Annotated in this window: 37 protein-coding genes and 1 pseudogene; 15 read left to right on the top strand and 23 right to left on the bottom strand. The window is 38.5% G+C overall.

Going from position 1 to position 43,884, the window contains the following annotated elements; all coding sequences use genetic code 11:
* A partial coding sequence (locus ACKPEB_RS00880; RefSeq protein ID WP_408962874.1) for a hypothetical protein occupies positions 1–441 on the bottom strand: 441 nt, incomplete at its 3' end.
* Between the two features lie 433 nt (positions 442–874).
* On the opposite strand from ACKPEB_RS00880, the gene ACKPEB_RS00875 reads away from it, so the two are divergent.
* Positions 875–2,038, top strand: a complete 1,164-nt coding sequence (locus ACKPEB_RS00875) for a glycoside hydrolase family 10 protein (protein ID WP_408962873.1) — start codon at positions 875–877, stop codon at positions 2,036–2,038.
* A gap of 309 nt (positions 2,039–2,347) precedes the next feature.
* Positions 2,348–2,704, top strand: a complete 357-nt coding sequence (locus tag ACKPEB_RS00870; RefSeq protein ID WP_408962872.1) for a Mo-dependent nitrogenase C-terminal domain-containing protein — start codon at positions 2,348–2,350, stop codon at positions 2,702–2,704.
* A 51-nt stretch (positions 2,705–2,755) separates the two neighbouring features.
* On the opposite strand, the gene ACKPEB_RS00865 is transcribed toward ACKPEB_RS00870, so the two are convergent.
* From ACKPEB_RS00865 to cbiD, 4 genes are all read right to left on the bottom strand, one after another.
* The gene (locus ACKPEB_RS00865; protein WP_408962871.1) at positions 2,756–3,109 is read right to left on the bottom strand and encodes a Dethiobiotin synthetase; all 354 of its coding nucleotides are present in this window, start codon (positions 3,107–3,109) and stop codon (positions 2,756–2,758) included.
* Positions 3,110–3,274: 165 nt separating this feature from the next.
* Positions 3,275–4,861 carry an SDR family NAD(P)-dependent oxidoreductase gene (locus ACKPEB_RS00860; protein ID WP_408962870.1) on the bottom strand — a complete coding sequence of 529 codons (1,587 nt, stop codon included), beginning with the start codon at positions 4,859–4,861 and terminating at the stop codon, positions 3,275–3,277.
* Positions 4,862–5,107: 246 nt separating this feature from the next.
* Entirely contained in the window at positions 5,108–6,727 is a 1,620-nt protein-coding gene (gene guaA, locus ACKPEB_RS00855; protein ID WP_408962869.1) for a glutamine-hydrolyzing GMP synthase, read from the bottom strand.
* A 179-nt stretch (positions 6,728–6,906) separates the two neighbouring features.
* On the bottom strand, positions 6,907–8,085 hold the full coding sequence (gene cbiD, locus ACKPEB_RS00850) for a cobalt-precorrin-5B (C(1))-methyltransferase CbiD (RefSeq protein WP_408962868.1): 1,179 nt from the start codon (positions 8,083–8,085) through the stop codon (positions 6,907–6,909).
* An 82-nt stretch (positions 8,086–8,167) separates the two neighbouring features.
* Here cbiD and ACKPEB_RS00845 point away from each other — a divergent pair, with 82 nt between their 5' ends.
* Entirely contained in the window at positions 8,168–9,526 is a 1,359-nt protein-coding gene (locus ACKPEB_RS00845) for an FAD-binding oxidoreductase (RefSeq protein WP_408962867.1), read from the top strand.
* 60 nt (positions 9,527–9,586) lie between these two features.
* Here ACKPEB_RS00845 and ACKPEB_RS00840 read toward each other — a convergent pair whose 3' ends face one another.
* Positions 9,587–11,191, bottom strand: coding sequence for a CapA family protein (locus ACKPEB_RS00840; RefSeq protein WP_408962866.1), 1,605 nt, complete (start codon positions 11,189–11,191; stop codon positions 9,587–9,589).
* A gap of 178 nt (positions 11,192–11,369) precedes the next feature.
* Here ACKPEB_RS00840 and rfbB point away from each other — a divergent pair, with 178 nt between their 5' ends.
* On the top strand, positions 11,370–12,479 hold the full coding sequence (gene rfbB / locus ACKPEB_RS00835) for a dTDP-glucose 4,6-dehydratase (RefSeq protein ID WP_408962865.1): 1,110 nt from the start codon (positions 11,370–11,372) through the stop codon (positions 12,477–12,479).
* Between the two features lie 35 nt (positions 12,480–12,514).
* Here rfbB and ACKPEB_RS00830 read toward each other — a convergent pair whose 3' ends face one another.
* The 5 genes from ACKPEB_RS00830 to ACKPEB_RS00810 form a co-directional block, all read right to left on the bottom strand.
* Positions 12,515–12,850: a hypothetical protein gene (locus tag ACKPEB_RS00830; protein ID WP_408962864.1), complete on the bottom strand. Its 336-nt coding sequence runs from the start codon at positions 12,848–12,850 to the stop codon at positions 12,515–12,517.
* Positions 12,819–13,235 (bottom strand): hypothetical protein, encoded by a 417-nt coding sequence (locus tag ACKPEB_RS00825; RefSeq protein ID WP_408962863.1) that lies wholly within the window; start codon positions 13,233–13,235, stop codon positions 12,819–12,821. The genes ACKPEB_RS00830 and ACKPEB_RS00825 overlap by 32 nt, the downstream gene beginning before the upstream one ends.
* Positions 13,236–13,528: 293 nt before the next feature.
* A complete protein-coding gene (locus ACKPEB_RS00820) occupies positions 13,529–14,194 on the bottom strand; it encodes a cofactor assembly of complex C subunit B (protein ID WP_408962862.1) in 666 nt (221 codons plus the stop codon).
* 161 nt (positions 14,195–14,355) lie between these two features.
* The gene (gene rpaB, locus ACKPEB_RS00815) at positions 14,356–15,087 is read right to left on the bottom strand and encodes a response regulator transcription factor RpaB (protein ID WP_408962861.1); all 732 of its coding nucleotides are present in this window, start codon (positions 15,085–15,087) and stop codon (positions 14,356–14,358) included.
* A 230-nt stretch (positions 15,088–15,317) separates the two neighbouring features.
* Positions 15,318–15,455 (bottom strand): hypothetical protein, encoded by a 138-nt coding sequence (locus tag ACKPEB_RS00810; protein ID WP_408962860.1) that lies wholly within the window; start codon positions 15,453–15,455, stop codon positions 15,318–15,320.
* A gap of 21 nt (positions 15,456–15,476) precedes the next feature.
* Here ACKPEB_RS00810 and radA point away from each other — a divergent pair, with 21 nt between their 5' ends.
* Together radA and ACKPEB_RS00800 are read left to right on the top strand one after the other, a co-directional pair.
* On the top strand, positions 15,477–17,099 hold the full coding sequence (radA, locus tag ACKPEB_RS00805; protein ID WP_408962859.1) for a DNA repair protein RadA: 1,623 nt from the start codon (positions 15,477–15,479) through the stop codon (positions 17,097–17,099).
* A 288-nt stretch (positions 17,100–17,387) separates the two neighbouring features.
* Positions 17,388–20,030 (top strand): MASE1 domain-containing protein, encoded by a 2,643-nt coding sequence (locus ACKPEB_RS00800; protein WP_408962858.1) that lies wholly within the window; start codon positions 17,388–17,390, stop codon positions 20,028–20,030.
* A gap of 32 nt (positions 20,031–20,062) precedes the next feature.
* Here the strand turns inward: ACKPEB_RS00800 and ACKPEB_RS00795 are convergent, their stop codons facing one another.
* From ACKPEB_RS00795 to cas5c, 5 genes are all read right to left on the bottom strand, one after another.
* Positions 20,063–20,236, bottom strand: a complete 174-nt coding sequence (locus ACKPEB_RS00795) for a hypothetical protein (RefSeq protein ID WP_408962857.1) — start codon at positions 20,234–20,236, stop codon at positions 20,063–20,065.
* Positions 20,237–20,719: 483 nt separating this feature from the next.
* Positions 20,720–21,478, bottom strand: coding sequence for a lysophospholipid acyltransferase family protein (locus ACKPEB_RS00790; RefSeq protein WP_408962875.1), 759 nt, complete (start codon positions 21,476–21,478; stop codon positions 20,720–20,722).
* Between the two features lie 618 nt (positions 21,479–22,096).
* Positions 22,097–22,945: a type I-C CRISPR-associated protein Cas7/Csd2 gene (gene cas7c / locus ACKPEB_RS00785; protein WP_408962856.1), complete on the bottom strand. Its 849-nt coding sequence runs from the start codon at positions 22,943–22,945 to the stop codon at positions 22,097–22,099.
* Positions 22,946–22,948: 3 nt separating this feature from the next.
* Positions 22,949–24,637 carry a type I-C CRISPR-associated protein Cas8c/Csd1 gene (locus ACKPEB_RS00780; protein ID WP_408962855.1) on the bottom strand — a complete coding sequence of 563 codons (1,689 nt, stop codon included), beginning with the start codon at positions 24,635–24,637 and terminating at the stop codon, positions 22,949–22,951.
* A complete protein-coding gene (gene cas5c / locus ACKPEB_RS00775; protein ID WP_408962854.1) occupies positions 24,631–25,299 on the bottom strand; it encodes a type I-C CRISPR-associated protein Cas5c in 669 nt (222 codons plus the stop codon). The genes ACKPEB_RS00780 and cas5c overlap by 7 nt, the downstream gene beginning before the upstream one ends.
* 47 nt (positions 25,300–25,346) lie before the next feature.
* Between cas5c and cas3 the strand changes: the two genes are divergently transcribed.
* Together cas3 and ACKPEB_RS00765 are read left to right on the top strand one after the other, a co-directional pair.
* Positions 25,347–27,314 carry a CRISPR-associated helicase Cas3' gene (cas3, locus tag ACKPEB_RS00770; RefSeq protein WP_408962853.1) on the top strand — a complete coding sequence of 656 codons (1,968 nt, stop codon included), beginning with the start codon at positions 25,347–25,349 and terminating at the stop codon, positions 27,312–27,314.
* Between the two features lie 375 nt (positions 27,315–27,689).
* The gene (locus ACKPEB_RS00765) at positions 27,690–28,649 is read left to right on the top strand and encodes an ABC transporter ATP-binding protein (RefSeq protein WP_408962852.1); all 960 of its coding nucleotides are present in this window, start codon (positions 27,690–27,692) and stop codon (positions 28,647–28,649) included.
* Positions 28,650–29,104: 455 nt separating this feature from the next.
* Here the strand turns inward: ACKPEB_RS00765 and ACKPEB_RS00760 are convergent, their stop codons facing one another.
* From ACKPEB_RS00760 to ACKPEB_RS00735, 6 genes are all read right to left on the bottom strand, one after another.
* Positions 29,105–29,320, bottom strand: coding sequence for a hypothetical protein (locus ACKPEB_RS00760; RefSeq protein WP_408962851.1), 216 nt, complete (start codon positions 29,318–29,320; stop codon positions 29,105–29,107).
* A gap of 997 nt (positions 29,321–30,317) precedes the next feature.
* Positions 30,318–31,721 (bottom strand): IctB family putative bicarbonate transporter, encoded by a 1,404-nt coding sequence (locus ACKPEB_RS00755; protein ID WP_408962850.1) that lies wholly within the window; start codon positions 31,719–31,721, stop codon positions 30,318–30,320.
* 164 nt (positions 31,722–31,885) lie between these two features.
* Complete coding sequence (locus tag ACKPEB_RS00750; RefSeq protein WP_408962848.1) at positions 31,886–32,620, bottom strand: NUDIX hydrolase; 735 nt, start codon at positions 32,618–32,620, stop codon at positions 31,886–31,888.
* 90 nt (positions 32,621–32,710) lie between these two features.
* On the bottom strand, positions 32,711–33,280 hold the full coding sequence (locus ACKPEB_RS00745) for a nicotinate-nucleotide adenylyltransferase (RefSeq protein ID WP_408962847.1): 570 nt from the start codon (positions 33,278–33,280) through the stop codon (positions 32,711–32,713).
* A gap of 43 nt (positions 33,281–33,323) precedes the next feature.
* Positions 33,324–34,268 (bottom strand): ADP-ribosylglycohydrolase family protein, encoded by a 945-nt coding sequence (locus ACKPEB_RS00740; RefSeq protein WP_408962846.1) that lies wholly within the window; start codon positions 34,266–34,268, stop codon positions 33,324–33,326.
* Between the two features lie 86 nt (positions 34,269–34,354).
* Entirely contained in the window at positions 34,355–35,776 is a 1,422-nt protein-coding gene (locus ACKPEB_RS00735; protein WP_408962844.1) for a nicotinate phosphoribosyltransferase, read from the bottom strand.
* Between the two features lie 670 nt (positions 35,777–36,446).
* On the opposite strand from ACKPEB_RS00735, the gene ACKPEB_RS00730 reads away from it, so the two are divergent.
* The 6 genes from ACKPEB_RS00730 (at position 36,447) to ACKPEB_RS00705 (ending at position 41,907) form a co-directional block, all read left to right on the top strand.
* Positions 36,447–36,818 carry a hypothetical protein gene (locus ACKPEB_RS00730; RefSeq protein ID WP_408962843.1) on the top strand — a complete coding sequence of 124 codons (372 nt, stop codon included), beginning with the start codon at positions 36,447–36,449 and terminating at the stop codon, positions 36,816–36,818.
* A gap of 242 nt (positions 36,819–37,060) precedes the next feature.
* Positions 37,061–38,296 (top strand): ABC transporter substrate-binding protein, encoded by a 1,236-nt coding sequence (locus tag ACKPEB_RS00725; RefSeq protein WP_408962842.1) that lies wholly within the window; start codon positions 37,061–37,063, stop codon positions 38,294–38,296.
* A gap of 84 nt (positions 38,297–38,380) precedes the next feature.
* The gene (locus ACKPEB_RS00720; protein WP_408962841.1) at positions 38,381–39,331 is read left to right on the top strand and encodes a branched-chain amino acid ABC transporter permease; all 951 of its coding nucleotides are present in this window, start codon (positions 38,381–38,383) and stop codon (positions 39,329–39,331) included.
* Positions 39,332–39,456: 125 nt separating this feature from the next.
* Positions 39,457–40,419 (top strand): branched-chain amino acid ABC transporter permease, encoded by a 963-nt coding sequence (locus tag ACKPEB_RS00715; RefSeq protein ID WP_408962840.1) that lies wholly within the window; start codon positions 39,457–39,459, stop codon positions 40,417–40,419.
* Between the two features lie 3 nt (positions 40,420–40,422).
* Positions 40,423–41,202 carry an ABC transporter ATP-binding protein gene (locus tag ACKPEB_RS00710; protein WP_408962839.1) on the top strand — a complete coding sequence of 260 codons (780 nt, stop codon included), beginning with the start codon at positions 40,423–40,425 and terminating at the stop codon, positions 41,200–41,202.
* A gap of 3 nt (positions 41,203–41,205) precedes the next feature.
* A complete protein-coding gene (locus tag ACKPEB_RS00705; RefSeq protein WP_408962838.1) occupies positions 41,206–41,907 on the top strand; it encodes an ABC transporter ATP-binding protein in 702 nt (233 codons plus the stop codon).
* Positions 41,908–42,106: 199 nt separating this feature from the next.
* Here the strand turns inward: ACKPEB_RS00705 and ACKPEB_RS00700 are convergent, their stop codons facing one another.
* Positions 42,107–43,408 carry a hypothetical protein gene (locus ACKPEB_RS00700; protein ID WP_408962837.1) on the bottom strand — a complete coding sequence of 434 codons (1,302 nt, stop codon included), beginning with the start codon at positions 43,406–43,408 and terminating at the stop codon, positions 42,107–42,109.
* Positions 43,409–43,663: 255 nt separating this feature from the next.
* Here ACKPEB_RS00700 and ACKPEB_RS00695 point away from each other — a divergent pair.
* A pseudogene (locus ACKPEB_RS00695) lies at positions 43,664–43,884 on the top strand (hypothetical protein); the annotation flags it as partial.

Raw genomic sequence — 43,884 nt, 5'->3', positions numbered from 1 at the left:
AACCAAAGGCGCCGTGATCGGATTGGGAGTCGTTGTGGTCGGGTTCGGTGTGGTTGGGGTGGGAGTCGGTGTGGTCGGTGTTGGTGTGGTTGGGGTGGGAGTCGGTGTGGTCGGTGTTGGTGTGGTTGGGGTGGGTGAAGGAGAGGGGGGAAGAGTTGGAGGAGGAGTGATGGGGGGTTGAGGTTGAGGAATAACGGGGGTCGGAGGTTCAACAATCGTTTCTAAGGGTCTAGGAAGTAATGGAGTGGATAATATCCCTGTGTTAGTTGTCGTGGTGTCTCCTTTCCTAGTTTCAGTAACCGCAGAGACAAAGGGTTGGTCTGGGTTGAATGTGATAGCAATTTCAGGTTGATTATTAAAGGAAGGGTGAATGTTAAACAGATTAAATACAATATTTGTGCTATTATTTTCTCGAATCCGGTGGGCTTGGAATTCGTTCATAGAATTGACCTCAGTTCTGAGTTAAGATGAACTGGATCATTTATATCGTATAACCTTAACAACTTGTAAATTTTTTGACTAAATTTTCCCTGGTCTGGCTGACACAATCTCTGACTTTTCCGGTTAATTTTATCAATAATACAGCCAGAAGACCGACCAACACGATTGCTTATGGTGGGGATATTTAAACTGAGTCTCTCATTTTTTTAGTTTTGCTACAAAATAATTAATTATTATTAGTAATAATAAGTCAATGAATTATCAATTTTACCCGATTTTAAAATCTTTTAAAATTTTGAAAAACTCTATGGCTATCTTACTGAGAAACCCGAAACACAAACCCTATTTTCGGTTCTTTCAAAGACTCTTGAAATTATCTTATTTTACGTTTAAATTTTTAAAAAAATATTTCTTGTTAAGTTTAGCAATCATCTTGATTCTATTCATTAATTTCAAACCTTCTTGGAGTCAACTTGTCCCCCATGCTTCAGAAATTCGAGGAGTTTGGTTAACGAATGTCGATAGTGATATTTTATATTCTCCTCAAGCCTTAAATTCTGGATTAAAACGGTTAAAATCTATTAATATTAATACCCTCTATCCCACCGTTTGGCAAGGAGGTTATACTCTTTATCCCAGTTCAGCCACTCAACAAGAATTTGGGATTTTAATTGACCCGCAATTAAAAAATCGAGATGTTTTACAAGAAATTATAACCCAAGGACATCAACAAGGTTTCACCATTATTCCTTGGTTTGAATTTGGATTTATGGCTCCTGCTCATTCAGAATTAGTTCAAAAACATCCTGATTGGATGACACAGCGACAAGATGGTAGTAAAATCAAACAAGAAGGCGTTGAAGAACGAGTTTGGTTAAATCCTTTTCATCCCGAAGTTCAAGAATTTATCTTAAACTTAATCACAGAAATTGTTAAAAATTATCCGATTGATGGCATACAATTTGATGATCATTTCGGCTTACCTGCGGAATTTGGCTATGATGATTATACGGTTAAATTATATCAACAAGAACATAACGGACAATCCCCCTCTCAAGATTTTTATGAAACCTATTGGGTACGATGGCGAGCCGATAAAATCAATCAATTTATGAAACGAACCTTTGAAACAATTAAATCTATCCAACCGAATTGTATAATTTCATTATCTCCTAATCCTTTACATTTCGCCTTACCTGCTTATTTACAAGATTGGTTTACCTGGGAACGAAAAGGATGGATAGAAGAACTGGTCATACAAATTTATCGTTCAGATTTGAAGCGATTTATAACAGAATTAGACCGTTCAGAAGTGACGTTAGCAAAAAACCATATTCCCGTCGCCATTGGCATTTTAAGTGGGTTAAAAAATCGTTCAACTTCAATGAATATTATTAAACAACAAATTAGCGAAATCCGTCGCCGCAAATTCGCTGGGGTGTCTTTCTTTTTCTATGAAAGTTTATGGAAGTGGTCAGAAACATCTGAACAAGACCGCCAAACTCAACTTTATCAATTTTTTCCCACCCCGGTCAACCGTCCCAAGTTGGTAGGCTACGAAGATTTTAAAAAAATCGATACTATATCACTTTTGTAAAAATTTAAATCACAAGAATTATTTATATTTTTTATAGTTAAAATCTAAAGTTTAAATAAAACTTATGGGAAAACTCTTGAAATTTAGGGCATGATTATGAATAGAAGGAAAAACACAGTTAACCAACACTGAAATCTGGCCAGAAATCGGGTTGCTTCTGTTGTTCACCTTTCATTCCTGAAGGTCTGTCAAGGTCTTGTGACCGAAAACAGAAACTACCCAGGTATATTCGTAGACCCTACATAGACAGTAAGTTGTCTACATTTCGGTTAAATCTGAATAAGAACGATGAATTTTATTGATTGTACCATGTCTTACCTAACTTTTGTTTCTCGCGAAACAACTTCCGTTGAATCCGCTCCGATTTCTCAATCTGGCCCCTTTAACCCACTTCGCTCCCAACCTCAATTTGCACCTCTGCGTCCCATTCGTCATTGGCTAGAAAGTATTAAAATCCAAGACGCTAAGTTTGCTCATCGCATCTGTCAACTCATCCCGGCTCAATGTCCGTTTGAACGAGATATTAAAGTTTTTGGTCGGGTTCTGTTTCATATTCCGCCATTATGTAAACTTAATCCTTTCTATGAGGAATTAGTTTGTTTACGGTTTCAAGCGTTATGTTATTTGGCGGATGAATGTGGAGAAGATATTTCCGCTTATTGTTGACTGTTAACTGTTGACTGTTAACCATTAATGGTTGACAGTCACCTGCTTTATCTATTTTTCCACTAACCAATGACCGGAAAAAATACTTTTAACACCTAAAGCAATTCGTTGTAAATCTTCCTGTAATAACGGAGGCCATTCAATGCCTCGGTTACGACCTGCAATAAATTGTTGCTGACTTTCTATGGCTAATTGATGTAAAGCTAACACTAAGGCTTTTTCAAAGGTTGACCTTTCTTTTAAGGTATCATAGGCGATTTTTAATGCTAATAAAATAGCTGTTACTTGACCCGGAATGGGGGGTTGACCTTGCTTTAAACGCATCAAAAATGCATCGGGATTTTTTTGTGTTTCTAAGGCTATTCCTTGGTCGATTAAAAATTGATAAGCTGTTTTGTAATCCATTTAATTAAGTTATTGTGTTAGGTTTTTTATTATACCAAGTCTAAATAATTTGTGATCAAGACTTGTAGGGGTTAGGAGACCCAACCCAAACGATTGTTATATTTCAAAAAATCGACCCATATCCGGGTATATGGGCAAGGAGACCTCGCCCCTACGGTTTTGTCTCTAAAGAAACACAATGGGAGATTGGATGTGGGAACTATAATTTCTACACATTTTAACACTAGATTCTGCAAAACGGAGGGTTAAGGAGAGGCGAACTTGACCACTCATATTACAAATTGAACGATGAATTAAATCATCAGTAAAAAAGATGAATTCTCCGGGTTTTAAACAAACAGGTAATGCCAATTGTTCTACATCGGTTTTGACCTCAAAAAAAGGATTTCCACTAAAGGGATCATTCATTTTAACTGAACACAAAGAGTTATATTTTTCAGGTAAATATTGAAATCCGTTCCCCACATTTACTTCTGTTAAAGCTAGATAAGCATGAATAGTTTTTCCCGTTTTTGTTAATAACTGAGGATATCGGTCTTGATGCCAAAGGGGAATTAATTGTTGAGCGGGATAATTGACCCATAATTCAGAACGCCAAAGAAACAAAGATTCTCCTAAATATTCTCGAACTTTTTCGAGTAAATAAGGATTTTGACAAAGTTCAAAAATAACAGGAGAATCCAAATGGCGTTCCATGTGAAATTCCCGTTTTAATCCTTGAATGAGTAATAATATTAATGAGCCAAAATTTCCGGTTTTGAGAAATTGATAACTATTAAATAATACGGGAATCGGAGAACGAGGTAAAACAGTCTTGAAAATCTGTTTTTGAATTTCTTTCAGTTCAGTTTCGGTTAAATTTAAAGAATAAGGCCCCCAGATGCCATCTTCAGGGTTATATTGAACGGGAGTTTGTACAATGGGATTAGATAATCCCGTCCAAAATAAACTTTTTTCCCATAACTGACTGGCTAAGTTATCATTAATAGCAATATCCGTTAAGGGCATCGGTTGAAGATTTCGATTTAAGAATTGACCTTGAACTGCATTATATTCAGTGTTAGTTAAAAATTTAATTATATTTTGACTAATTTTTTGAGGAGAATTACCAATTTTTAAAAAGCGACTTAATTGATGCCAAATCGTAATATTAGATTGAACAAAACCCGGATGAAATGTATTGATTCTGACGGAGGTTCCCTGCAATTGATGTTGTAAAAGATACCGCATCAAGAGTAATAAACACATTTTAGAATCTGCATATAATTTTAGAAAGTTCAAAGGCGTTTTTTTCACCCATCGTTTCCAGTCCAGATTTTTTGACCCTAACGCCACATCAGAACCAATGAATAATATTTGACTGGATGCTGATGATTTGAGTTTATCTAATAATAAATAAGTTAATAAAAAATGTCCTAAATAATTGGTTCCCCAAATTAATTCAAATCCTTCTTCAGTCGTTCCTGATTGATTAAAAATACCTGCATTATTAATTAATAAATTTAAAGGAAGCTGTCGTTGTTCAAAACGATTCACACAGCAACGAATTGATTCTAATGAAGCTAAATCTAACGGTAAAAATTCAACTTTTCCTTGATTAGTTTGCTTTTCAATATAATCAATAGCTTGAGCAGCTTTGCGTTCTGAACGACAAGCCATTAAAACATGATATCCCTGTTTAGCGAGTTCTAATGCGGTGCTTAAACCTATTCCAGAACTCGCTCCGGTAATTAAACAAACTGGCGGTTTCATATTCATTCAACAGGGCATTGCTTGGGTACAATCTTAATCGAAAATAGGTGCTTATATTCCATCCTTTAATGTTGGCTACCCATCCGTCCCCTGTAGAGACGCGCCATGGCGCGTCTCTACGTGGGTTTATGGGACTTATCTACTGTCAATTTCAGGATTTGTATTTCTTCGAGGTTTGCTCTTTGTAAATCCCCCTAAAATAGAAGGATTTAGAGTAATTGAAAACGGGAATTTTAATTTAACAATCTATTCCCATTCAATCGTTCCAGGCGGCTTAGAGGTAATATCATAAACCACCCGATTCACGCCCCGAACTTCATTCACAATCCGATTAGAAATCTGTTCTAATAAATCATAGGGAACCCGTGACCAATCAGCCGTCATGCCATCTTCACTACTCACAAATCGCAAAACAATCGGATAAGCGTAGGTGCGATGATCTCCCATCACCCCAACACTTCGCACCGGAAGTAAGACCGCAAAAGCTTGCCAATAATCGTGATAAACTCCTTGTTTATTGATTTCTTCCCGAACAATTAAATCCGCATCTCGGAGAATATTTAACTTTTCAGCCGTGACTTCTCCTAATATCCGAATCGCTAAACCAGGGCCAGGAAAAGGATGACGTCGAACAATTTCTTCGGGTAAACCAATCGAACGCCCGACTTTTCTGACTTCATCTTTAAACAGTTTTCTTAGGGGTTCTACTAATTTAAACCGTAAATCTTTCGGTAATCCTCCGACATTGTGATGGCTTTTAATTTTAACCGCAACTCGTTCTCCCGTTTTCGGATCAACATTAGTATCGGCGGATTCAATTACATCAGGATATAATGTCCCCTGAGCTAAATAATCAAAAGGCCCTAAACGAGTTGATTCTTCTTCAAAAACTCGAATAAATTCTCGACCAATACGTTTCCGTTTTTCTTCGGGGTCTGTGACGCCTTCGAGTTCTTTTAAGAAACGTTCACGGGCATTAACATATTGAACAGGAATGTGAAATTGTTCTTGGAATAATTTTAATAATCGTTCCGGTTCTAATTTCCGCATGAACCCTTGGTCGATAAACATACAAGTTAAATTATCGCCAATTGCCCGGTGCATTAAAAATGCTAACGTTGAAGAATCAACCCCACCCGAAAGCGCTAATAATACCCGTTTATCTCCAACTCGCGCGCGAATTTCTCGAATGGATTCTTCAACAAATGCTTCGGTTGTCCAAGTGGGTTGACAACGACAAATATGATAAACAAAATTACGAATTAAGGCTTGACCGCCAATAGAATGAACCACTTCTGGATGGAATTGCACCCCATACAATCGTTTTTCATGGTCAGCAATGGCAGCACAAGGCGTATTCTCGGTATGGGCTAAAATTTCAAATCCAGCCGGTAATTGAGTGCAAGAGTCCGCGTGACTCATCCACATCGTTGCGCCTTGTTCGACATTGGTGAGTAAATCCGTTGGGTCGTCAATTTGTAAAGACGCTTTGCCATATTCTGCCCGTTTTGCTCGTTCTACGGTGCCGCCGAGTTGTTTAACCATCAGTTGCATTCCATAGCAAACCCCTAAAACGGGAATTCCCAACTCCCACAGTTTGGCATCACATTCGGGTGCGCCTTCATCATAAACAGAATTGGGGCCACCCGAAAGGATAATTCCTTTGGGGTTAAGCACTTTGAGTTGTTCGGCGGTGGTGCGATAGGAAATGACTTCAGAATAAACTTCAGTTTCCCGAATGCGACGGGCGATTAATTCGGAATATTGCGAACCGAAGTCAAGAATCACAATCATTTGTCGGTTTAATGGGGTGACTGAATGATCAGTTTCTTGAGGTTGAGTGGGGGTTTGAGTCTGAGGAGACATATTGAGTTTAATCTAAGGGATAGAAATTCAAAGGTTAACAACTATAAAATCCCAACCTGCTCTGGTCTTACTCAAAAGCATCATCGAGGAGGTTTTCAAGGATAAATCACATGATTACAGATTTAGAGAGCCTGAATGAGCAGTTATGGGTCAGGATAGACGCATCTTGACAACAGCCTTCAAGAGTGATTCAAATTAGAATAACAAATTTGCTGTAAAAGTGTATCAGCGATTTCACTTGTGATGATCATTTTACGCTTACGGTCGAACATTAGGGAACCTACCTTGACATTTTTTTCACAGTGGGTATAAATATACGTCTGGGATCGGTGATCAATGGCGGTTGCGATCGCTTTATACACCCGATTCACCCAATTTTCCCCCGTGATTGTTTCTAATTCTCGCAGCAATTGTAACCCATTCTCGGCTGTTTCCTGGTTCAAAATTCGTTGTAAATCAATGGTGGGTAGTCCGACCTTTGCAGCATAGGCGGTTAATATTTCTAAGCGACCATCGGCGAGATGATGATGGGTATGAAAAATTCCTCCCGCTAATTTGATTAATTTGCCATGATAACCTAATAATAAAATAGACTGCACTCCCGCCAGGCTGGCGGTGACCAACATCGGCCCTAACCAATTGGCTGTTTTAACAATTTGTTTTGGTGGAATTCCGATTTTTTGGGCAAAATCTAATCCATTTTCTCCAATACAAAACACTAAACAATCAACTTCTTGGGCTTTTTGTTGCAATAGAGTTTGATATTGTTCTAATTGTTCAGGAACCGTTAAAGGTTGAGAAATTCCAGTTGTTCCTAGTAAAGATAATCCTTCCACAATTCCAAACGCCGCGTTAGAAGTTCGGGTGGCTAATTGTTTTCCTTCGGGTAAAATAAAAGTGATTAAAATTCGGTCTTGGGGTTGTAATTGTTTCTCAAGATTGGCTAATAATAATTGTTTAGCATACCGATAAATAGCCGTATGTCCGGTTTTTTCATCATAGCCAATTCCCTCTCCACCTTGAATCACAATATTATCCGAAAGTTGACTTTCCCTCGCTTTTTCAGGGGAATGAGAGGGTAAATTTTTCACCCATTCCACCATCGCCCAAATCGGAGTATTGCGAGTTAAATCTAAATTATCTCCTGGATCAGAACGAGTAATTGCTAAAACAGAATAATCTGTTAAACAGGCAATTTGTTCAATGGGAATATTCACAATTTGCGCGGGTTTGATTAAATCAATCGTTACTTGTTGAATCAATTGATTTTTATTTTTTAAATATTGTAATGCCGCTACCGCAGCCGCACAAGCAAAAACCGGAAGTGTATATCCAGAACGAGGTTGATTTGTTGTCATGTTTAATCAATTTACCTCTTTGAGTAACTTTTTCCAAAAATCAGTTATCCTAGATCCCAATCAATGACCCTTAAGTATAACCATGATTAATATAAACTGGGATACCTTTTGTTCTGAACTGTCCGAAATTGAAACAATTCAAGAACCGAACCAACGCCAAAAACTTTCTCAAGACTATTACCATTTTAGCCCAATTTTACAACCGTTACTCAAGGATAAAATCGGAGATATTGTGGTACGTCCTACCACAGAAGCGGAAGTTTTACAAGTCGCTAAAGTTTGTGTGAAATATAAAGTTCCTTTGACTGTTCGAGGTGCGGGAACCGGAAATTATGGACAGTGTATTCCCTTAGAAGGAGGAGTGATTTTAGATCTAACAAAATTGAATCAAATTAACTGGATCAAACCCGGTTTAGCTTGTGTAGAACCCGGTGTTAAATTAGCAACATTTGATAAACAAGCACGAGAAATAGGATGGGAATTACGCATGATTCCTTCCACCTATCGGACTGCAACAATTGGGGGTTTTATTGAGGGAGGAAGTGGAGGAATTGGGTCTATTACTTATGGACAATTACGTGATCGCGGTAACTTACAAGCCGCACGAGTCGTGACAATGGAAGATGAACCTCGCATCATTGAATTAAGAGGAGATCAGGTGCAGAAAATTAATCATGCTTATGGAACAAATGGCATTATTACAGCCTTAGAAATCCCTTTAGCTCCTGTCTATCCTTGGGCTGAAATGATTGTCACCTTTGATGATTTTATGACCTCGGCTCGATTTGGTCAAGCCTTAGCATTATCCGATGGAATTATTAAAAAATTAGTTTGTGTTTGTGCTGCACCCATTCCCGCTTATTTTGCCGCATTTAAAAATATTATTCCCTCTGGAAAAAACGCTGCATTATTAATGATTTCTGAAGCCAATTTAGAACCGTTTCAAGAATTAGTTAAGGAGTATGGGGGTACAATTTGTTATCAAAAATCCTCCGAGGAAACTGGAAAAGGAAGCACCCTAATCGAATATACCTGGAATCATACCACCTTACACGCTCGTAGTGTTGATCCATCTATTACCTATTTACAAACTTTGTTACCTGCGGATCGAAAATTAGAATTATTAGAACATCTTTATGATCATTTTGGGGATGAAGTGATGCAGCATTTAGAGTTTGTCAGATTACAGGGAGAAATGTATCCCATTGCTTTACAATTAGTTCGATTTACCACCGAAGAACGGTTAAATGAGATTATGAATTATCATGAAGAAAAAGGTGCGATTATTTTTAATCCCCATACTTATATTTTAGAGGATGGTGGCATGAAAACGATTAATTTAGAACAATTACAATTTAAACAAGAAGTTGATCCCTATGGATTATTAAATCCAGGGAAAATGAAAGCTTGGTTAGAACGAGAAAAACATCTTGAAAATTAGAACCCGTAGGGGTTGGGTCTCCCAACCCAAGGGCAAAACCCGTACCTTAACACCAATAAATTAAGGCTTGTTAATTAAAATTTTGCCCTCTTTATCAATTTTTAAAGGTGTTTTCGGAAAATCTTTTTGAATCAGATTACGAATTAAATTAACACTTTTAGAACGCTGATCTAACGCTGGAATTCCTTGGGAATTTAATTGAACAGGAATAATTTTTCCTTCAATAAAATCTCCTTGAGGATTAACTTTTGCTTCCAATATTAACGAATATCCTAACTCTCCAACCGTTGATAAAGTCCGATATCCCATAAAATTTCCTAACGAATAAGCAATTAATTTTCCTTTATAAAGTTCTAACGCTCTGGGAACGTGAGGGCCATGACCTAAAATTAAATCTGCCCCCGCATCAATCATACTATGGGAAAATAAAACTAAATTCCCGCGATTTTCTCCATAGAAATATTCGGTTTTATTTCTAACATTTAATGCCCCTGTTCCTTCCGACCCACCATGAAAGGAAATCACCACGAAATCAGCATTTTTTTGAGCGGTTTTAACTAACTTTTTACCTGCTTCTATATGACTTAAATTATTATGATACTCATAATTACTAAAACCAATAAACGCAACTTTTACCCCTTGAACTTCATGATAAATAATTTTATTTTTTTCTCCCACTGCTTTGATCCCGACTTTTTGAATATTCTGAATTGTATCTTTAAAACCGGATTCAAAGAAATCAAAGGAATGATTATTGGCAACACTCAAAATATTAAAGCCTGCATCTTTTAATAAAGCAGTATATTCAGGAGGAGTGCGAAAAGCAAACACTAACCCTCGACCAATCGCTTTGGCACTATAGGGATATTTCGTTAAGGTACTTTCAAAATTTCCAAAGACAATATCCCCTTTTAATTCAGATTTAACTCCTGCAAATAAAGCATTTTTGTTGCTCGATAATTTATTATAAGGATAATTAGTACCAGGAATAATGTCTCCAACCGCCCGAATGGTAAGTTGTAAATCAGGATTAATCGGATTTTGCAGGGTTTTTAGAGTGAATTGAGAAACGGTATTTAGATTTTTCAGGGTCGCTTCTGTGGGAATGGGGGAGGAAGTAGAAACAGGTTCCACTGCGAAGGAAAAAGAAGGAATTTGAGATAAATTAGCGGATATATTTTGAGGAATTGTTGTGAAAAACGAGGTGATTTTTTGATAATTTTGGTTCAGGAAAAATCCTGATAACGGCAAAATGATTAAACTAACAGAACCTGCAATTAACCAAGGTTTAGAAATCAAAAATTGAGGAGTTTGTTTAGGTTTTGGCGGGTTGACGGGTTGAATGTTTGTTGGTTGAGGTACACAGACAACTTCCCGTAAAACCAGAGTTTGAGTCCAACCCGGTTTTTTCTCACCTAGACGGGTTCCAGAAATCGTCACAGACCCAATAGAATCAGCCTCTAAGCGCATCAAACCGTTATAAACCACCCGAATACAAGTTTCAGTATCGGGAAGGTGTTGAGACTCTAAAACCACGTTAAGATGGTAGCCTTGACGGGTAGCTGTTGCTGTCACCCCGTTGGGTTGCAGTGCTTGATTAATTAAAATAGCGATCGCCGTTGCATCACCTGTTTTGGCCAGTGCGATAGTGTTGTGGTCACTCACTCCGATGTCCTCACACCTGATTTAAGGGGATTAATTGAACTGATTTTCCTATTTTCTAGGGTCATTTCTCTGCCGAATCCACCGAACACGAGTACAATAATCAACAGTTTATCGGATCAGGGCTGTAAACGGAATCCAACAGCCATGATTTTCAACCAGCAGATCATCTTAAGAGGATATGACATTGGCTGTTCAGTATAGCTACAATAAAACTGGCACTCGTTTACCCCATCGCATCCTGATTACAGGAGGGGCTGGATTTATTGGATCAAATTTTGTCCATCATTGGTTTAGTGCTTATCCTGATGATCGGGTAGTTGTTTTAGATGCCTTAACTTATGCAGGAAATCGCAAAAATTTAGCAAGTTTGGAAGATAAGCCGAATTTTCGGTTTGTGCAGGGGAATATTTGCGATCGCAACTTAATTGATCGTCTGTTACAAGAAGAACAGATCAACACCCTTGCTCATTTTGCCGCAGAATCCCATGTTGATCGTTCAATTCTCGGCCCTGATGCCTTTGTTCAAACTAATGTTGTTGGAACATTCACGTTATTAGAAGCATTTCGTCAATATTGGTTAACCCAAGGTCAACCCGAACATTATCGGTTTCTGCACGTTTCTACCGATGAAGTTTATGGCAGTCTTAGCCCTCATGACCCGGCGTTTACAGAACAAACTCCTTATGCTCCTAATAGTCCCTATTCTGCCTCAAAAGCCGGAAGTGATCATTTAGCAAGAGCTTATTATCATACTTATGGAATGCCCACCATTATTACCAATTGTTCTAATAATTACGGCCCCTACCATTATCCTGAAAAACTAATTCCGTTAATGTGTATTAACGCTTTATTAGGAAAACCCCTTCCGGTTTATGGAGATGGTCAAAATGTCCGAGATTGGTTGTATGTTTTAGATCATTGTCGAGCTTTAGATACGGTGATTCATAATGGCAAACCTGGGGAAACTTACAATATTGGGGGCAATAACGAAGTTAAGAATATTGATTTAGTTAAAATCTTATGTCGAATTCTGGATGAATTAGCGGTACATTTACCTGTAAAACCCTCTAATCAATTAATTACTTACGTTAAGGATCGACCCGGACATGATCGACGTTATGCGATTAATGCCAGTAAAATTCAAACTGAATTAGGGTGGGCTCCTTTAGTTACTGTCGAAGAAGGATTACGTCAAACCGTTGGCTGGTATTTAACCCATCGCAGTTGGTGGGAACCTTTATTATCAGAGGAATATCAAGATTATTATCGACAGGTTTATCCGTCTTAAAATAGTAGAGACGTTGTATACAACGTCTCTACGTTCTAAAAATCATTTAATTCAGCAATTATATCTAAACTATCTTTATTGGCTTTAGCAACTGGGCAAATAATATCCTGTAAATATAACTTACCTTCTTGATAGTAAAGATAAAGTTTCCAACGTTCAGCTTCATCAATTCCCACGCAATAAAGTGGGATTTTTGTTCCTTTAATTCGTTTTAATTTTGACTTAAAAAAGCGTTGATAACGATAGCAAGATTCATCCTGAAGTTCAGCTAAAACTTCTAAAAAACGACCTTTTAGTTGTTCAGGAAGTAGAGTTAAGGCTTTCCGAATAATTCCCCGTTCATCCACGAGTGACGGTGGCAACTGTACCATTGTTTGATTTGACCTCCATGATAGTTTTTTGGGGTAAGAAACCTTGATAAATTGATGATCCAACTTCCTGATAAACCTGGGCTGAAACTTGACTATCAACGACTCTAAATAACGTAATCAATGTCCGATTAAACAGAGGATCATCATCAATAGTTAAAATCACTCGCAGGTAATAATTGACAATAAAAGAATAGAGAGATGAAGTATAATCATCTAATAAATCAAATTGATAAAATTGATGTAGTCGTCTTTCAGGATCTCCTTTATTTGTTAATAAAAAAGAAGAATATTCATGAAGCTGTTGCAAAATAATAGACTGTTCAGCTTCACTATAAGTTTTTAAATCCTGTTCAAATTCTTCAGTAGACTCGAATATAATCTCCATAACCTAAACTCCAAAGTCAATATGCTTAAGATTCTGGACACAAACAGAGCATTAAGTTCTGTTCTCCCCTCCTATCGTGAAAACTACAGCAATACTCAGATGTTTGATCGATGCTAATACTGAATATTTTACGGGAAATTTCCCCTCTGGAAAAAATATAAGCAATCGCCAGGAAAAATTAAGATTTTCTAAATATACTCTCTGATTCTATTCTTGATTCCTGATTTCATTTTCAGAATATTATCTGAAATACCCAGAGCATCATTGTATCCTGATTTGCTATTTTCTAACTTTTAAGTTAACTCAGATGTTTCATTCAAGAGATTAGATAAGGTATTTGCTAACTTTTCTCCAATTCCCTCGACCCAATTTTCATCTTGTTTGGTATAACTCCGAGGGGTATTTGCCCCTAAAATTAAAACACCTTGATCACCGAGGGGTTGACAGATAACACCTTGTGTATTTTCCGGTAAATAATCAAATTCAATTCGCCCCGGATATAACGTTAAATTCACTAAATAGATGGGTTTCTGTTTCTCTAAAACCCGTTGTAAAATTGCCCCTGGTTTAACCGTTGGATTTTTTCCCAGTATTCCTCGTCGTAATAAAACTTCTCCTTGATAATAAATCACCACAGAACGGGTCACGGTATTAGTTAATAATAAATGAGAAGCCCAGGCTAATTCGGTTTGAATCAATTCGGGTAAATCCGGTTTTAATTCAAAGCCTTGTTCCCCGACTAACTCAACGGCATCGGGAGATCTCGGTTGAATTTGTTGCCACAATAACCCCGTTAAAATTAACACGGCACTTAAAATCACTCCCAAGGCATCAGAACGGGCTTGAGAGTCCAATAATTGCGGGGTTAGCAATCGATTGATCAGCAGGAATACCCCCCCTAAACTTCCTGCAAATATCGGTAATAATCGTAAAACCCGATTCCGATCTGATGTCGCCATAACTACATCTGAAATTAAGCGCAAAAATGACTGTTAATTTTGGCAGAGGTCAGGAAGAAAGGTTTTGATGGTTACAAAGTGCGGAGTGCGAAGTACGGAGTACGGAGTGCAAACACTCAACCATTTCCCTCAACTCCCCCTGCTCCGCCTGCTCCCCTGCTTTAACCAACTTCTCCCGGTTCAATAATCCGTTGGAACAGATAACCCGTTCCCCTGGCTGTTAAAATTAATTCAGGATTGCTGGGGTCATCTTCCAACTTGGCACGCAGGCGGGAGATATGAACATCAACCACACGGGTATCCACGTGACGTTCTGGAGTATATCCCCAAACTTCTTGTAAAATTTCAGAACGAGAAAAGGGTTCACCCGAACGACTGACTAACAGTTCTAATAAACTGAACTCCATGCCCGTTAAGCGGATGCGTTCATCGCCTTTGTAAACCTGTCGCTTGTTGGTATCAATTCTAATATTGCTAACCTGAATGACACCGGAACTGGGAATCCCCGATGCTCCATTTTTGTCAATGCGACGTAAAACCGAACGAATTCTGGCTTCAAGTTCCTTGGGAGAAAAGGGTTTAACGACATAATCATCCGCCCCCAATTCTAACCCGGTAATCCGATCTGCGACATCTCCCAAAGCGGTTAGCATAATAATGGGGATATCGGATTCTTTGCGTAACTCTTGGCAGACCCCATACCCATCTAATTTAGGCATCATCACATCCAAGACCACTAAATCGGGGTCAGTTTTACGGAAGGTTTCTAAGGCTTCTTCTCCATCGGCGGCGGTAACGACATCGTAACCAATCATGGAAAGGCGAGTTTCCAAAATTCGACGGATACTAGCCTCATCATCAACGACCAAAATTTTTTCTTTATGATTTTCCAATGGATTTCAACGCTCCCTTAGTTGTATTCAGTGACAGTTTTGATAAACAACAGTTAGACTTGCATCCGGTGAATCTCAGGAATTTTTAACCCAGAGTCACATCTTTGCCTTTGGACACCTAGAGCCAACGGCATCAACGGACGTAAATCTCAACTTATGTTAAGTTGAGTTTGAGAAATGTATTGATTTTTTTACCTTATCATTAAGGGAACCCGGATTGAGATCCCCAATTATACGGATGGATTCGTTGGATACTGATCATCGCTGTAACAAAAGTTTAATCCTCTTTCCTGCCAAGATGAAGCGACTTTAAAGTTTTTTAAAGTTGTTTTAATTTGAGGTTGTTGTGTTTTAGCGTTTTCTTGCATTTCAATTGATGATTCTGAACAATGCCAAAATCTCGTACTCTTTATGTTTGTCAGGAATGCGGAGCCGAATTTTCTCAATATTTTGGTCGCTGCTCTGCTTGTCAAGCGTGGAATTCCCTTGAAGAACAAGTTGAACAACCTGCTCCCACCTCCCTACAACGGTTTAGTTGGAGTAACTTGAGTGGAGAACACCCAGAGGGTTCATCGGAGGTGACAAAACCCGGACAACCTCGGTCTTCCTTCCGATTATCCCAAATTTCCGATCAATCTCAATCCCGAATGCCATCGGGTTATGGAGAATTAGATCGGGTTTTGGGGGGTGGCATTGTTCCGGGTTCGTTGGTGTTAATTGGGGGTGAACCGGGAATTGGTAAATCAACGTTATTGTTACAAGTCGCTAATCGTTTATCTCAGACCAGTCGGGTTTTATATGTCTCGGCGGAAGAATCAGGACAGCAGGTTAAATTGCGATCGCAACGTTTAGGGGTGGGGGTTGAGGAAGAAGATCAAACCCCTAACCCAGTAGAAAACGATGATCAATCACCTCCCCACTCCACTAATCCCTTTACGGAACAACTCAAGGGTCGGCGTCATAAAAAGTCGAATCCTCCTGAAAATGGACATCAAAAACCTCCTAAATCAGAGGAAAAATTATCAGAAATTAGAAACCATAAAAGCGAAACTCAGGATTTATATTTACTGCCAGAAACGGATTTAGAAGTGATTTTAAGAGAATTAGAATCGCTGAAACCTCAGTTAGCAGTGATTGATAGTATTCAAACCATTTATTTTGCCAGTTTAACCTCTGCACCGGGTTCGGTGGCTCAGGTGCGGGAATGTACCTCGGCTTTAATGCAGGTCGCCAAACGAGAAAATATTACCTTATTAATTGTCGGTCATGTCACCAAAGATGGCGGCATTGCAGGGCCGAGGGTTTTAGAACATTTAGTCGATACGGTATTATATTTTGAGGGCGATCGCTTTGCTTCCCATCGCTTATTACGGTCGATGAAAAATCGGTTTGGAGCCACCCATGAAATCGGGGTGTTTGAAATGGTGGCTCATGGATTAAAAGAAGTCCCTAACCCATCAGAATTATTCTTAGGGAATCGAGATGAATTTGCCCCCGGAACTTCAACGGTGGTAGCGTTAGAAGGCACTCGCCCCATTGTAGTCGAAATTCAAGCGTTAGTCAGTCCTGCTAGTTACGGTTCGGCTCGACGAGCGACAACTGGGGTGGACAGTAGCCGATTATTACAAATTTTAGCCGTATTAGAAAAACGAGTCGGAATTCCTTTGTCTAAATTGGATGCTTATGTAGCATCGGTGGGAGGCTTAAAAGTCGAAGAACCCGCCGCCGATTTAGGCATCGCTATTGCCATTGTTGCCAGTTTCCGAGATCGGGTGGTTGACCCACGAACCATTTTAATCGGAGAAATCGGCTTAGGGGGACAGGTGCGTCCGGTGTCTCAACTCGAATTACGACTGCGGGAGGCGGCTAAATTAGGATTTAAACGTGCCATTATTCCAAAAGGTCAAAGTCCGGCAGATTTGGGGTTACAAATTCTTCCGGTTGCTAAAGTCATTGATGCGATTATTGCTTCAATTCCGGCTCAACCTCCCTCCTTCAATGATGAATCCTAATCGGATCTGTTAGACTGTGAATGAATCAGGGACATTTTGACGGTGAATCTTCTCATTGGTCACTCATCTCAAAGTTTGAATCAATGACGATATTGACGAAAATTTGTATCGGTTGTGAACAGAAATTCAGAACCCAACGGTTAAGAGATCTTTAACGTTCTGTTGTTCACTTTCCCACTGATTCTTGAAGCATCAAAAATCTAAATTCAACTCAAGCAATTTTCCCATAACCCATCTAAACTAGAAATTCAGGGTCACTCACTCCACATCAGCTTACTCACAACGACAATGTTAATGCAATCCCTTGAACGTGCGAAGGTCATCAATGGTCGATACTTAGGTTCGGTGGGTTTGATGGCGATAGCCTACTGGCTTATTGGAAAGGTGACAACTGAATATTTAATGTTGAGTCCCATCCAAACCTTAGTCTGGCCGAATGCGGGAGTTGCGCAAGCCATTATTCTTTTATGTGGTTATCGCTATTGGCCAGCGATTACCTTGGGTTCAGGGTTCTCCTTGCTGGGTACTGAACACATTTCTGGAATGATGGTAGCATTCTCTAGTATCGGCGCAACGTTGCAGGCTTGTTTGGCGACTCAATTGCTGAATCGGATTGATTTTTCCCCCCAACTCAAACGCCTCAAAGATGTTCTCGGATTAATGATTTTAGGGGGAGTGATTGCCACTTTAATTAATCCGACCTTGACCTTGATGAGTGCTGGGTTAAGTGGTGTCATTCCTTGGGAAGATTTTAGAGAAACTTGGATGATGGGATGGTTAGCTAATGTTATTGGAGTCTTAGTGGTGGCTCCGGTACTGTTAACCTGGGGAAGTGAGTTTCAACGTTATTACTATCGCTATCACACTCCGGCTTCCCCGATTTCATCTTTTCTCAATGCCTTATCTCAAAGTTTACCTTTGGGAACTACAAGGTTACGCTTGATTGAACGTTCTCCTAGTGAATTTTTTTGGGTTCGTCAACTTGAAGTTGGGGTTTGGTTATTACTCTTATTTGCTTTAAATTGGTTTGTCTTTTGTTCTCGAACTCGTGCGGCGACGATTCGTTTTCCCTTGGAATATTTGCCGTTTCCGTTTTTTGTTTGGGCTTCTTTACGATTTGGTCAACGGGGAACAACCCTAGCTCATTTGATTACGGCGGGTTTTGCCGTTTGGGGTGTGGCGCGTGACAGTGGGCCGTTTATGAGTCGGGGTACGGATACGCCTCAAATTTTTTCTGTCCAGGCGTTTATTTTGGTGATGGCTATTACGGGTTTAGTGTTAGCTGCAACGGTGACTGAACGCCAACAAGCCGAAATTAGTCTGAGAAATAGTGAGGCGAGTTTAGCAAATGCTCAACGCATTGCTAAGTTAGGTCATTGGGATTTGACGATTAAAAGTTATGAATTATTTTGGTCGGATGAATTGTATCGAATTTTAGGAACAACTCCCCAGCGTGTTAAACCGAGTTTTCCTCAATTTTTAGATTTTGTTCACCCAGAAGACCGAAGTTTTGTTCAAAATTATCTGGATCAATTGTTATTTCAACAAAAACCTTATTGTATTGATTATCGTTTGAGATTAATTAACGGTGAGGAACGGATTGTTTTTGAACAAGCGGTGATTACTTCTAGTCATATTACCAGTACCATTCAAGATATTACTGATCGCAAAAAAGCAGAAATTGCGTTAAAAGCCAGCGAAGAACGCTTTTCTAAAGCTTTTAGTGCCAGTCCGATTGGGATTTGCATTATGACGTTAGTTGAAGAATTCTTTTTAGATGTTAATGATAGTTTTTTACGTCAATTGGGTTGGAATCGAGAAGAGGTACTTCACCAAACTCCAGAACAATTAAAGATGTGGGTCAATCCTCAACAACATTTGAAACTCAAAAAACAATTGCAACGTCAAAATCAAATGAGTAATGTTGAGTTAAAAATTCGCCAAAAATCAGGACATATTCGAGATTGGTTAGTTTCTATTGAATTAATTGATTTAGGGGGAATTTCTTGTTTACTGATGATGGCGAATGATATTACGGAGCGTCAACAAGCTGAAGAATTGAGAACGGCGAAAGAAGCGGCTGAATCTGCCAACCATGCTAAAAGTTTATTTTTAGCTAATATGAGTCATGAATTACGAACGCCGTTGAATGCAATTTTAGGTTACAGTGAATTGTTAATTGAAGATGCTGAAGTCTCTAATCAGGGAGAATTAGTAGGAGATTTAAAAAATATTTATGTTTCTGGACAACATTTATTAACCTTAATTAGTGAAATTTTGGATTTCTCAAAAATTGAAGCGGGTCGCATGAATTTCCATTTAGAAACCTTTAAAGTTGCTACGTTACTTTGGGAAGTGGAAACAACAGTTACACCAGCAGCTATCAAAAATTCTAATCAGTTTATTTTAGATGTAGCTGAAGATGTGGATATGATGCACACGGATTTAACGAAAGTTCGTCAATGTTTATTAAATCTCCTGAGTAATGCTTGTAAATTTACCGAAAATGGTCAAGTGACTCTTAAAGTTTGGAAAGAGGAAAGCGACCCAGCTAACAGGACTTTTAATCCCCCTCATGACTCAGAAAGCCTGAGTTTTCAGGATGAATCGATGAACGACATTCCTGATCTTTCTAAAGCTAGTTCAACCCTGATTGTGTTTCAGGTGATTGATACAGGAATTGGGATGACAGCTAAACAGTTAGTAACAGTTTTTAATCCTTTTACTCAAGCAGATGAAACCACCACTCGCCGTTATGGTGGCACTGGATTAGGATTAACAATTACGCAAAAACTCTGTCAAATGATGGGTGGGAATTTATCGGCAATGAGTGAGTTAGGTCAAGGTTCGACGTTCACGATGAAACTTCCTCAAACATTATACTGTTTACCCGGAGTTTCCCAAGATCAGGTGTCTAACTCAGATTTTTGACACTCCCACCCATTTTTTTGATGTTAAAGGATTTAACAACGTAGAGACAGTCCGGGTGCATAAGCTTCCACAACTTTACCCGTCACCGAACAGGTAATCATTAAATAGTCACAACGATGACATTGAGTTTGAGTGACTTGATGGGTGTAAGACCGCTCTGCTAATGTTCCACAATTAGGGCAACGAACCGTTTGTTTAGTAGCCATTGTTCATCCTTTGGGTTCCACCCAATTTATAATTTTTGCCAAATCCAAATTTTATGTTTTTATAGCAGGGAACAGGAACTGCGATTGACTGGGAACCGGGAGGAAAAGATTTCTCTATGCACGGTTTTAGCATCAGTCTATTTCCTAACACCCCTGGCGCGACTGCTATATCTTTTAAGATTCATAAAAACGGTGAAATCAGCGAATATTCTGTTGATTTGGGGTCAACAGATTGATTTTATTTGTTCATTATTTTCTGAAAAGATCGTAACACCCTGACCCCGTTTTTAGAATCTGTCTTTAGTTATAAAACCTTGATCCCCAATGTTAAATCCTTAAAATCCACCAACTCTTCCCCCATTGCTAGATTAATTCACCTAATCTATTCTTAGGCTGTCTTTAACCGCTTGAAGCTGAAACTTAACAAAAATTTAAGCCTAGAGACTGAATGAGCAACATTTTTTAGTTAAAAAATATTAAGCGTCAACTCTTAACAATTAAATGATTAAGTTCCCGTTGCATCGCTGTTTTCACCCGTTGATAACAAATATCAACATACTCTCGATCATTCGCCGCTTCTCGTCCATACCGTTCAAACTCAATCACCGGACAAATATGAATCTTGATTTTGGCAGGAAGGGGAAAATTGGGTAACGGCCCAATTCCGATTCCCCAAGGCAACCCTAAATAAATCGGAAACACCTCTGGGTCAAGATCTAATAACCAAGGCATTCCTAAGTGGTGCAGTTGTTTCACCCAATCGTAAATATCTGTGAGCACAATTAATGTATCGTGGGCACCAGATGAAATCACCGGAACAATAGGAGCTTTCTCCCGCAATGCTAACTTAATAAATCCTTTACGACCTGCTAGATGAATTCGGTTGCGAAGGGCATGGGGACGAAACACATCTTCACCCCCACCTGGATAAACTAAAACCGTTGCATTTTGTCGTAACGCTGCCATTCCCATCTTGGGATGAGCTATCACCGCTCCACACTGTACCGCCGAAGCAGCAACGGCTGGAGAAACCTGCCAGACTTTCGGGTGCATCAGTCCGTAAAGCAATCGTTCTGTTCCGAAGCGACGACACCAAGCATACAACCCCATAAACATATCGGGGGCGGCTAACCCTCCATTATGGGAACCGACTAGCAACATCTTATTTTGAGAGGGAAGATTTTCCCAGCCAGTGGTTTCAACCTGAAAATAATGGTCATAGAACCAACCTAAAATCGGCATTAAGGATCGGATATACTCAGGATCTCGATCCTGCAATGACCAACCTGTGAAACGGGAATTGAGGGAGAGGTTGGCAGATGGGTCAGGGTTGAAGAAGGGGTTCAAGGTCGCTCTCACGGTAAACTTTGCCTTCGTCAAGATACTCTAGTTTTGAGAAAATTGGCAACCCATATGAAAAACTGGGTTTTGGGGAAATGACTATTGCTTTTTATCTTAGATCACAAATTCGGTATTTTGTCAAGTCCCTTCTCCAGAGCTTCGGCTATTTTCCCTAAACATCGTGTCTCGTTGGGTCGATATTTTGTCAGAAAACCTCGATATTTTACGAAAGAATGGGAGTTATAGACGCTGTTTTTACCAATAGACACAATAAACCCTTGGGCGGTGTTTCCTTGAGTGTACCAGAACCCCTATAATTTCGTCAACTTTTTGAGAAAAATTCTCAGTCAAATATCCAAATTTCCTGACAATCTTTTAAAGAATTAAATGATTTCGGATAAAATATAAGAATAACTTAAGACAATTAGACCAATAAACTGTCGTGTGGGTGAGTGGGAGTGTCAACAGGATCTCTTCCCCTCTGATGATCATTCTCACCCACCTTGGTCAAGGGATCTGTTAAATCAATCGAGTCAGTGTTACACCGTTAGGCATAGATTCATCAATTTTAATTTCATAATCATAAATACTACGTGGAACAGGCATCTTGCCTGTAATTTCAATCTTCTCAAAAAGTTTATGAGAGGCATAATTTCCCCATTTAGACTCATGGGAAAATACAAATAATCCCTGACAATTCATCGCTGGTCGGGCTGCACTTCGATCAAATTCCCAACAGTTTGATAACGCTTCCCAGAATAATTTTAAATCCGCTTCTGAGGCTTTAGATAATGCCGGATTATAGTGAATCTCGATTCGATATAATCCATAAGGAATCAGTTCTTTGCGCCCCATTGTTTTGTTATCCTTTCCTTCCTTTGCTTCCGTCGTTGCACAACGAGTAATCGTAGCGGAAATTGGCAAAATAGGGTCAACAGAACGTCCCCAAGAAACTTGTAACGGCCCCCAAACTTGACCCGCTTTCAATCCAATAGAAAGCACGGCCCCAAACATCCGAATATCATAGAAGTTTTCAATTAGCCAATCTTGAACTTGATTCTGTTGTTCAGGAGTTCCTCCTTTCTTTTTGTCACTAACAGTAAGCTTTAACTCTGTATAACCCCGTTCAATTGTTTCACGGAGAACACCACCTTCTTCAACAAAAATCTTATATTGCGAATCAGTTTGAGTGATTGCTACATAGTTTCGTACCTTTCGTTTTAAACAAGCATCACTCATTAATCCATGACGAGTTTCAGGGTCAATTCGGGGCTGATTTCCGGCATCAGGATCACCGTTAGGATTACCGTCACGACAATCTACTAACAAAATAGCATCGTGTTTTTTAGTGGGGTCATTATAAATCATGGCTTATTGTTCCTGTTGTTCTGACGGGTTTGATTTATCTTTTTTCGTGAAAAACTCTGAGCGCATTTTGGCAAAGCCAATAAAAAATAAGGACTGTTGACGAAGGTTAAAATTGTCGGGTAAATCTTCAGGGTTTACGTGAACAAATTCTTGATCGAGTAAATGTTTAAGATAACCCATTCCTTCTAATGCTTGAAGATGATGAACATAACAACCTGGGTATAAACGTCCAAAAATTTGAGATGGGGTTGAAGATAAGGTTTTAAGAGAACGGGTTACATTTGTATCTTCCTTATCCTGTTGGCGTCCTTTCATTTGTGCCATGTGCATCAAAAATGCAATTCTGCCTAAACGATAGGCAATAACATCTTTAGGTTCATCCATATCGGGTTGTTGTGTGTAAAAAAGTAATGCTTTTGCTCTGTCTTGGGATTTAAAAGTATCCTGAACAACACAAATTCGGTTAAGGAGTTTTTGAGCATATTCATCGGGTAATTCTTTTCCCAACAGAACAAAACCCATTAAGGCAGAATCAATGCGGGTTGTGTATTCTTTGTTCGGGTCAAGAAATGCAGCATTACGAAACACCCAAATAGGTTTAACCCAGTTGTCAAAATATTTTTGCAACTCGCAGAACCGACTGACATTTGCTGAGATTTCTTGAGGTGTAATTCGGTTAATTCCATTCATGGCTACCCGTCCAGAATTACCTTTTAAAACACCAAGATAAAAATTAGAAGAATAAGGATCTTTTGTGTTGATGGCATTTTCAGGACTTGCTGCATCGATCCCCGTAAATAAACCCGCTAATTGTGCAGCTTCAGGATCATTCCAGACCTGGGGGTTAATCCCTTCTTGGTTATGATCGCCCCAGAATAGGAACATTTGATCGCCGAAACGATGATGATGGTGATCGCTAGAAAGCAATAACTCAACGGCTTTTAAAATGCCTGTAGCGGTATCAAACCCGATGGGTGCATTATCATTCCCTGACCATCCCCAACTTTGATAAGCGGATTTATCAAAACTAGAAATAGCAGCCCCGGTTGTTTGAGTATTAGGAACACCCTTAATTTTACCCGGAAAGGTATTAATTAAAATGGGTTTAGACTCGCCTGTCAGAATACATTCCCCGTCAATTGTTTCCTGTTTTTGGGTAAAATATTTTGCCCAAAATTTCTGAACAGATGGAAGATTAGTGACTAAACATTTATCTTCATCCTGGGAATAGTAGACAAATACAAACTTATCTCGTTCCCCCAAAGCACTGTTTTTTGGGGCATATTCAAGGTGTTTTAATTCCTCTAAAATTTCCTCTGGGTTGGCTTGATTAAGGTAATCAATGACTGCTTTAACTAAAGGTTCAGAGGTTGCTAGGTGACACTGTTCTAATAATGCTCGATAAAGTTCCTGGCGGCGTTTTCCCCGTTCTCCGAACCCAAACAAATATTCTCCAGCATCAGCAATTAGAATCGGGTTATCACTATTTCTAGGTAAATCAGGTAACATCAACCGTTTACCAAAAGAATAGGTAATTTTTTCCTCTCCTTTTTTGTTGGTGGTTTTATGTTCGGTTGTTAGTAAACTAATTCTGTTCCGATCTAAGTTAATTTCATAAATTGCTAGAGATTCTCCATAACCGAGGGGGGAAAGTTGAAATTGCTGAGAAAATTGATAAAGTTCAGCTAACATTGCACAACTCCATCTCGCATCACGGCATCAAAGAATTCCGGTAAAACTCGACCTTTGACGATTTTTTTGCTGATGGAATCAAACCATTCAACACTACCTTTCGGGTCAGGAATATAGTGCATTTTTTTGAGAATTCGACCTAATTTAAAGGTTCCCAAAAGTTCAGGATCGATTGTTTCACTCCCATCAACAGGTGCAAAGTGGGCGACGTATTCTCGACATCCTAAACAGGGTTGACGATAACATTGACCCCGTTCAATACGTTTAGAAACTTGAGCAAAATATTTGTCAATGGGTTCTGTGGCATGGGGGGACAATTTTAAGGAAAATTCAATCACATAAGCGGGATTTTTGAGGACAACATGATGGCGTTGGCTTCGATCATCTGTGATTAAATAACGAGCGGTTTTGTCTTTTTTTGCCCAACTTTGTACTGTTCGGGGACTGATTTTGTTCTGTCCCATATTACGAAATATGGATTGATAGCGAATCGGATTCAAGACCGTAATAGAATGGATGACATAATCTATTTCCGGTTTCCAGAAGATGGCTTTTAAGACTCCTTCTGCTGCCGATGGTGTCAAAATTGGGTAGGTATGAGGATCAGCCTTTGTTTCAGGGCGGGTAAATAAGCCATACTCACCCCAGATTTTTAGCTTCATCTTCTATATGGGTTATAGAATAGTTATATACTAACACATCAATCTTCATGTTTGCAAGAATTTCTGAAAATGGAGATCAACAACTCCTGATTGACCATTTACAAGGGGTTGCAGCTAAAACTCGTGACAAACTTCCAGATTTTCTTAAGGAAATGGGCTATTATGCGGGGTTACTTCACGATTTAGGTAAAGCCAAACCCCTTTGGCAAAAATACTTATTAGGAGAGGAATCAAGGGTTAATCATTCCTTTGAAGGAGCAAGGGCAGCCATTGAACTGTCTGGAAATAAAAATCATGTGATCGCCCATGTAATTCGAGGACATCACACTGGATTAAAAGATTTGTTGAGATCGGATACTTTTGACACAGAATCGACTCAGTGGCAATCTTGTCTTAACCTGATTTTACCTGATCTTCGGTTCATCCCCCATTTAGAAATTGAGGACATTTTTAAGCAGGAATTAGCGATTAGAATTTTATTCTCAGCTTTAGTTGATAGTGATCGATTAGATGCTCAATTGTTTGAATTAAAATGTCAAAGCCCCCACGAGGAGGGCTTAGTTTATTCTAAAACTAATCTATGTTTCAATCCCGTTGGTTTTTCAAAATCGGAAAGCCAACTTAACAGAATCCGAAAGCAATTTCGAGATTCTATTTGTCAGTTTATCACCTCTGATCAAAGTTTGTATCGATTAGTCGGTGCTTGTGGAATTGGTAAGACACTGACCAGTTTAGAATTTGCTATTGAGCATTGTAATTATCATGGTATGAATGGCATCATTTATGTGGCTCCTTTTAAGTCGATTTTAGATCAGTCTGCTGAAGTTTACCGCCAGCAATTAGGGGATGATATTGTTCTCGAACATCACTCAGATTTTGTTCCTAAACCTGGAGATGAAAAGAGTTATAAACTCTCTTCTCAGCGATGGGATAAACCTGTGATTTTAACGACGGCTGTTCAGTTTTATGAATCTATTTTTAATAATAAACCAGCACAGTGTCGGAAGTTAGCAAGTTTGATTAATCGAGTGATTTTAATTGATGAATATCATACGGCACCTCCTCAGTTTATTGCACCGATTGCTGATGTTCTTCAAAATTTAGTTGAAGATTATGGATGTACAATTGTTTTAATGAGTGCGACTGCTCCGAAGTTGAAAACTTTTGGTTTGAATGCTGTTGATATGGTTGCAGTTGAAGATTTACAGCCACAATTCCAGGCTTTATCTCGATGTAGTTATCAATTTATTGAGGGGATGGATTGGGAAGCGATCGCATCCTATCCGGGTCAAAAATTAGTAATTGTTAACACTACTAAAACAGCGTCTAATGCCTTTCAAATTTTTAATACGTTACAACCTGGTCAGTGGTTACATCTTTCTTCTCGGATGTGTGTTGCTCATCGGAAATCGGTGATTCAGCAAGTTAAAACTGGACAATTTAATTGTATTTCTACTCAAATTGTAGAAGCTGGAATTGATATTGATTATCCGGTTATTTTTACTGAAGAATGCCCTCTAGACGCTTTGATTCAACGGGGTGGACGTTGTAACCGAGAAGGTTTGTTACCATCGGGGAATGTGTTTGTGATTCCTTGCGATCAATTTCCTGATCCTAAATATAAGAGTCTGGCTAAATCAACGAGTAAAGATCTTAAAAAATATGGACTTAATGCTGATAATCTGCTAAAGTTATTAGGGTGGTTTTTTGCAGATAAGTTTAATCAGCAGTTAAATGAAATTCAAAACTTACGGAAGGATTTAAAGTTTGAGTCTGTGGCTAAAAAGTTTAAGATGATTGACGACGATCACGAATCTGTTGTTTGTCGCTGGAAGGATGGGAGCAAACTGATTGATGCTTTGATGAATAAGCCTCAATTATCTTCTTTTGAGTGGAAGCAATTACAGCTTTACACGGCTACAGTTTCCCAGAAGGCTGAAAACTTGATCAGGACTTATGATAATGGCATGAAAGTCTGGGGAGGAGATTATGATGATCACGTGGGACTGCGATAACTGATAGGTGTTTGAAGGCTATAAGTCTGAAATGCTGATGATATGGAAGGTTGGGCGTTTTTTGTGAAATCACGTTGTCGCAAATTCTGAAACTATTACTCAGTAAAGGATTTAAAGATTTATTTCTAGCACAAATTTGACGAATAATGAAGGGTTTTGATATGATTAAATTAGGTTGTCGCCAACGCACCTTGAAAACTCCATATATTAAGACTTTTACAAGCCTGCTATAACAATCGAGTTTTTACTCGGTTGAGAATTGAAACTAGAATTTAAATAATGTTGTGATTTGGATGATCAATCTGTTATAATAACAATCGAGTGTTTACTCGGTTGAGAATTGAAACTTAACATTTTACTTAATCCCTAAAAGCTATGGATTCCCTGACAATTTCTTCCTCAAACCCTATTGTAGAAACCCATAATTTAGGCAAATTTTATCGGACGGGGTTTTGGATGAATCAAAAAATTGAATCCTTAAAAAATTGTACCTTAACCATTCATCGTGGAGAAACCTTTGGTTTATTAGGACAAAATGGCGCGGGGAAAACGACCTTATTAAAGACTTTATTAGGGATTGTGCGTCCGACTTCAGGATCAGCGATATTATTAGGAAAACCCATTGGTGATCGCCTTGTTAAACAGCGAGTCGGATATTTACCCGAAAATCCCTATTTTTATGATCATCTCACTGGATGGGAATTTTTAGAATTTGCGGCGGGACTATTTCAAATTCCGAAATCGATTCAACGTCAACGCATCCCCCAATTATTAGACTTAGTGGGATTAGCCAAAACCGCCGCGATTAAAAAGCAAATGCGTCAATATTCTAAGGGAATGTTACAACGGGTGGGAATGGCGCAAGCGTTAATTAATGATCCTGAAGTGGTGTTTTTAGATGAACCGATGTCAGGACTTGACCCGATGGGACGTTATCAAATTCGAGAAATTATTTTATCGTTAAAAGCCGAAAACAAAACAATTTTTTTTAATAGTCATGTTTTATCGGATGTGGAGAAAGTTTGCGATCGCATTGCTATTTTAGCCGAAGGAGAATTAATTAGCATGGGTTCGTTGGATGATTTATTAGGAACAACTCAAACCTACGCCGTGAAAGGTAAAGGAGGAGATGTTAAAATATTGCAAAATTGGATAGCCGATTTAGAAGTTGATCAAAACTATTGGGAAGGACATCTTAAAGGTGATCCAGAAGCGTTTTTAGTGGTATTAAAAGACATGAACGCTCAACTATTGAGTTTAAATTTATCCCGATTAACCTTAGAAGAATTTTTCATGCAGAAGTTAAAAGAAAGGGGAATTCATGCTAGTGGTTAAGGCAATAAACCCAACTCAGACAAACGAGTGTAATCTTCATTATCTGATTGAGGAATCATTTTGACTTGATGGGGCTTTTCATGAATACTACCCCATCTTTTTTAGCTCCATTTGGCTCCATTCCCTCTAGCTCAGATTTTAACGTTAACCTAACCGGAAACAATTTGCCAAGAACAGGGACAATTTTATGTTTTCTTTCAGGTGATTAATGAAGGGGGAAAAACGGCAAAATCTATACAAGTAATTGAAGAATTATACTGAAATAGAAATCTGATTGAACAAGGGGAACAACAAATTGATTTTCTTTTGGGAGGGGAATTCGCATCGGGTGCGTTTATTTTTAGTTATAACCCCCAAACAGGAACACTGAAAATATAAAATTGATTAAATTAAGATAATTTCCTTTCCAATTGATTGGAGAGGAAATTATCTCAAATCTGATCAAATCAGTTCCCTTATTGGGGAGAAGAAGTTGCTTCAGGAGAAGAAGTTGCTTGAGGAGCAGGAGTCGTAGCCGGAGCAGTTGTTGCTCCTGGAGCAGGAGTCGTAGCCGGAGCGGTTGTTGCTTCTGGAGCAGGAGTCGTTTCAGTGGTTGTATTACCACCACAAGCAGTTAATAAACAGGAAGAAGCGATTGCTAAACCCGAAAACACTAAAGCTAACTTTTTCATAGGAGATCTCAAGAAAATAGAAAGTCGGTCAATCAGAAGATGGCACAAAACAACCTTTAATCTGAGGAATGTTTTTGAAGGGTCAGTTAGGAATTCAATCGAGGTAGGAAGTGTTTGAGCCGGATTTTTCGGATAACAGTTTGGAATAACTTTAAGCCCTACAATTAAGGATTATCGATGTTGATAACCCTTGAATTAACTCTGATTAAAGTGATTTCTTGGTGTCACTGATTAAACGATCCAAGATCAACCAGATTCAATCTGTGTTTTCCTGATTCCTGAACTTATAACTAGAAATTAGGAAAACTTGGACATCACAACATCCAACTGATGAAAACCGTTCTTAACTCAAGCAAAACCTTTTTGTCAATCAGACAGAAAGCATTTTCCATGTTGTTTTGACCTCACCTTTCAAAAACACCTTTTTCCTCAATGATTAAGGAAGTTTTGGGATTTTTTATGGTTTACTTTACATATAATACAGGTTTTTATTAAAAATGGAAGATACTTTAGGGTAAATTACTGACGCTGACTTGGCAAGGTGAGTAAACCCCTTTGACACTTTCACGGGTGAACCGCGTGGGATTCTCCTGTCTAGCCCCGATTGCTCGGTCTTCATGGAGTTGCCCCCTACTGTTTCCAGAATGGCTTCACAGCAATATTAGAGGAGAGTGCAAGACTCTGAGGAGTGCCAAGCACCTCGTCCCAATTAACGGCTACGACCATTACAGTCTTTGGCTCTGCCAAGATTTTTCGCAGCTTTCTGTAGTTAACAGGGATAATCACAGTGGTTGCTTTTTCTCGCTATTGGCAACTTGTTTTTTTAAGGAGGTCGGAACATCCGACCTAATCAGCGAGGAACATCCTTGCTCTACTGTTAGAGTAGAGTCTTCACTCTTGGTATGTCAAGGGAAAAGAAAATTCAGTTTAACGTCAGTAAGGTTTTTGGGTGTATTGATCAGGGTTTGAACTCAAAGACGAAAAATCTTTAGCAATTTCAATATACCTGAATATCTGGAGATCCAATTTTCGCTGTAGGTTGATAATAGCTGGCAATTAATGCAATCATGAGCCACCATAAAGTATTAACTTGGGGACGATACCAAACCGTATCCACTAACCCATGACCTAACATTCCAACTAAAATTGAAATTGCTGCAATTAACCAAAATCCTTGAGGATTTCTTAACTCACGGAGTCGTTTTAATTGTATCCATCCTTGATTTAAGGTGATGGTTAATAACCACAGGAAACAGCTTAAACCAATGATTCCAGTTTCAACCGTAATTTCTAATAGAATTGAGTAGGCGCTTAAGGCTGTGTAGCGAGGCTGCATATACAGGGGATAAATTTTGTTAAACGCAACATTTCCAGGGCCAATTCCCAAGATAGGGCGATCTTTAATCATTTCAATGACGGACATCCAAACATTAATTCTAAAGTTATTACTACTATCTCCTCGACCTGCAAAAATACTGGCAACTCGATCTCGAACGGGAGGAACAAATAACACTGCTAATAATAGGAAAAGGGTTAATGCGGTTAAACCAATTGGTACGGCTAATTGTCTCCAAAAAGGAGAAAAGCGAATACTTAACCAATATAATAATAGAAGGGCAAAGGTAAACATTAATAGCACTAATCCAATCCATCCTCCCCGACTAAAGGTTAAAATTAAACAGGAAGAATTGACAACAATCATGGTTAAGGCTAATGCTTTGGGTAAAATCCCCGTCCAAACAAAAAAGGATGCTAAACTTAACCCCACTGCGGGTAATAAATACCCAGCTAATAAATTGGGATTGTTTAAATAACTATAAACCCGTGTTAAGTTTGATTGGGGGGATGTGGGGTCAACCCAAGTTGCTAAGGCTTCAGCCCCATTAAACCACTGTCTCAAACCATAAACACTAATGATTAAAGCGGTTAGCAAAAAGATGGTAATAAAAATTGAACGAATTTTAGGCGATCGCAATATTTTTGCCATTAAAGCAAATAAAATTAAATAAAGGGTTAATTTGATCCAACCACTAAAGGCGGCGATTTTAACCGGAGATAAAGCGGTAGCAACGGTAGCAATTCCCCAATATAATAAAACTATTAAGTGAATCGGAGTAAAAGCGGTTTTTGAGGGTTCATCCGTTAAAGTTAATAAGAGCCACCAGACGGCACAAGCTATTAATAAAACCCCGATTAATGCTGTTCCCACAAAGGGGGCTAAACCAAAGACAATCGTAATTAATAAAGCTCCCAAGGGTTCACCCCACTGCAATAACCAACTTCCCTGTCGCCATTGGTGTAAACACCCGGTTAAGCGATACAGAATACTGGTATTACGCCATTGGTAGATTAATAAGTTTTGTAGAGTAAATTGTTGCCAAACAGTGTTTAGGGTGGTCATGCCATTTAAGGGATTTTGAGATGACAGCTAATAAAATTTTGAGATTAGTATACCTTAGTTTGAGTTGTGAACGAAATCATCCAGCAAAATCTTAATCTGTTGGGTGTTTAAGTCTAGCACTTACTCATCCCTAGATGCTCAATTCGCTGAATTTAACCTCCAATTTATACAAACACTAAGGGTTTATCTTTTAAGGGTGCAAATGCTTCCGCATCAAATTGATATAAACTTGCAGGTCTACCCGCTCCCCGTGAGGTTTTGATTCCGGTATCCGAGAGAAAACCTAACTTGAGTAAACGGGTTCTAAAATTAGAATAATCAGAAAATCCTTCTCCTAAAATTGTTGTATAAAATTGATATAAATCCCCCAATGTAAATAATTTAGGTAAGACATCAAAAGCCACAGGACTATATTCTAATTTGTTTTGTAATCGACGATAACCATATTCTAAAATTTGATTATGATCAAAGGCTAAATGGGGAATTTTGTCAATCGGATACCAAGCAATTCCTGTAACACCATCAGCGATTAATTCTGCTTCTTCAAACCGAACTAAGGCAAAATAGCTAACGGATAAATAGCGAATATTATAACTATCTGGGGCTTCTCTGGGATCACGGTTAGGGCCGCCAAAGGTATATAATTGTTCTAAATATAAATTTTCAACCCGAATCTTCTCTGCTAAAATTCGATAAGCTGCATCTTCTAAAGATTCTCCTTTTTGAAGTAACGTTCCGGGTAAACTCCAAGTATTCATAAAGGGTTCTTCTTTTCGCATTACTAATAAAACTAATAACCGATTTTGCCCGGTATCAACGGAAAAAATCACATTATCAACACCGACCTTAAAATGTTCTAATCGAAGAGATTCGGATTTTTTATAATTTTTATCAATCATTGATGTTTTCCTAAAAATATAGCTTAATTATAATATTGTATTGAATGATTTTTTCAATGCCCAGGATTTTGTCAATATCCTGGCTGTTTTCTATTTTCTACTGTACAACTGTTTTTGGTCAATATAATCTTGTACAGGTGGGGGTAAAACTTCTATATTTCCGGTTTGACGATAATGGCTTGAAGAAACAGGCAACCCTTGGATCGAAGCAATTGTTACCTGTGTTCCTAACTGTCTGAGTCGGTCTAAATCTGTTTCTTCTACTCGATAAGCGGGTCGAGGAATAATTAATAGTTTCACTTGGCTCAAAAGAGTTGCGATCTGATACCATTGAGGAATTTGTTTGATCAAATCTGAACCAATGACTAACGTATATTCACCGTCTGACCAATATTTTTTTGCTCTTTCTAAAGTTTCTAAGGTTCGGCGACTACTTAGTTCAGGATACACAGCAATATTTTGATGCGGTGCATTAATTTCTTCTATTAATAAAGATAACATTTTCATGCGATGTTCTAAGGGGGTTTGATGGGTTTTAAACGGGTTATCCGATGCCCAAACCACAACTTGATCAAACCGTTGAGACAGCCAAAGAAGAATGGCTTGATGTCCTGCTGTTGGAGGGTCTGCACTGGTTCCAAATAGGGCAATTTCAGTCATTTTTGGGTTTGGGGTTAATTCCCCTTTGTAAACAGAATTACAATTAAATTGTTGAGAAAATCGCTTGTTCTAACTGATCGGCTAAGGCAATAATATCATCTTTGCGAGCAATTTGTTCAATCCATGCTGAAGGAATATTTTCCACCCCATAATAAAGTCCTGCTAAACCTCCGGTAACTGCGGCTGTTGTGTCAGTATCTTCTCCTAAATTAACAGCTTTGAGAACAGCTTCTGAATAGGAAGATGTTGTTAATAAACACCAAAGCGCGGCTTCTAAGGTATGAATTACATAACCACTGGAGTTAATTTGATCCATGAAGAGTTGATCAATTTTACCTGTTAAAACTCGTTCAAATCGAGAGGCTTCTACCGTTAAACTCGGATTATAATAAATAGGTTTTACGGCTTCTATTCCCTGAAGGTAAGCGGATTTTAAATCCAAACCTTCAAGGAGTTTAACAGCAATACTAATATAAATTCCGCAGGCAATTTGTGAGCGGACATGAGCATGGGTTAAACAAGAACATTCATGAACCCACTGAATTAATTGATAAAAGGAAACGGTAGGAGATAAATACACCATCGGCAAAATTCGCATCAAGGAACCATTGCCATTACTCCGTTCACTGGTTTCTCCCGCTTCCACTGGATTAACCCCATTAAGAATATTTTTAATCGCTTGATTTGTGGTGCCCCCAATATCAAAAACTTCACCATGAGGTGTCCATTCTTGTTGATAGCGCCAACGCTTAAAAGAATCAGCGATCGCTTTTAAATTATATCCTTGACGAAGACTATCTGCTAAACATAACATCAAGGAACTATCATCTGACCAAGTACCCGGAGGTTGTCTATAAGTTCCATATCCAGTCATTGTTGTGATGGGATTTTGAAGACGTTCTTGACGGCTGGAAAATTCGACAGGAACACCTAACGCATCACCGACACAAATCCCCATTAAACCTGATAAAATTGCTGATTTTTTCATATGACTATAAACATTTTTCTATCTATCAAGATCAAACCTTTAAACTGGGTGAGAACTGATCACAATAACTCAGAATATTTTACGATTTAACGATGGGTTATTGCTGTTAATTTTTGTAACGCTGAGGAAATTTGAATGGTGGGAGAAATGGGCTGTTTTAAACATCGGGTTTCTGATGATAAACTAGCAACAGATTGGGCGGTGCGTTCAGCAATTTTTCTTAATGGTTCTGTTGGATAAAGTCGTTTTCCCTTTTTCATCACTAACTGCAATAAAGGGATGGGTGTAGGAAACATCGATTGCACGCTAGAATATGGCTCCAATTCCGACTCCTTGTGTTCTGTCATTAACCCAATTTCATCAGCAATGAATTGACCGTTTTTCAAGGTTCTAAAAATTTGCTTTCTCCCCGGATAAGTCACTTTTCCCGTTGCTTCTTTCATCACCGGTTTTCCTTCAATTTCCACTAACTTATACACTCCATTCACCGGAGTTCCTGTGACTAATTTTGTTCCTAAACCATAGCCATCAATCATCGCCCCTGCTGCTTGCAAACGGGCAATTTCATATTCGTCTAAATCGCCACTGGCAAAAATCGGAACATCAGGTAATAGCGATCGCACTTGCTGTGATAAACTCACTAAATCTCCCGAATCTAACCGCACTCCTTTTAACTCAATTTCACCTTGTTTAACCTGTTCGGATAATTGACGGGCGGCATCAATCGTATTATAGGTATCAATTAATAAAGGAGCCCCTGGAAAATAGCGATGAAACGCTGTAAAAGCTTGCATTTCTGACCCTTCTAAAGCGGAAATTGCCATCACTAAGGCATGGGCCATTGTTCCGGTTGGTTTCCGACCTAATTTTAATGCCGCTAAAACATTAGATGTCGCATCCAACCCTCCCGCTAAAGCCGCCCTAGCCGCCCAAATGGACGCTTGGGGACTAAACGCTCGTCTGGTACCAAATTCTAATAAGGTTGTTGTTGGCCCAGCGATATCGCGCAACCGGGCAGCACGGGTCGCAATTAAGGTTTGATAATTAATTGTATTTAATAGATAAGTCTCAATTAACTGAGCTTGCCAGAGCGGTGCTTCTATTCTCAATAACGGTTGGTTTGGGAAAATCGCCGTTCCTTCGGGAACCGCCCACACATCTCCGGTAAAACGTCCCGTTGCGAGGAGTGACCAAAACCCTTGGGGGGCTTGGGTAAACAGTCCTGTAGACTGTAGGGCGTGAAGTTGAGCTTCGCTGAAGTGAAATTTTTCTAAATATTCTAGGGCTTGGGCGAGTCCCATCGCAATTAAATAACCAAACCCCTCTGGCAATTTGCGGGTAAACAGTTCAAAACTGGCTTGACGTTGGTCGAGTTTCTCGCCAGTGTAACAGGCGATCATGGTCAGTTGGTAGAGGTCGGTTAACAAACTATAATCATCCGCAGTCAGATTGAGGTCAGGTTCTTCCCAGACTTCCTGAAAGTTAAGGGGAGACAAGGCGGTATTCATAGCGTCATATCCTGGGTGAGTGCATTGAATTAATTATAGTAAGTTTTACCAAATATATCAAGGGTAATTTTGGATACCGTTTGAAAAAAATGCTGTTTTTTAAGTGTTTTAGGTGATTTTTACAGAATTTTTACATTGATTTATAGTAATTTTAATTAAAATCAGTTAAAATATCAACCGTGCATCTAAGATTCTGCAATCGGTGACTTACACAGGATCATAGCCTTGGTAAAAATTGATAACGTAAGAGCCATCAAATGGATTTGAGTAAAATTTTATACTCAAATCCGATGGCTTTTAGGAACTTATTAACCTTTTCATTACTTTTTAAGGTTCAAAGATGAAACAAGCTCTCCTAATCAAAAATTTGAGAACGGCTATAGACAATCAAGCTTTTTTAAACTTGTTGAAGTTTTACATTCCTTTTCTGTTCATTTTAATCATTTCAGGGTTGCAGAACAGTGTTTCTGCTTCTAAATTAACGAGAGATATTTTTACTCTCACTGGAAGTCCCCCGTTTATTGGTTTAATCTCAAATTTAGGTGTCTTTACTTGGTTAAGTAGTGCAGTGATTTGTATTTTTTCATTTTTTCTCCTTTCACCTACAAACTACCAAGAGCAAAAACTTAAAAATTTTATTGGGCTATCGGGTTTAATTTCCTTCTGGTTCATGCTAGATGATTTTTTTTTGTTTCATGAATTAGTGTTTCCTCAACTTCTTAATATCCAAGAAAGCCTCGTTATTAAAGCCGAATTAATTTGGCTGATTTCTCATCTAATTTTCTATAGAAACATTGTCCTAAAATCTACTTATTTCATGATTTTAGGAATGGCTTTACTCATGTTTGGAGTCTCTTTGGGCATCGATTTTTTACCTATTCATGTAGATTATGGTCGGTCTACAAGTAACTGGTACTTTCTATTAGAGGATGGCAGTAAACTCATCGGAATTGCAACTTGGTGTTTTTATCTTTCTACCGTTTGCGCTCAAGCCCTCTTAAACGCTAAAAGTTCTAGCGATTCTCAAGCTGATTCTGCCTGATTGTCGAGTCAACATTAAAGGGGCAAACCATACATTTCAAGTTAGGAATTCAATGATCAGCTTGATGAACCATTGAACCTGCTCTAACTATCAAACTGTCATATTTTCTGAAGGTCTCAAATCTTTAAAAAACAGCTTGTATCCAAACCCATACAGTTGTATAATTGGCAGCCATCCCACTTGCACTCAGAACCCAACTCCTGAGCGCAAGATTACTTATTTCTTGTGTGGTTTGCACCCTAATGATTAAAAGACGCCAATTTATTCCTCTATTTTTATCAGGAATTACCTTTTCTTTAGTAGTAGCCTGTAATTCCTCTCAACCCTCTGGAACTAACATTACTCCGAGTCCCAATTCAACTACAACGACCAGCCAAAATGCGAATGGAATTCCCATTGGAGTTGTTCTTGCCCAAACCAGTAACGCTGCATTATTAGGACAAGAACAAGTCATTGGCGTGAAAATAGCAGAACAGTATTTTAATCAGCAAGGTGGGGTAAATGGAACCCCGATTAAAATAGTGCTTCAAGATGGCGGAGGTGATGAACAAAGTGCTATTAATGCCTTTAATACTTTAATTACTCAAGAAAAAGTAGTGGCAATTTTAGGCCCTTCTTTATCTCAACAAGCGTTTGCTGCTAACCCCATTGCAGAACGAGCAAAAGTCCCGGTTTTAGGCCCTTCTAATACCGCTAAAGGAATTCCTGAAATTGGAGATTATATTGCACGGGTTTCTGCTCCCGTTGCGGTGGTTGCTCCTAACGCGGTACAAGCAGCATTAAAACTAAATCCTAACTTAAAAAAAGTTGCCGTTTTCTATGCTCAAAATGATGCCTTTAGTAAATCAGAAACGGAAACCTTTCAACAAACGGTTAAAGATTTAAACTTAGATTTAGTCACGGTTCAAAAATTCCAAACCACCGACACCGATTTTCAAAACCAAGCCACTGCTGCTATTAACTTAAACCCAGATTTAATTGTTATTTCAGGGCTGGCTGCTGATGGCGGAAATTTAATCAAACAGTTACGACAACTCGGTTATCAAGGATTAATTATTGGCGGGAATGGTTTAAATACCTCTAATATTTTACCGGTTTGTCAAAAAGAATGTGATGGGGTGATTATTGCTCAAGCTTATAGTCCTGAAATTGATAATCCGATTAATAAAACCTTCCGAGAAACTTATGTAACTGAAAATAAAAAAGAACCACCTCAATTTACCGCCCAAGCTTTCGCGGGAATTCAAGTGTTTGTAGAAGCATTAAAAGCCGTTGACCAGAAAAATAAAATTAGTAGTTTATCTTTAGAACAGTTAAGAGAGCAATTAAATCAAGCTATTTTATCAGGAAAATATCAAACAGTTTTAGGCAATCTTTCCTTTACTCCTGAAGGGGAAATCATACAAGAACAGTTTTATGTTGCCCAAATTAAAATGGATGAAACAGGAGAAAATGGCAAATTCACCTATTTAAAATAACGTCTATAGTGCTACGCACTTTTAGAACAGGGAATAGGGAACAGGGAACAGGGAATAGAGGGAAAAAGGAAATACGGAATAACTATGGATTTTAATTTGTTTTTGCAATCCTTCTTAAATGGTTTATCAATTGGTAGTGTTTACGCTATTTTTGCGTTAGGTTATACTTTGGTTTTTTCAATTTTAGGGGTGATTAATTTTGCTCATGGGGCTATTTTTACCTTGGGAGCTTATTTTACCTATACGTTATCGGGGGGAGTTTTTGGGTTTAATGGATTATTAGCCAATGGAAAATTACCCTTTCAATTACCCTTTTTTCTAGCTTTAATTTTAGGCAGTATTTTAGCGGGATTAGCATCTATTGTTTTAGAACGATTAGCCTTTAAACCGTTAAGAGTTCGAGGGGCTGATCCCTTATTAACCCTGGTTTCTAGTTTGGGGGCTGCGGTGGTGATTGTCAACATCATTCAATATTTAGTTGGGGCAGAAATTTACACTTTTCCTGATAATATTTATGGCAATATTCCCGCCGCTATTAATTTTGGAACCGCCACTCGACCCATTATGATTAGAACCGTACAAGTGATTATTTTTGCGGTTTGTGCAGTCATGGTGGCTTTATTAACCTATCTGGTGAATGGCACAAAAATCGGGAAAGCGTTACAAGCCGTCGCCGAAGATGAAACCACCGCTAGTTTATTAGGAATTAACCCCGAACAATTTATTAAAATAACCTTTTTTGTCAGTGGACTTTTAGCGGGATTAGCCGGAACATTAGTAGGTTCTAGTGTGAGTATAGCAGGGCCGTATTTTGGGATTAGTTTTGGGTTAAAAGGCTTAGGCGTGATTGTTTTAGGAGGGTTAGGAAGTATTCCGGGGGCGGTAATTGGAGGGTTATTATTAGGATTAGCAGAAGCCTTTGTTCCTCCTGATTTTTCCGGCTATCGAGAGGCGATTTCTTTTGCTATTCTTTTTATTATGCTCTTAGTTCGACCGGAAGGATTATTAGGACGTAAACGGATTCAAAAGGTATAATTGAAGAGGGAACAGGGAACAGGGAACAGAAGGGAAAATAGGGAATAGGGGATAGGAAAAACTAATTGGCTATCCGAACAATTATTTCTAGCAAACATTAAAGGATGGAATATTAATTAAAATTTATGATTAATTTTTTAAACGCCTATGGATTTTTAATCGTTTCAATGTTATTTGGGGCGGTGCTTGGGTTGTCTGTTTATTTACCCTTAATGGCGGGTCAACTTTCCTTAGCAACCCCTGGATTTTATGCGTTAGGCGGTTATATTGCTGCGATTTTATCAACTCAAGTCTTTAAATTCACGGGGACTATTTTTCCTTTTCCATTTTTGGTGTTAGAACTCATAATAACGGCTCTGGTTTCTGCTGTTTTAGCCATAGCATTAGGAATTCCAGTGCTAAGATTACGGGGGATTTATTTAGCGATTTCAACCATTGCTTTTGTCGAAATTTTAAGGGTTTTAGCGTTAAATTTGGAGATAACAGGTGGGGCGGTTGGTATTTTTGGAATTCCTCAACCCTTTGCAACTTCCTTAGAATATTTATGGGTAGCCATTCCCTTGTTAATTCTGAGCATGGTTTTATTATACCGCTTAGAAAAAATTAAAGCTGGACGAGCCTTTAGTGCCATTCGAGAAGATGAATTAGCCGCCGATTCGATGGGAATTAACCCGACTTATTATAAAGCATTGTCCTTTACTTTGGGGGCAATTTTAGCCGGATTAGTGGGAACGATTAGCGCCCATTTTCTCAATACTTGGAATGCACGTCAAGGAACCTTTGATAGTAGTATTATTTATTTAGCTTTTGTGTTAATTGGCGGGTCAAGAACCTTTTGGGGGCCAGTTTTAGGGGGAATTATTCTTACCGCTTTACCGGAAGTGTTACGGGGAATGGGGGGAATCAGTAGTTTACCGTTATGGTTCGCTCAATTTTTACGAGATGGTCGTTTAATTATTTTTGGGGTATTATTGGTTTTGGGTTCAATTTTTTATCCGCAAGGCTTAATTACTCCTGAATTCTTAAATAAAATCGCTCGAAAAAATCCGTTTCGAGGAATTTTAAACAAACAATCCATTAAAGGTTAACCGATGAGTTCATCAACAGTACAACCGATTTTAGAAGTACAAGGTTTAACCCGATATTTTGGCGGTTTATTAGCGGTTGATCAGGTATCTTTTACGGTTCAAGAGCAAGAAATATTCGGTTTAATTGGCCCCAATGGAGCCGGAAAAACCACGTTATTTAATTTAATTACTGGGTTAATTCCACCGTCTAAGGGTTCATTGATTTATCAAAATAATCCCATCACTCAATTAAAACCTTATCAAATTGCAGAAAAAGGAATCGCCCGAACCTTTCAAAATCTCCGGTTATTTGGTAATTTATCCGCTTTAGAAAACGTAGCGATCGCTCGTCATATTCACAACAAATCTAATCTAATATCAGGGATTTTAGGTTTACCCCAAGCGGTACAAATTGAACAAAAAAACTATGAGAAAGCTAGAGAATTATTAGCAATTTTTGGATTAGCAGATCGAGTGGAACAAAAGGCTCGTAATTTTGCCTATGGTGACCAACGACGCTTAGAAATTGCTCGTGCGTTAGCTTTAGAACCCAAATTATTATTATTAGATGAACCTGCGGCGGGGATGAACCCCAGTGAGAAAAAAGAACTGAGTGATTTAATTCGCCAAATTGCTAGACAATTTCAGTTAACCGTAATTTTAATTGAACATCACGTCCCTCTCGTGATGGGGTTGTGCGATCACATTGCGGTTTTAGACTTTGGTAAACTCATTGCATTAGGAGAACCGGAAATTGTGAGAAATAATCCTGCGGTCATTGAAGCTTATTTAGGAGATGAATAAATAATGTTAGAATTAGTGAATGTATCTGTTAATTATGGCTCGATTCAAGCTTTAAAAGATATTAATCTTGTCGTCAATCAAGGAGAAATTGTCACTTTAATTGGTGCAAATGGGGCGGGTAAAAGTACCACGTTAAAAACGATTTCTCGCTTAATTAACCTTCGTCAAGGAAAACTAATTTATCAAGGAAAAGATATCACGAATTTACGACCGGATCAAGTCGTTAAAATGGGTATCGCTCAAAGTCCAGAAGGTCGGAGAATTCTATCTCAACAAACGATATTAACCAATTTAGAATTAGGAGCTTATACCCGCAGCGATCGCTTAGGAATTAAAACAGATATTGAAAAACAATTTATCACCTTTCCCCGGTTAGCTGAACGAAAACATCAATTAGCAGGAACTTTAAGCGGTGGAGAACAACAAATGTTAGCGATCGCCCGTGCGGTGATGAGTCGTCCTCAGTTATTATTATTAGATGAACCCAGTTTAGGATTAGCCCCCCAAATTGTTCGAGAAATCTTCTCAGTTATTCGTCAACTCAATCAATCAGGTGTTACGATTTTATTAGTCGAACAAAATGCCCATTTAGCTTTAGAAATTGCGGATCGAGGTTATGTTTTAGAAGCGGGTTGTTTAACGTTAACTGGAAAAGCTTTTGAGTTATTAACAGATGAACGAGTTAAACAAGCTTATTTAGGTTAAAAACTCCATAAATTTATTAGTAGCAATACTATTTTAACTGTAGGGGTTTGGTTTCCAAACCCTCTAGGGTCTGGGTGAGAAATAGTGTAGGAGATGAGTCCGAAGCAGTGATAGAAGTTTGATTTCCAAACCCTGTAGAGTCTGGGTTGGGAGACCCAACCCCTACCATAAAATATATTACTTTGAGCGTTATTAAAATTCAAGCTTGAACTTGAAAATAATGGTAAAGATTAGCAACGGTTAAATCGGGTACTTCTTCCCAATTTTTAGGGGCTAATCCATTTAAACCAGTGGCGATCGCTTGATTCAAAATATAAGATTCATAATCTCGGCGTAATTCGGGTTTAACGATAAGTTTTAATTGATCTCGTAACGCCGAATAGTGGGATTTTTGTTTTAATTCTTCATAGATTTGCATTTCTAAGGGTTTGACAGCTAAGTCATTTTGTGGGGCTTCAACCTTAACTGTTTCTGAGGTTTCAGGTTCTAACATTGCTAATTGTTCTCGTTCATCAGCCGATAAACTTTTAAACCAATTAGTATGATCTTGCCAAGATTTTAAAGCGGTACAATCATGGATTTTAATTCGGGCGATTTCAGGAAAGAGAAAATCAAGTTCTTCTTGGGAACTACATTGATTAATAATATTCAGTAATTCTAGATGAATTTTATTTTGCAGTTGTTCGAGGTGTTCCTGAACTGCTGTTAATTGATTTTGAGCTTGATAAGCAGCAATAATAGCTTGTTCAATCGCCCAAGCGCATTCCATCCGACGCAGTTGACCCGCAGCACAAGTATTTTCTAATAAATTGGGGTTAGAGTAATCAGCTAAAGCATTATAGAGCATCGTTAACACCCCATTAATTTGATCATTTCTAGCATTTAGATCTTCAATGTTCATCGCTCGTTTAAACCAATCTAATGCTGTTATAAATTTGCCATAGGCTGTAATTAAAATCAAACGATGACTATTATATTTAATATCTTCTGCAACTTCATCAATACGTTTAATAATACTGTCTCCCTGATCTTTTAAAGCTGATTTGAGATCAATAAATCCTCCCGTTACCGTTAATTTAAGTTGTTTGATATCTTCTCTTAACTTTAAGGTTTGATATAAATTTACCGCCGCAAGAACACCCGTTACCGCCACACCGACACCAATAACCGCAGTCGTTGATTGTAGAACTCCGAGACTCGCTTGTAACTGGTTAATTCCTTGATAAGTTTTCTGAAATCCTCGATGAACCTGATACATTTGAGCTAGACCCATACCCACTTCCACAGGTGCGGTTATGGGTGCTAGGGGGCTATCATTCATGATTGTACCAATGGCGTGACCTGCAAATTGACCCGCATTGGCTGTTCCTTTCGCCCATCTAACCATACTTAAAGGGACTCCTGAGTTGGAAGAAACTACCTCATAGACACCCTTGGCTAAACCTTCTTGAATTGCAGGGGAAAATACAAATTGCATGGAGGGACTGAAAAAAGACATCATTTTTGACCTAACTCTTTAATTATTGTAAACTCATTATTCTCTAAAAATTAACAAATATTGCTAAAATTTTATGTTGTAAAAATTTTGTTTCAAGGGCTTAAGTGTTTTTACATAAAATCAAGTGATGTGTATAAAAATTATTGTATTTTAAACCGTGTAAATACGGATCAAGAGGTTATATTTTGTTACTAAGTTGATGAATTGTATCTCTAATCTTGTACAGTAGAACTGTATGTTTTATTGAGGTTGGCTGCAATGAATGAATTTTTAAAGGTCTTCGAGTCTATTACTGCATCAACGGTTTCTGTACAAAATAATCCGGGTGAATCTTCCGAGTTAAAACAGTCCGCAACGGAGTTAAATCAGTCTATCAAATTTTGTACTGAGGAATTGAAACAGTCTGCTACTAGATTAAAAGAATTAATGGTGGTTAGTTATAAAGATTTAGATTATGCTGAGGATGTCTGGAATAGTAA

This window comes from Planktothrix sp., from assembly GCF_046067725.1.
Lineage (GTDB): Bacteria > Cyanobacteriota > Cyanobacteriia > Cyanobacteriales > Microcoleaceae > Planktothrix.
The sequence above is the reverse complement of the archived record's forward strand: the minus strand, read 5'-3'. Positions and strand labels throughout refer to the sequence as shown.

Excerpts from the sequence above, each read along its gene's own strand:
- ACKPEB_RS00870 (WP_408962872.1), top strand. The coding sequence starts at position 2,348 with ATGTCTTACCTAACTTTTGTTTCTCGCGAAACAACTTCCGTTGAATCC.
- ACKPEB_RS00865 (WP_408962871.1), bottom strand. The coding sequence starts at position 3,109 with ATGGATTACAAAACAGCTTATCAATTTTTAATCGACCAAGGAATAGCC.
- ACKPEB_RS00860 (WP_408962870.1), bottom strand. The coding sequence starts at position 4,861 with ATGAAACCGCCAGTTTGTTTAATTACCGGAGCGAGTTCTGGAATAGGT.
- guaA (WP_408962869.1), bottom strand. The coding sequence starts at position 6,727 with ATGTCTCCTCAGACTCAAACCCCCACTCAACCTCAAGAAACTGATCAT.
- cbiD (WP_408962868.1), bottom strand. The coding sequence starts at position 8,085 with ATGACAACAAATCAACCTCGTTCTGGATATACACTTCCGGTTTTTGCT.
- ACKPEB_RS00845 (WP_408962867.1), top strand. The coding sequence starts at position 8,168 with ATGATTAATATAAACTGGGATACCTTTTGTTCTGAACTGTCCGAAATT.
- rfbB (WP_408962865.1), top strand. The coding sequence starts at position 11,370 with ATGACATTGGCTGTTCAGTATAGCTACAATAAAACTGGCACTCGTTTA.
- ACKPEB_RS00830 (WP_408962864.1), bottom strand. The coding sequence starts at position 12,850 with ATGGTACAGTTGCCACCGTCACTCGTGGATGAACGGGGAATTATTCGG.
- ACKPEB_RS00825 (WP_408962863.1), bottom strand. The coding sequence starts at position 13,235 with ATGGAGATTATATTCGAGTCTACTGAAGAATTTGAACAGGATTTAAAA.
- ACKPEB_RS00820 (WP_408962862.1), bottom strand. The coding sequence starts at position 14,194 with ATGGCGACATCAGATCGGAATCGGGTTTTACGATTATTACCGATATTT.
- ACKPEB_RS00810 (WP_408962860.1), bottom strand. The coding sequence starts at position 15,455 with ATGCAAGAAAACGCTAAAACACAACAACCTCAAATTAAAACAACTTTA.
- radA (WP_408962859.1), top strand. The coding sequence starts at position 15,477 with ATGCCAAAATCTCGTACTCTTTATGTTTGTCAGGAATGCGGAGCCGAA.
- ACKPEB_RS00800 (WP_408962858.1), top strand. The coding sequence starts at position 17,388 with ATGTTAATGCAATCCCTTGAACGTGCGAAGGTCATCAATGGTCGATAC.
- ACKPEB_RS00795 (WP_408962857.1), bottom strand. The coding sequence starts at position 20,236 with ATGGCTACTAAACAAACGGTTCGTTGCCCTAATTGTGGAACATTAGCA.
- ACKPEB_RS00790 (WP_408962875.1), bottom strand. The coding sequence starts at position 21,478 with ATGCCGATTTTAGGTTGGTTCTATGACCATTATTTTCAGGTTGAAACC.
- cas7c (WP_408962856.1), bottom strand. The coding sequence starts at position 22,945 with ATGATTTATAATGACCCCACTAAAAAACACGATGCTATTTTGTTAGTA.
- ACKPEB_RS00780 (WP_408962855.1), bottom strand. The coding sequence starts at position 24,637 with ATGTTAGCTGAACTTTATCAATTTTCTCAGCAATTTCAACTTTCCCCC.
- cas5c (WP_408962854.1), bottom strand. The coding sequence starts at position 25,299 with ATGAAGCTAAAAATCTGGGGTGAGTATGGCTTATTTACCCGCCCTGAA.
- cas3 (WP_408962853.1), top strand. The coding sequence starts at position 25,347 with ATGTTTGCAAGAATTTCTGAAAATGGAGATCAACAACTCCTGATTGAC.
- ACKPEB_RS00765 (WP_408962852.1), top strand. The coding sequence starts at position 27,690 with ATGGATTCCCTGACAATTTCTTCCTCAAACCCTATTGTAGAAACCCAT.
- ACKPEB_RS00760 (WP_408962851.1), bottom strand. The coding sequence starts at position 29,320 with ATGAAAAAGTTAGCTTTAGTGTTTTCGGGTTTAGCAATCGCTTCTTCC.
- ACKPEB_RS00755 (WP_408962850.1), bottom strand. The coding sequence starts at position 31,721 with ATGACCACCCTAAACACTGTTTGGCAACAATTTACTCTACAAAACTTA.
- ACKPEB_RS00750 (WP_408962848.1), bottom strand. The coding sequence starts at position 32,620 with ATGATTGATAAAAATTATAAAAAATCCGAATCTCTTCGATTAGAACAT.
- ACKPEB_RS00745 (WP_408962847.1), bottom strand. The coding sequence starts at position 33,280 with ATGACTGAAATTGCCCTATTTGGAACCAGTGCAGACCCTCCAACAGCA.
- ACKPEB_RS00740 (WP_408962846.1), bottom strand. The coding sequence starts at position 34,268 with ATGAAAAAATCAGCAATTTTATCAGGTTTAATGGGGATTTGTGTCGGT.
- ACKPEB_RS00735 (WP_408962844.1), bottom strand. The coding sequence starts at position 35,776 with ATGAATACCGCCTTGTCTCCCCTTAACTTTCAGGAAGTCTGGGAAGAA.
- ACKPEB_RS00730 (WP_408962843.1), top strand. The coding sequence starts at position 36,447 with ATGCTAGATGATTTTTTTTTGTTTCATGAATTAGTGTTTCCTCAACTT.
- ACKPEB_RS00725 (WP_408962842.1), top strand. The coding sequence starts at position 37,061 with ATGATTAAAAGACGCCAATTTATTCCTCTATTTTTATCAGGAATTACC.
- ACKPEB_RS00720 (WP_408962841.1), top strand. The coding sequence starts at position 38,381 with ATGGATTTTAATTTGTTTTTGCAATCCTTCTTAAATGGTTTATCAATT.
- ACKPEB_RS00715 (WP_408962840.1), top strand. The coding sequence starts at position 39,457 with ATGATTAATTTTTTAAACGCCTATGGATTTTTAATCGTTTCAATGTTA.
- ACKPEB_RS00710 (WP_408962839.1), top strand. The coding sequence starts at position 40,423 with ATGAGTTCATCAACAGTACAACCGATTTTAGAAGTACAAGGTTTAACC.
- ACKPEB_RS00705 (WP_408962838.1), top strand. The coding sequence starts at position 41,206 with ATGTTAGAATTAGTGAATGTATCTGTTAATTATGGCTCGATTCAAGCT.
- ACKPEB_RS00700 (WP_408962837.1), bottom strand. The coding sequence starts at position 43,408 with ATGATGTCTTTTTTCAGTCCCTCCATGCAATTTGTATTTTCCCCTGCA.